51 protein-coding genes and 1 tRNA gene (1 of these 52 running past the window's edge) are annotated in these 57,671 nt (G+C 50.5%); 22 read left to right on the forward strand and 30 right to left on the reverse strand.

The window, feature by feature from the left end; translation table 11 throughout:
• The 8 genes from P1P89_04825 to P1P89_04860 all read left to right on the forward strand — a co-directional run.
• Nucleotides 1–270 (forward strand): hypothetical protein (locus P1P89_04825; GenBank protein ID MDF1590819.1); only part of this gene is annotated, 270 nt, incomplete at its 5' end.
• Nucleotides 271–572: 302 nt separating this feature from the next.
• On the forward strand, nt 573–2,585 hold the full coding sequence (locus P1P89_04830; protein ID MDF1590820.1) for a hypothetical protein: 2,013 nt from the start codon (nt 573–575) through the stop codon (nt 2,583–2,585).
• Nucleotides 2,586–2,600: 15 nt separating this feature from the next.
• A complete protein-coding gene (locus tag P1P89_04835; protein MDF1590821.1) occupies nt 2,601–3,914 on the forward strand; it encodes an MFS transporter in 1,314 nt (437 codons plus the stop codon).
• Nucleotides 3,915–4,099: 185 nt separating this feature from the next.
• Nucleotides 4,100–5,641, forward strand: a complete 1,542-nt coding sequence (locus tag P1P89_04840) for a response regulator (GenBank protein MDF1590822.1) — start codon at nt 4,100–4,102, stop codon at nt 5,639–5,641.
• A 169-nt stretch (nt 5,642–5,810) separates the two neighbouring features.
• Nucleotides 5,811–6,032, forward strand: a complete 222-nt coding sequence (locus tag P1P89_04845) for an AtpZ/AtpI family protein (GenBank protein ID MDF1590823.1) — start codon at nt 5,811–5,813, stop codon at nt 6,030–6,032.
• Between the two features lie 58 nt (nt 6,033–6,090).
• Entirely contained in the window at nt 6,091–6,477 is a 387-nt protein-coding gene (locus tag P1P89_04850; GenBank protein ID MDF1590824.1) for an ATP synthase subunit I, read from the forward strand.
• Between the two features lies 1 nt (nt 6,478).
• Complete coding sequence (atpB, locus tag P1P89_04855) at nt 6,479–7,177, forward strand: F0F1 ATP synthase subunit A (GenBank protein ID MDF1590825.1); 699 nt, start codon at nt 6,479–6,481, stop codon at nt 7,175–7,177.
• Between the two features lie 74 nt (nt 7,178–7,251).
• Nucleotides 7,252–7,533: an ATP synthase F0 subunit C gene (locus tag P1P89_04860; GenBank protein MDF1590826.1), complete on the forward strand. Its 282-nt coding sequence runs from the start codon at nt 7,252–7,254 to the stop codon at nt 7,531–7,533.
• A 59-nt stretch (nt 7,534–7,592) separates the two neighbouring features.
• On the opposite strand, the gene uvrA is transcribed toward P1P89_04860, so the two are convergent.
• Entirely contained in the window at nt 7,593–10,406 is a 2,814-nt protein-coding gene (uvrA, locus tag P1P89_04865; protein MDF1590827.1) for an excinuclease ABC subunit UvrA, read from the reverse strand.
• Nucleotides 10,407–11,137: 731 nt separating this feature from the next.
• Here uvrA and dnaA point away from each other — a divergent pair.
• From dnaA to P1P89_04880, 3 genes are all read left to right on the forward strand, one after another.
• Entirely contained in the window at nt 11,138–12,478 is a 1,341-nt protein-coding gene (gene dnaA, locus P1P89_04870; GenBank protein MDF1590828.1) for a chromosomal replication initiator protein DnaA, read from the forward strand.
• A gap of 281 nt (nt 12,479–12,759) precedes the next feature.
• Nucleotides 12,760–13,560 carry an inositol monophosphatase family protein gene (locus tag P1P89_04875; GenBank protein MDF1590829.1) on the forward strand — a complete coding sequence of 267 codons (801 nt, stop codon included), beginning with the start codon at nt 12,760–12,762 and terminating at the stop codon, nt 13,558–13,560.
• Nucleotides 13,545–13,742 (forward strand): hypothetical protein, encoded by a 198-nt coding sequence (locus P1P89_04880; GenBank protein ID MDF1590830.1) that lies wholly within the window; start codon nt 13,545–13,547, stop codon nt 13,740–13,742. The genes P1P89_04875 and P1P89_04880 overlap by 16 nt, the downstream gene beginning before the upstream one ends.
• A gap of 176 nt (nt 13,743–13,918) precedes the next feature.
• Here P1P89_04880 and hflX read toward each other — a convergent pair whose 3' ends face one another.
• The 8 genes from hflX to P1P89_04920 form a co-directional block, all read right to left on the reverse strand.
• Complete coding sequence (gene hflX, locus P1P89_04885; GenBank protein MDF1590831.1) at nt 13,919–15,550, reverse strand: GTPase HflX; 1,632 nt, start codon at nt 15,548–15,550, stop codon at nt 13,919–13,921.
• A 78-nt stretch (nt 15,551–15,628) separates the two neighbouring features.
• Nucleotides 15,629–16,993, reverse strand: coding sequence for a replicative DNA helicase (dnaB, locus tag P1P89_04890; protein ID MDF1590832.1), 1,365 nt, complete (start codon nt 16,991–16,993; stop codon nt 15,629–15,631).
• A gap of 77 nt (nt 16,994–17,070) precedes the next feature.
• On the reverse strand, nt 17,071–17,514 hold the full coding sequence (gene rplI, locus P1P89_04895; GenBank protein ID MDF1590833.1) for a 50S ribosomal protein L9: 444 nt from the start codon (nt 17,512–17,514) through the stop codon (nt 17,071–17,073).
• A 37-nt stretch (nt 17,515–17,551) separates the two neighbouring features.
• Nucleotides 17,552–18,517, reverse strand: a complete 966-nt coding sequence (locus P1P89_04900; GenBank protein ID MDF1590834.1) for a DUF2232 domain-containing protein — start codon at nt 18,515–18,517, stop codon at nt 17,552–17,554.
• 40 nt (nt 18,518–18,557) lie between these two features.
• The gene (rpsR, locus tag P1P89_04905; protein MDF1590835.1) at nt 18,558–18,836 is read right to left on the reverse strand and encodes a 30S ribosomal protein S18; all 279 of its coding nucleotides are present in this window, start codon (nt 18,834–18,836) and stop codon (nt 18,558–18,560) included.
• Nucleotide 18,837: 1 nt separating this feature from the next.
• A complete protein-coding gene (rpsF, locus tag P1P89_04910) occupies nt 18,838–19,344 on the reverse strand; it encodes a 30S ribosomal protein S6 (protein ID MDF1590836.1) in 507 nt (168 codons plus the stop codon).
• Between the two features lie 171 nt (nt 19,345–19,515).
• Nucleotides 19,516–19,592, reverse strand: a tRNA-Lys gene (locus P1P89_04915).
• Between the two features lie 63 nt (nt 19,593–19,655).
• On the reverse strand, nt 19,656–20,411 hold the full coding sequence (locus P1P89_04920) for an RNA 2'-phosphotransferase (protein ID MDF1590837.1): 756 nt from the start codon (nt 20,409–20,411) through the stop codon (nt 19,656–19,658).
• A 104-nt stretch (nt 20,412–20,515) separates the two neighbouring features.
• Here P1P89_04920 and hemL point away from each other — a divergent pair, with 104 nt between their 5' ends.
• Nucleotides 20,516–21,808, forward strand: coding sequence for a glutamate-1-semialdehyde 2,1-aminomutase (hemL, locus tag P1P89_04925; protein MDF1590838.1), 1,293 nt, complete (start codon nt 20,516–20,518; stop codon nt 21,806–21,808).
• A gap of 269 nt (nt 21,809–22,077) precedes the next feature.
• Here the strand turns inward: hemL and P1P89_04930 are convergent, their stop codons facing one another.
• The 3 genes from P1P89_04930 to P1P89_04940 all read right to left on the reverse strand — a co-directional run bounded on the left by P1P89_04930 (nt 22,078) and on the right by P1P89_04940 (nt 25,502).
• Nucleotides 22,078–23,004, reverse strand: a complete 927-nt coding sequence (locus P1P89_04930; protein ID MDF1590839.1) for a M23 family metallopeptidase — start codon at nt 23,002–23,004, stop codon at nt 22,078–22,080.
• An 87-nt stretch (nt 23,005–23,091) separates the two neighbouring features.
• Nucleotides 23,092–23,457, reverse strand: coding sequence for a hypothetical protein (locus P1P89_04935; protein ID MDF1590840.1), 366 nt, complete (start codon nt 23,455–23,457; stop codon nt 23,092–23,094).
• Between the two features lie 548 nt (nt 23,458–24,005).
• The gene (locus P1P89_04940) at nt 24,006–25,502 is read right to left on the reverse strand and encodes a sigma-54-dependent Fis family transcriptional regulator (GenBank protein ID MDF1590841.1); all 1,497 of its coding nucleotides are present in this window, start codon (nt 25,500–25,502) and stop codon (nt 24,006–24,008) included.
• Between the two features lie 473 nt (nt 25,503–25,975).
• Here P1P89_04940 and P1P89_04945 point away from each other — a divergent pair, with 473 nt between their 5' ends.
• The 5 genes from P1P89_04945 (at nt 25,976) to P1P89_04965 (ending at nt 32,489) form a co-directional block, all read left to right on the forward strand.
• Nucleotides 25,976–27,049: an ornithine cyclodeaminase family protein gene (locus tag P1P89_04945; GenBank protein ID MDF1590842.1), complete on the forward strand. Its 1,074-nt coding sequence runs from the start codon at nt 25,976–25,978 to the stop codon at nt 27,047–27,049.
• A gap of 41 nt (nt 27,050–27,090) precedes the next feature.
• On the forward strand, nt 27,091–28,563 hold the full coding sequence (locus P1P89_04950; GenBank protein ID MDF1590843.1) for a UbiD family decarboxylase: 1,473 nt from the start codon (nt 27,091–27,093) through the stop codon (nt 28,561–28,563).
• A gap of 81 nt (nt 28,564–28,644) precedes the next feature.
• On the forward strand, nt 28,645–29,640 hold the full coding sequence (locus tag P1P89_04955) for an FAD binding domain-containing protein (GenBank protein ID MDF1590844.1): 996 nt from the start codon (nt 28,645–28,647) through the stop codon (nt 29,638–29,640).
• A gap of 14 nt (nt 29,641–29,654) precedes the next feature.
• Nucleotides 29,655–30,149: a (2Fe-2S)-binding protein gene (locus tag P1P89_04960; protein MDF1590845.1), complete on the forward strand. Its 495-nt coding sequence runs from the start codon at nt 29,655–29,657 to the stop codon at nt 30,147–30,149.
• 9 nt (nt 30,150–30,158) lie between these two features.
• Complete coding sequence (locus tag P1P89_04965; GenBank protein ID MDF1590846.1) at nt 30,159–32,489, forward strand: xanthine dehydrogenase family protein molybdopterin-binding subunit; 2,331 nt, start codon at nt 30,159–30,161, stop codon at nt 32,487–32,489.
• 75 nt (nt 32,490–32,564) lie between these two features.
• Here the strand turns inward: P1P89_04965 and P1P89_04970 are convergent, their stop codons facing one another.
• From P1P89_04970 to P1P89_04985, 4 genes are all read right to left on the reverse strand, one after another.
• Nucleotides 32,565–33,095, reverse strand: coding sequence for a class II aldolase/adducin family protein (locus P1P89_04970; GenBank protein MDF1590847.1), 531 nt, complete (start codon nt 33,093–33,095; stop codon nt 32,565–32,567).
• Nucleotides 33,092–33,877: a VWA domain-containing protein gene (locus P1P89_04975; GenBank protein ID MDF1590848.1), complete on the reverse strand. Its 786-nt coding sequence runs from the start codon at nt 33,875–33,877 to the stop codon at nt 33,092–33,094. Before P1P89_04975 ends, P1P89_04970 begins: the two co-directional genes overlap by 4 nt.
• A gap of 19 nt (nt 33,878–33,896) precedes the next feature.
• The gene (locus P1P89_04980; protein ID MDF1590849.1) at nt 33,897–34,880 is read right to left on the reverse strand and encodes a hypothetical protein; all 984 of its coding nucleotides are present in this window, start codon (nt 34,878–34,880) and stop codon (nt 33,897–33,899) included.
• 456 nt (nt 34,881–35,336) lie between these two features.
• Nucleotides 35,337–36,422, reverse strand: a complete 1,086-nt coding sequence (locus P1P89_04985; GenBank protein MDF1590850.1) for a DUF4405 domain-containing protein — start codon at nt 36,420–36,422, stop codon at nt 35,337–35,339.
• A 348-nt stretch (nt 36,423–36,770) separates the two neighbouring features.
• Between P1P89_04985 and P1P89_04990 the strand changes: the two genes are divergently transcribed.
• The 5 genes from P1P89_04990 to P1P89_05010 all read left to right on the forward strand — a co-directional run bounded on the left by P1P89_04990 (nt 36,771) and on the right by P1P89_05010 (nt 42,489).
• A complete protein-coding gene (locus P1P89_04990; protein ID MDF1590851.1) occupies nt 36,771–37,103 on the forward strand; it encodes a hypothetical protein in 333 nt (110 codons plus the stop codon).
• Nucleotides 37,104–37,196: 93 nt separating this feature from the next.
• Nucleotides 37,197–37,916: a lysophospholipid acyltransferase family protein gene (locus P1P89_04995; GenBank protein ID MDF1590852.1), complete on the forward strand. Its 720-nt coding sequence runs from the start codon at nt 37,197–37,199 to the stop codon at nt 37,914–37,916.
• Nucleotides 37,909–39,564 carry a ribonuclease J gene (locus P1P89_05000; GenBank protein ID MDF1590853.1) on the forward strand — a complete coding sequence of 552 codons (1,656 nt, stop codon included), beginning with the start codon at nt 37,909–37,911 and terminating at the stop codon, nt 39,562–39,564. Before P1P89_04995 ends, P1P89_05000 begins: the two co-directional genes overlap by 8 nt.
• Before the next feature lie 4 nt (nt 39,565–39,568).
• Complete coding sequence (locus P1P89_05005) at nt 39,569–41,716, forward strand: DNA translocase FtsK 4TM domain-containing protein (GenBank protein ID MDF1590854.1); 2,148 nt, start codon at nt 39,569–39,571, stop codon at nt 41,714–41,716.
• 146 nt (nt 41,717–41,862) lie between these two features.
• Nucleotides 41,863–42,489 carry a class I SAM-dependent methyltransferase gene (locus tag P1P89_05010; GenBank protein MDF1590855.1) on the forward strand — a complete coding sequence of 209 codons (627 nt, stop codon included), beginning with the start codon at nt 41,863–41,865 and terminating at the stop codon, nt 42,487–42,489.
• A gap of 215 nt (nt 42,490–42,704) precedes the next feature.
• Here P1P89_05010 and P1P89_05015 read toward each other — a convergent pair whose 3' ends face one another.
• The 14 genes from P1P89_05015 to P1P89_05080 all read right to left on the reverse strand — a co-directional run.
• The gene (locus tag P1P89_05015; GenBank protein ID MDF1590856.1) at nt 42,705–43,418 is read right to left on the reverse strand and encodes a class I SAM-dependent methyltransferase; all 714 of its coding nucleotides are present in this window, start codon (nt 43,416–43,418) and stop codon (nt 42,705–42,707) included.
• On the reverse strand, nt 43,399–44,652 hold the full coding sequence (locus P1P89_05020; protein ID MDF1590857.1) for a glycosyltransferase family 4 protein: 1,254 nt from the start codon (nt 44,650–44,652) through the stop codon (nt 43,399–43,401). Before P1P89_05020 ends, P1P89_05015 begins: the two co-directional genes overlap by 20 nt.
• Nucleotides 44,653–44,881: 229 nt before the next feature.
• Nucleotides 44,882–46,651: a type II secretion system ATPase GspE gene (gene gspE / locus P1P89_05025; protein MDF1590858.1), complete on the reverse strand. Its 1,770-nt coding sequence runs from the start codon at nt 46,649–46,651 to the stop codon at nt 44,882–44,884.
• A gap of 192 nt (nt 46,652–46,843) precedes the next feature.
• The gene (gene gspD, locus P1P89_05030; protein ID MDF1590859.1) at nt 46,844–48,889 is read right to left on the reverse strand and encodes a type II secretion system secretin GspD; all 2,046 of its coding nucleotides are present in this window, start codon (nt 48,887–48,889) and stop codon (nt 46,844–46,846) included.
• 58 nt (nt 48,890–48,947) lie between these two features.
• On the reverse strand, nt 48,948–49,787 hold the full coding sequence (locus tag P1P89_05035) for a type II secretion system protein N (GenBank protein MDF1590860.1): 840 nt from the start codon (nt 49,785–49,787) through the stop codon (nt 48,948–48,950).
• Between the two features lie 34 nt (nt 49,788–49,821).
• Complete coding sequence (gene gspN / locus P1P89_05040) at nt 49,822–50,691, reverse strand: type II secretion system protein GspN (protein MDF1590861.1); 870 nt, start codon at nt 50,689–50,691, stop codon at nt 49,822–49,824.
• 47 nt (nt 50,692–50,738) lie between these two features.
• On the reverse strand, nt 50,739–51,266 hold the full coding sequence (locus P1P89_05045) for a hypothetical protein (GenBank protein MDF1590862.1): 528 nt from the start codon (nt 51,264–51,266) through the stop codon (nt 50,739–50,741).
• Nucleotides 51,267–51,485: 219 nt separating this feature from the next.
• On the reverse strand, nt 51,486–52,937 hold the full coding sequence (locus P1P89_05050; protein MDF1590863.1) for a PilN domain-containing protein: 1,452 nt from the start codon (nt 52,935–52,937) through the stop codon (nt 51,486–51,488).
• Nucleotides 52,938–53,001: 64 nt separating this feature from the next.
• A complete protein-coding gene (locus P1P89_05055; protein MDF1590864.1) occupies nt 53,002–54,075 on the reverse strand; it encodes a general secretion pathway protein GspK in 1,074 nt (357 codons plus the stop codon).
• A gap of 9 nt (nt 54,076–54,084) precedes the next feature.
• A complete protein-coding gene (locus P1P89_05060; protein ID MDF1590865.1) occupies nt 54,085–54,627 on the reverse strand; it encodes a type II secretion system protein GspJ in 543 nt (180 codons plus the stop codon).
• A gap of 491 nt (nt 54,628–55,118) precedes the next feature.
• Complete coding sequence (locus tag P1P89_05065) at nt 55,119–55,559, reverse strand: prepilin-type N-terminal cleavage/methylation domain-containing protein (protein MDF1590866.1); 441 nt, start codon at nt 55,557–55,559, stop codon at nt 55,119–55,121.
• Nucleotides 55,531–56,040: a type II secretion system protein gene (locus P1P89_05070; protein ID MDF1590867.1), complete on the reverse strand. Its 510-nt coding sequence runs from the start codon at nt 56,038–56,040 to the stop codon at nt 55,531–55,533. The genes P1P89_05065 and P1P89_05070 overlap by 29 nt, the downstream gene beginning before the upstream one ends.
• A 109-nt stretch (nt 56,041–56,149) precedes the next feature.
• Nucleotides 56,150–56,605, reverse strand: a complete 456-nt coding sequence (gene gspG / locus P1P89_05075; GenBank protein ID MDF1590868.1) for a type II secretion system major pseudopilin GspG — start codon at nt 56,603–56,605, stop codon at nt 56,150–56,152.
• 173 nt (nt 56,606–56,778) lie between these two features.
• A protein-coding gene (locus tag P1P89_05080; GenBank protein ID MDF1590869.1) for a transposase crosses the window boundary here: on the reverse strand, nt 56,779–57,671 show its 3' portion. The gene runs 115 nt beyond the window's last position; the window shows 893 of its 1,008 coding nt (coding positions 116–1,008); its start codon lies beyond the right edge, outside the window; the stop codon is at nt 56,779–56,781.

The following is a 57,671-nucleotide window of genomic DNA, read 5'->3' on the forward strand; positions in this document are numbered from 1 at the left end:
TCTGTTTTTGCCCTGCCGTTTCTGTATTTTTACCTGCACTGGCAAAGCGGCAAAAAGGGAATTGAAATCGAGAACCGTCCGGTTCTGGCCATTTTGAAGCAGGTGGCTGAAATCAAGTTTGAACTTTCCCTGGCACAGCAGGAGATCGAGCGGCGCAAAACAGCGGAAAAGGAACGGGACAAGGTCATACAAGAGCTTCAGAAAGCCCTTTCAGAGGTCAAGACACTGCGGTTTTTTACCCATATGCAGCAGCTGCAAGAGCATACGTGACGATAAAGGGTACTGGAACCGAATAGAGAAATATATCCAGGACCATTCCGATGCTGAATTCAGCCACGGTATTTGTCCGGACTGCGTTAAAAAATTATATCCGGATATAAAAATTTAAGACGGATCGCAGGTGTATCTATTTGGTTTCTTTCTTTTTTTATCCTTTATATATGTCTTGATTTACCAGCAGTTATTGCCTATATTTCTAAAATGTACGACTGCATAGAAACCCCTGCAGTTGCATATAGAACATGAAACAAAAAGCAACTGCGTCAAATGGTTCTTTAACCGGAGCATTGGAAGTGGAACCGAACAGCCAGAACCCAGCAGATGAAAGCAAAATTAGCGAGGGATTTGTCCGCTGTGACGCCTTGACCCGAACGGGTTCACCCTGCAAGAATCTTGCAATCGCAGATGGGCGCTGCTGGATTCATGGGGGCCGCAAAAAGAAATCCCCGCCTGAAAATGAAAATATTTCAGGTGCAGGACCGGTTTTAGCAGAAGCTGCGGCAATGTCCGTTCAGGAAAAGATCGACGCTGAAAACACGGACAGTGGTGCAGAAACGGGGTCGATCAGCGATCCACCGGCCATCGAGTTCCCCGGGACTGTTGAAATCAGTGCAGCAGATATCGAGCTGATCAGCGAGGGGGAGGCGCCGGGGGGCCTGCCGGAGGCCGCTGCATCGTCGCCGGCTGAAGCCGGCCCACCGGAAATTGTGTGGGAGGATGAACGGCCGGACAAGGCGGAGCCGGTAAGCGGAGCCGCTGAACTGGACATTTTGTGGGAAGATGGACTGCCGGATGAGGAACCGTCGGAAGACGGGATGGAACTGGGCATCGAAATCGATGCCGGGGAAACTGATGCAGATGAATCGGAAGATCAGCCCCTTTTGTTACCGGACGGTGAACTGCCCGGGGAAGAAACCGAAGGGGACATCGACTTCGATGCCGATAGTCTGGGATTGGAAATGGAGGAGGAGCCCGGCATTGAAACGCCGGAATCGGCGTTGCAGCAAAGACCGGGGTTTGAGGATTGGGCTGATAAGCCCGATAAGGGGCCGTCAGATGAAGCAGTGACGGATGCATCGGTCGGGAGTCCGGACGTCAGCCTGGAGATGCAGGCTGAATCCGAGGAAGCAGCTCCTGACAGAACACCTCTAGCGGCGGCGGGTGCGGCTGAATTTGAAGACCTGGAGCTGGAGATTTTGCCGGATGACGAACTGCCGGCCGAGGAGATTGCGCCGGGAGTCGATTACGCCGCCGACAATGAAAGCACGAATGCGGATTTTTCAGAAGGGGCGCCCTTTAAAGCCCCCGGGGCTGAAGATGAGGATGTCATTCTTGAAGTCTTGCCCGATGCAGGCGCGGACCAGGCGGCTGACGAGGCTGATATCGAAATAGATCTTGATGACGATACGGTTTTCGATTCCGGAGAGTCAGTGGCCATATCCGGCCATGAAAGGGAGTCCGAATCCGAAGACGACTGGCTGGGGGTGAACGATATTAACCGGTTCGGGGCTGCAGCCGGACACCCGAAAGTGAATGACGTGCCTGAATTCGCGGCCCCTGATGGCGAACAACCAAACCGTCCGATTCCCCAAGCGTTCTACCCGCGCCAAACGGGTCCGGGTTCAGGTGATGTTGCACCGGAGTATAAAACCCGGACGACTATCGGCAAGTTTCAAGAGATCCATGTGGATCCTTCCCGCAAGAGTGAGCCAAAGAAAACAAAGGCGCTGAAACCACCGGGTCAAAAAGGGGCATCTTTCTGGCGAAGACGTGTCGGCATCCCCGCACCGTTATTCTGGGGGATGACATGTCTGCTGCTCTTCCTGGGGGGGATATCCGTTCTGCATTACGGTCTCGGCATACGCATCCCTTATATCAGTGGCATGTTGCGCCCTAAAGTTAAGGACTTAGGCAATCTTAAGATAGCAGTATATGGAACTGAAAGCCGGTTTGTACAAAATTCTCATAGCGGCCCGCTGCTGGTTATTTCCGGCTGGGTTCGGAATGACTACAATGCGCCCCGCGGGCAAATCCGCGTTACCGGAAGACTCTTTACCCATAATAATTTCGTAAAATCGCAGACTGTTTATTGCGGCGATCTGATTTCGGATGAAGCGCTTGGCGGCCTTTCTGCGGAAACCATTCAAAAACGCCTTTCAGAACGGCTTGACGTTATAGGGCCGAAAGAAACGGTGGCGCCCCGGCAAACCCTTCCCTTCATGATCGTTTTTTCCCAACTGCCGGAGGACTTGGCGTCACTGGAAAAATATACGGTTGAGGTAACCGGTTCATCTCAGACCAGATAAAACAGGAGATCGGGTTTGGCCTACCTGCCGCCCAAGTCATATAACTATCGCTATGTAATCTGCGCGCTGATATTCAGCGGCTATGTGCTTGTTTTTTTTCAGCGCCTATGCCCGGCCGTACTGGCGCTTGATATCCAGGCGTCCTTTGGTGTGGGGGGGACGCTGCTGGGTGTCCTGGCGTCCGCGTATTTTTATCCCTATGCCCTGATGCAACTCCCCACCGGGCTGCTGGTCGATCGCTGGGGGCCGCGCTATACGGTTTCCTTTTTTTTTGTCATCGCCGCGCTGGGCGCCCTTTTGATGTCGCACACCAACAGTCTGGCCACCGCCGTTTTCGGACGCGTGCTGGTGGGGCTGGGGGTATCGACCCTGTTTGTGTCTAATTTTAAACTGATCGCTGAATGGTTTGACCCCCGGCAGTTTGTGATTATGGGCGGTCTTTTTATGGCAATGGGCGGTGTGGGCGCCCTGCTGGCCAGTGCGCCGCTGGCCTGGGCCAGCAGCCTGATGGGCTGGCGCATGACCCTGGCTGCTGTCGGAGCGTTGACATTCGTGATGGCCGTCCTGATCTTTGTCTTTGTACGCAATCGTCCGTCGGATATGGGGTTGGCGCCGATCCGAACGGTTCCGGCTGCGGGATCGGTTCCTGACATCCCCCTCTGGCAGGGCCTTAAAACCGTGGTGACGTCCGGACGTTTTTGGCCGATATCGATCTGGGGGTTTTTTGCACCCGGCATCGCCTTTGCCGTCGGCGGGCTCTGGGGCGGTCCTTTTCTGATGCAGGTCTATGGCCTCAGCAAGCCTGCGGCCGGCGGGATCCTGTCGATGTTTGCGCTGTCTTTGATTTTAGGCAGCCCCTTGCTGGGCTGGACCGCCAATCGGCTGGGCCGAAAAATTGTTCTGATCGGCTGCAGTACGCTGATGCTGCTCGCTTCTCTGACACTGTATCTTTTCATGACGCGGTTGAATCCGGCCGGGTTGTACGTTCTGTTCTTCTGTATTTTTTTGGCAGGCGGCGCTGCCGGTCCGATTCAGGCCGCTGTTTCCAAAGAGCTTTTTCCCATGGCGATCGCCGGAACGGCCATGGGTTGTGTCAATATATTTCCCTTTTTTGGGGGCGCCTTTTTCCAGATTCTGGTGGGAATGATCATTGCTGGGGATGAGACTGGCGTGCGTTCCGCCGTCCTAAGCGCTTACCAGAAGATGTTTCTGATCTACTGCGTGGGCGCACTGGTATCGCTGGCGGCGTCCTGCCTGATGCCGGAAACCCTTGACAAAGGGGGCGAGGTTGTGGATTTCGGGCTAAAAGACAGGCCTTCCATGCCGTAAAACACGCTGAGGAATTTACCTTGTGGTATAGATAATCCTGCCCTTTTATGATACGATACAACCTGCTGATATGGCCGGGCTAAAAATGAATTGCAGCACCCCGGGAGAGCAGGCGGGGGGGCAAGCGGTGTTCTGCCTGAAATAGTTTTTGGAGTCCGTTCGGCCTAATTTGTGTGAAGAGACCAATGGAAAACAAGAGAACCGAAACGATCCTTTTCGTAGACGATGAAGTGGATATTCTGGAATTGGCCGACGAGTATTTCCGGCACAAGGGGTATCAGGTTATAACCGCATCAAACGGCCATCACGCTGTGGAAGTCCTGAAGAACGAGAAAATAGATTGCTGCTTTACCGATATCAACATGCCCGGAATGGACGGGCTGGCGCTTGCCGAATATATCCGTGAAGCGGACAATACCATACCGGTTATCGTGATGACGGGCTATCCCTCTCTGGACAATACCCTCCACACCTTAAAAAATGGGGTGGTTGATTTTTTGATAAAACCGATCAGCTTGAATCAGATGGAGTTGTGCCTGCGGCGGGTGCTGCGGGAACGCGAGCTTTTCGTGGAAAATATTATTTTAAAGAAGGAGGTCGAAAGCAAAGCCCGGCTTGAGGTTTTAAACAAGGAACTCCTTTTTAAGGTCGAAGAGTTAAATATTTTAAATAAAATAATGAGTCATTTTACCTCGATTGACTCAAGCTTCGATATCTTTAAACGGGTTGTCGAATTGTCACTGGAGCTGAGCGGTGCGCAGGAGACGAAATTTTATGTCATCAATGACGCCGTCCAGCGACCTTTTGCAATCGCGGCGTCCGGCAGGGATTGCCCGGACGGCGGCAATGACGGGATGCAGGCCGTGGAATCCTTGATTATGGAGGTCGTTGCGGATGAATTGCCGCTGCTGATCGCTGAAAATAAAGGGGTACGCGGGTTGCCCCGGGATATATCGTCTCTGTTGCTGACACCTTTAAAAATAAAAGACAAGGTTTTCGGGGTATTAATGGCCACCATATGTACGGGATCGGCCCGGTTCACCGATAAAGACCTGTTTTATATGTCTTTTATGACGAAAAACGCTGCCTATGCCATTGAAAACCTGGCGCTGTATGAAAATATCTATCAGAATCTTTTTGCAACCCTGTACGGGTTTGTAAGGGCCCTTGAATTTCGCGATCTCTACACCCAGCAGCATTCAATCCGTGTGACCGATTTATCGATATTAATCGGTCGGGAACTGGGGTGCGCCGCCGAAGAGATTGATATTCTCAATGTGGCCGGTCGCCTCCATGATATCGGCAAGATCGGCATCCGGGATGACATTCTGCTGAAACCCGGACAGTTGACCGATGTGGAATTCCAGAAAGTCCAGGAGCATCCCAACATCGGCGCAGACATTGTCGGAAAGCTGGGGATGTGGGGCCGGGAACAGCAAATTATCCGATGCCACCATGAGCGTTTCGATGGGTCGGGATATCCGCGCGGCTTGCAACATGACAACATTCCGCTGTTGGCCCGCATTCTGTTTGTGGCGGATGCCTTTGATGCCATGACGTCGGATCGGGCCTATCGGAAAAAGCTGGACATCAACAGCGCCATGCAAATGCTGCTGGCCGGGGCCGGCACCCAGTTTGATCCCGAAATAGTGAAGGTTTTTAACGACCTCCATCGAAAAGGGGTTATTTCAAAATGGGAAAATACCGGAGACTCTCCACAGCCGTAAATTCCCATACAGCTTACAAAAAGGGAAACTTGCGGGGATAGAGCGGCGGGGCGTCTCTATACGCCGGGGAGTGCCGGCAGCAGCCAAAATACCATTGACTTGCCGGATTTCATATGTTAATTAAATCACCTTTGGTTGATTTTTTTGATGATGCTGGGCGTTCTTTTCTATGCAAAGAGAAACCAGACGTTATATCAGGGATCTCGCCTATTTCGGCAGTCTGGGTTTCCAGATAGCGCTTCCCATTGTCATCTGTTATTTTATCGGAAACTATCTTGATGAAAAAGTGTTTCACTCGTCACCTTGGGCGGCACTTATTTTTCTTGTTTTGGGAATCGCTGCCGGCTTTAGAAATATCGCGCTGGCGATAAAAAAAATAAGAAAGTTCTAACGTGCCTCTCAAAATGAGGCGTTCGGCAACTGTCCTAAAAAGCTGAAAGACATGTTGTATGGGTATCCAACAGCGCATACTTAGATTTATCAACTATTCCAATTGGGTCGTGCTTTTGATTGCCAGCATCGCCGCCGGCATCATCGCAAAGTTTGATTTTACCATGGGGATTATCGCCGGCGGTCTGATTGTTACCATCAACTTTCACCTCATGTATCGTACCCTTAAAAAGGCTTTTAATCGAACCCGCCTTCCTTCAGTCAAATCCATCGTTGCCAGGCACTATTTTCGGTTTATGCTCAGCGCAAGTCTTATCTTTGTTCTGATTTCAAAACATATGGTCGACCCCGGGGGGCTGTTGATCGGTCTTTCTGTCGTGGTGGTGAGCATTAAGATCGCAGCCCTGTACGAGTTAAAAAATATTATTTTCAAGGAGGCAACTTAAGTTGGAACATCCGTATCTTTTTCTGGTCAAGGCCACTGAATTTACCGGCATTAAAAGTCTTGAGCACTTTGCGCATGCCTATCCACATGTTCTTTATTCCTGGCTGGTAATGATCGTTCTGATCGTGATGGGAAGCATTGCCACCCGGAACTTAGCCAGCATCCCGACGAAGATGCAGAATGTTTTTGAATTTGTTGTCGTGGGTCTTGAAGATTTTATCGTCGATATTACCGGCGAGGAGGGCCGCTGGTTTTTTCCGGTCCTGGGAACGGTATTTCTGTATATCTTCGTCTGCAACCTGATCGGACTGGTTCCCGGATTTTTTCCGCCGACGGCGAGCTATAATACGACCCTGTCATGCGCCATCGTTGTTTTTTGTTTTACGCATTATATCGGTTTCAGGTACCATGGCGCCAAGTATTATAAGCACTTCATCGGACCGGTATGGTGGCTGGTCCCAATTATGCTGCCCATTGAATTGATCAGCCATTTTGCCAGGGTGCTGTCGCTGTCCATGCGTCTTTTCGGCAACATGAGCGGGCATGAATTGGTCTTGGCGATCCTTTTCGGTCTGGCCGGCGCTTTTTTTGTGCCGCTGCCGATCATGGCAATGGGGATCTTTGTTGCCTTTGTTCAGGCGTTTGTGTTTTTTATGCTCTCGATCATGTATTTTGCCGGCGCGATGGAACATGCGCATTAAAAAAAGCCTTAAATAATCAAGATGGGAAAGTTAGAAGAAGCCAATGAATCACACCTAAAAGGAGGAAGCTGAAGATGGAAGAACATGTGTTGAAATTTTTTACGGCCTGCGTTACGGCTGCCGGATTCGGTATCGCTATCGCAGCTGCGATTGGCGGCATCGCACAGAGCTTGGGGTTGAAAGCCGCGGTGGAAGGGATTGCCAGAAACCCCGAATCTTCGGGCAAGGTCACGGTTACCATGATTATCGGTCTGGCCCTGATCGAGTCGCTGGTTATTTATACCCTGGTAATTGCCTTTATGCTTTTGGGGAAAGCCCCCCAACTGGCAGATATGCTGAAGTTGCTGGGTCAATAGAAAGTTTCCATTCCTAATGAAGCAGGGGCCGTGTGGGTTATCCACACGGCCCCGATGTTTTATAAGTATTTTCTTAAATATCGACCGGTATGGGAAGCATCGTTTCCGGCAAGTTCTTCCGGCGTGCCGCACCCCACCACATACCCCCCCGCATCCCCGCCTTCCGGCCCCAGGTCGATGATGTGGTCGGCGGATTTGATGACATCCATGTTATGCTCAATGACAATGACCGTATTGCCGGTGTCCACCAGCGTGTTCAGGACATTCAAAAGTTTCTGAATGTCGTCGGCATGCAGGCCGGTGGTCGGTTCATCCAATATATAGACCGTCCGGCCGGTGCTTCTTTTGCTTAATTCGCGTGACAGCTTGACGCGCTGGGCCTCTCCGCCCGACAATGTGGTGGCCGGCTGTCCCAGCCGGATATATCCGATACCGACATCCGCCAGGGTCGTCAACTTGACGCGGATGGTGGGGATGTTTTTAAAAAACTGGAGGGACTGGTTGACGGTCATATCCAGAATGTCCGCAATGTTTTTACCCTTGTATCTGATCTCGAGGGTTTCACGATTGTACCTTTTCCCCTGGCAGACATCGCAGACAACGTAAACATCCGGCAGAAAATGCATTTCAATTTTTATGATGCCGTCGCCGCTGCAGGCTTCGCAGCGGCCGCCCTTGACATTAAAACTGAAACGACCGGCTTTGTAACCGCGCATGCGGGCTTCGGGTGTCTTCGCAAAAAGTTCCCGGAAGTGGGTAAACACACCGGTATACGTCCCGGGGTTTGATCGCGGTGTCCGGCCGATGGGGGACTGGTCGATGTTGACAATTTTATCGATATGCTCAATTCCGGCAATGGATTGATATTTTCCAACGGGAACGCGGGCGTGGTAGAGGCGCTGGGAAAGGACCCGAAAAAGGGTTTCCAGCAACAGGGTTGATTTTCCCGAACCGGACACGCCGGTGATGCAGACAAAGAGGCCCAGGGGAAACACGACATCGATGTTTTTAAGATTGTTTTCCGCGGCTCCCAGCAGGACGAGCTTTTGCTGCGAGCCGGAACGACGCCTGGCAGGGATTTCAATCCGTTTGCGACCGGAAAGATATTGACCGGTCAATGATTTCTCGCAGCGCATCAACTGGGCCGGTATCCCTGAAAAAACCACTTCGCCGCCCAGCATTCCTGCGCCGGGTCCCATATCCACAACATGGTCGGCTGCACGAACAGTTTCTTCATCGTGTTCGACGACCATGACGGTATTGCCGAGGGCCCGCATCTGCATCAGGGTTTTCAAGAGCCGCTGGTTGTCGCGCTGATGAAGACCGATACTGGGTTCGTCCAGAACATACAACACGCCGGTCAATTTTGATCCGATCTGGGTGGCCAGCCGGATGCGCTGGCTCTCTCCGCCGGAAAGGGTGTAGGCCGAGCGGTCAAGGGTCAAATAGTTGAGCCCCACGTTTTCAAGAAACGTCAGTCGTTCAATAACTTCTTTCAAGATCCGTGAGGCAATAATTTTTTTTTGGCCGCTTAACGTCAGGCTGTTAAAAAAAGTGTGGGCCGACGCTACCGATAGCGCAGTGATTTCAAATATTCGCCGGCCGCCGACCTGGACTGCGCTGCTGATCCGGTTGAGCCGGGAGCTGTTGCATTCCGGACAGATACGAAAGTTCATGAACCGCCGGATTTCATCGCGGGACTGGTGGGAGTCGGTTTCGAGATAGCGTCTTTCAAGTTTCGGCAGGATTCCTTCAAAGGGCTTTCGATAGGTGTAGCGGCGGTTATTGCGCTCAAAATAATAGGTGATTTCTTCTTGACTTGAGCCGTATAAGAGCACCTGTCTGAATCGTTCCGGAAGATCTTTGTAGGGGGTATAAATATCCACGCCGTAGTGGCGTGTGAGGGCTTCTAAAAATTCGACAAAGTGAACGGAATTTCGGTTGGCCCAAAGGGCGATTGCCCCATCCCGCAGGGAAAGTTCGGTATTGGGAACGATCAATCCCGGGTCAAACTCCGTGGTTGAACCCAACCCGTCGCATTTTGGACAGGCGCCCTGGGGAGAGTTGAAAGAAAAGCTGGCCGGCGTCAATTCGGGGAAACTGATGCCGCAATCAATACAGGCCGCTTTTTCGCTGAAAAGATAGGACCCTTTTCCAACGACATCCACCCTAAGGATTCCATCTGACCGGGAAAGAGCCAATTCAAGAGAATCCGCCAGGCGATTCCTGATGGATTCCTTAACGATCAGCCGATCCACAACGACGTCTATGGTATGCTTTTTGTTTTTATCAAGCCGGCCGACGGATTCAAGTTCCAACATCTCACCATCTATCCGGACGCGGGCAAAACCCTCCTTTTTAAGCTGTTTGAAGAGCGCTTCGTGCGACCCCTTTTGGTCGGTTACCAGCGGGGCCAGGATGATGACCTTGTCGCCCGAACCCAGCGCCATAACCTTGTCGACTATCTGGTCTATGCTTTGCGATGTTATCTCCCGGCCGCAACGATAACAATGCGGCGATCCGACCCGGGCAAAGAGCAAACGTAAATAATCGTATATTTCCGTAACGGTTCCCACTGTTGAGCGCGGGTTATGGCTGGCTGTTTTTTGCTCTATCGCGATGGCTGGCGAAAGGCCGTCAATCGAATCGACGTCCGGCTTTTCCATTCTTTCCAAGAACTGGCGCGCGTATGTTGAGAGCGACTCGACATAGCGGCGCTGTCCTTCGGCATAAAGGGTGTCAAAGGCCAGGGTTGACTTGCCGGACCCCGAAAGCCCTGTTACAACAATGAGTTTGTTGCGCGGCAGTTCAATATCAATGTTTTTCAGATTGTGCTGCCTGGCACCCCGAATGATGATGGCTTCAGATTCCATAAAGTGATCATTTCCCGACAACGCCGGTGGATGGGCGCGACTGAATAAAATATTGCCCAGGGACGCCCCATCCGGCATATGTCATTATACCGCTTTCCATAATAAAGTTCCGAAACAATGAATTGCGGTATAAGCGGTTGTAGAAAAAAACGTTGGGATAACGGAACGTTTTTTTGACAACCGCTGTATAAGACGGCAAAATTAAATCGAAAAATTCATCATACTACAGAAACCCGGTTTTTTTTCAAATAAAATCATATTGATTTAGATTTGCAGTAAAGGGCTGCATCGGACCAACTTTAAACAGACGCTCTGAAATTAATTAGAAAATATTAGATAATAAGAGATAATGGTAGAAAATAAGAGATATTTTGATAAGGCATAATTGTCAAGATTCTAAGCAGAAGCGTGGATATGCCTAAAATGTTTAAAGAAATAGGATCTTTCCCGAAAGGGTTCATTCCGTAGCGATTGCAGGCCGGTTTAGTTATATATCAAATAAAAACAAAGAGATAAAAATTGTTCATAACTCGTTTGCAAATAAACTTTAACCCCTATTTTTTCGGTTTGACACCCGCGGGTCAATGCCATAAAAGATAACCAGTTTTTGGGGGGACAGTTTTTTCATAATCCGAGATAACTCTGTCAAACCGTTTGGTCTTGTTGCAATTTTTCCAATTATCTCTTCAATAACAACACCTTATTTTCATTAACGTCGATTTTTTTTATTTATGGAAGCTATCTGGCAAGAAGCCAAAAATGTTTTAAAAGAACAAATTCCACGCCACAGCTTCAGCATGTGGATTGAACCCATGGAGTTTGAAAAAGACAAGCCGGGCGGTCTGGTGTTGACCTGCCCGAATTTGTTTTCTAAAAAACGGGTTCTTGATCAGTACGGGGCCTTGATCGAGCAGGAAATGGCTCGGATTTCCGGCAATCCCTGCCGGCTTTTTATTACTGTGTCCGGCAGAAACGGAGATTCAAAATCAAAACCGGAGGAAGAACGTCAACTGCCGCTTCCCCACCTGAACCTGCAGCCCCACAGCGGGCGCCTGCTGCGGAAAGATTTTACCTTTGACCAGTTTGTTGTCGGGGATAATAATGATTTTGCCTATACAGCGGCACTTTCTCTGGCTTCACACAAAAATTCGCACCAAAACTCCCTGTTTCTCTTATCCAAGACCGGTATGGGGAAGAGTCATCTCTCCCAGGCCGTGGGCCATTCCATTTTATCTGAAACCCCGTCCGAGCGGGTCTATTATATCACCTCGGAAGACTTCACCAATGAAATGATTCATGCCCTGCGGCATGACGTCCTTGACAGGTTCAAAGAAAAATACAGAAAGCGCTGCGACGTGTTGCTGCTGGAGGATATCCATTTCCTGAGCGGAAAGGTGGGCACCCAAACCGAGCTCGCATTAACCCTGGATTGTCTGCTGGATGCCAATAAAAAATTAATTTTCACCAGCTGTTATTTGCCGGCCGACATCCCGAAAATGAATGAGCAGTTGAGTTCACGGCTGTCCTGCAGCCTGATTTCAGCCATTGATCCGCCGGATTTCAGGACACGGGTCCGGATTTTAGAAAAAAAAGCCAAGCTAAATGGATATGAGATGCCGGACGATGTTAAAAGTTACCTGGCAAGCGAGCTTTCAGATAATGTCCGGCAGCTTGAAAGCGGCCTGATCGGCGTGACCGCCAAATCTTCTCTCTTGGGTGCGCCCATTGATTTGGGCCTTGCCAGAAGCGTTGTCAAAAATATTGCCCGGCAGAGCAAAAATATTACCATTGATGTCATCAAAAAATTGGTGTGCAGGGAGTTTAACATTTCCATCGGCGATATCGTTTCACGGTCCCGCAAACAGACCGTTGTCCGGCCGCGGCATATCGCCATGTTTTTGTCCCGTCGATATACGGATTCTCCGCTGCAGGAGATCGGGCGTAGTTTCAACCGCTATCACGCCACAGCTCTTCATGCCATTGGGGTGGTGGAACGTGAATTAAGGCAAAGCGTTGCCATGCGCCGGCAGGTAGAATTTATAAGCAATAAACTTGAAGCCGGAAAGTTTTAACCCCCTTCCGTCCCTCCCGGTATCGGTTTTTTCAATTTTATCCCGGCATTTCCAGTTTGCGCCACCCCCTATATACCGCTTTCCATAATCAAGTTCCGAAACGATGAATTGCGGTATAAGCGGTTGTAGAAAAAAACGTTGGGATAACGGAACGGTTTTGTGACAACCGCTATATCCGCTTTGCAGCCGAAGGAATGGCCCGACCCGGGTCCGCTTAAACGTTCCGTCCCGGCCGAATAAATATTGACAGCACCAACTAAAAAATTATAGAAACACCCCTTATGTTGCTGGAATCTGAAAAAAGGGTGGGGGTTGCTGCAGCCTTTAAAGCTGCCGAAGTACTGCGGATGAAGCTTGGCCGGGTAAAAAGGGTCCGGAAAAAAGGAGCCAACGATCTCGTTACCGAAGCTGACGCCGAATCTGAAAAGGTCATCATCGATACCATTCGGGGCGCTTTCCCTCGCCACGGCATTCTGGCGGAGGAAAGCGGTGATGATATCGGGTCGGCCGACTGCTGCTGGATAATTGACCCCCTTGACGGGACAACGAATTTTGCCCACGGATTGGGGCTTTTTTCAATTTCCATTGCTTTTCGTGTAGATAAAGAGCTTGTTTTGGGCATTATTTTGAGCCCCATGACGGATGAACTCTTTATTGCAGCCAAGGGGCAGGGGGCCTTTTTAAACGGTCGGCCGATACGGGTTTCGGACGTGAAAACCGTTTCGGAAAGCCTGCTGGTCACGGGATTCCCCTACGACCTTGAAAATGTTTTTAGCCCGATGATGAATCGATTTACAAGCTGTTTAAAAGTTGCCCAGGGCGTAAGGCGGCTGGGTTCTGCGGCCCTCGATCTGTGTTATGTGGCCTGCGGACGTTTTGAAGCTTTCTGGGAACAGAATTTAAAACCATGGGATACGGCTGCCGGGGTGGTAATTGCCGGCGAAGCCGGGTCGGTTATTACGGATTTTTCGAACAGCGCATTTACGCTTGATAAAAGGGAAGTTCTGGCAAGCAACGGGAATATCCATCAGGAAATGCTTTCATTATTGGATTTAAAGGATGGGACATGCGAAAAGAGTTAATGCGGTCAGTTGCATTGGACGACTATCTGGGTTGTTTTGGTGGATTCAACATCAACGACAAGGTTTGTAAAAAGTTTTGTGCGCTCAATCTGCGCTGTGCCATTGAGCAGGAACAAAATGCGCGCATTGAAATTCTGGAAGAACTGATTTCAGACAACAGCCTCAATTTAAAAGTTCAATAGCCCAATTCAAATTATCTTATAAAAAATCTCTCTGCAGCAACTCGACTTGTCTTCGACCCTGAGCTCAGGCCGAAGGGGGGTTGTCGACAAGTCTTGCTCCAGGGGGATTCTTTTTTTTGAGAGATGCGTGGTCTGATTTGCTTGGTTTTTGTAAGTACCACTCTTTGCCCTGTTGTTTATACTGCGTTAGGGCTAATGCTGGAAGCCATTGCCTGGATCAAGTCGCCGAGGGTGGCGCTGTTATTGGCTGAAATAGCGATTCCTTTAATCGACCGGACGAAACCGGGGAGTGTTTCAGGCGGCACCCGGTCTTTTTTGTTCAATACCCGGATCGTAGGGATCCGGTGCAGGTTCAGATCGGTTAGGATTTTTTCAACGGATTCAACTTGGTCTTCGAAGCGCGGATTGCTGATATCAATAACATGCAGTAAGAGATCAGCGCTTTCAAGTTCTTCCAGAGTGGCGCGAAAAGCCACCATCAAATCCTTGGGGAGATTCTTGATAAACCCCACCGTATCCGTGATGATGACCTCAATGTCCCGGGGAAATTTCAAACGCCGGCTGGCAGGATCCAAGGTGGCAAACAGGCGGCTTTCGGCCAGCTCGTTGCTTTTGGTGAGCGAATTGAGCAGGGTCGATTTCCCGGCATTGGTGTATCCGATGATGGAAATAACCGGCAGCCCTTTTTTTTGCCGGCGGGCTTTTTGCTGCTTCCTGTGTTTGCGGACCTGGGTCAACGCCTTTTCAAGCCGTCCGATCCGGTCGCGGACCCGACGCCGGTTAATTTCCAGCTTGGTTTCCCCCGGACCGCGGCCGCCGATGCCGCCGGTCAAGCGCGACATGGCCGTGTTTTTCATTACCAGCCTCGGCAGCAGGTACTTGAGCTGGGCCAGTTCGACCTGAAGTTTACCTTCCCGGGTTTGGGCGCGCTGGGCAAATATATCGAAAATCAATTGGGTCCGGTCGATGACCTTAAGTGCGACCTGGTCCGTTATGGAGCGAATTTGCGACGCATTCAATTCCTGGTCAAAAACGATGAGGGTGACGTCCTTCTGCAGCGCCAGAATGGTTAGTTCCTGGAGCTTTCCGATGCCCATCAGGAACCGGGTGTCGGTCTGGTTTCGATGCTGCAGCACGGTTCCGATAACATGAATTCCGCCCGACAGGGCAAGCTCTTTTAGTTCCGCCATGCTGTCAAGGGAAACTTTTTTGGGTGCGGTGGATACGCTTACCAGCAGCGCGCGTTCTTTTTTCAGGTCGGCATTATAAGAAGCCCGGACATGGGCGAGTTCATCCTCAAGGGCCTTTATCATCTGCAGACAGCCGATTTCAAGCTGATGCGGAGATAGCGGCGGCAGTTGTTGATAGGGGGCCTCGGCCGTGTCTCCCGGCAGAATGTGGCCGGCGTGGACCTGACGGGGCAGCCCGTCCGCGTTAATGGTGACGGCGGCCATCATGTCCAGGCGCAGCAGGGCTAAATCGGTCAGATCGTCCCGGGTAAGGGGCTCGTCGCCGAGATGGGTATGCACGCACCGTAATCCTTTAAGTCGGCCGGGCGTAATGCGATAGGCGTCGGTATCGGGGATGACAATTTTTTGATGATCGCCGACAATGACATAGGAAATCTGGCCGTTGCGGTCTATCAACAGGCCGATCTGGCGGCGCAATTCATGCGAGATGAGGCAGATGTCGCGGGTGAGTTCGCTGGTTATTAGAAAATCAGGGGGGATTCGACGTCGGTAAAGATTTTCCAGCCGGCGAAAATGGTTTGCTTTCAGCCCGCCGGTATTTCCATAAATCCGCTTCATTAAGTTTTGATTTTTTTCCCCCTGATTGATCGCAAACAAAAAGAAAAGGCGGGATAACGCTTTAAGATAGTGGTCACTTTATTCCCGTGTGGTAAGATTTTCAAAACGGGTGTAGGCCCCGAAAAATTTAATATTAACATCGCCGATGGGCCCATTGCGCTGTTTTTTCAGCAGGATTTCAGCGGTTCCTTTTTTGGGGTTGTTTTCATCTTTATTGTAAACTTCGTCACGGTAGATAAACGCAACCACATCCGCGTCCTGTTCAAGGGCTCCGGATTCCCTTAGGTCTGAAAGCAGGGGACGTTTGTCCTGCCGTTCCTCCAGCTTCCGGTTGAGCTGGGACAAGGCGATGACCGGCAGGCTGAGTTCCTTGGCCAGTATTTTTAAGGATCGCGAGATCTCCGAAATTTCAAGATCTCTGCGTTCAGCCGAGGCGCGCGTCTTCATCAGCTGCAGGTAATCGATAATAATCAGGCCGATGTCTTTGTCTATTTTGAGCCGGCGGGCCTTTGCCCGAATTTCAACCACCGAGATATCCGGCGAATCATCTATGAAAATGGGGGCATCGGCCAGGATGCCGGCGGCATCGGTTAGTTTGACCCAGTCTTTTTTACCGAAAAAGCCGCTGCGTAAACGGGATGAATCAATTTTTGCCTCGGTGCACAGCATCCGCATGGAGAGTTGTTCCTTGGCCATTTCAAGTGAAAATATCGCCACGGGGATATTGGCTTCCACCGCAACATTTCTGGCGATATTAAGGGCAAATGCGGTTTTCCCCATACTGGGACGACCGGCCAGAATAATCAGGTCCGAATTTTGGAAGCCGGATGTCAGGCCGTCAAGGTCGGTAAATCCGGTGGGAACACCGGTAACCAGACTCTTGTTGCCCTGACGTTCTTCCAGGGTATCGATATTGTCTTCGATTATTTTGCCGAGGGGGAAAAAGGCCGGCCGGATTTTGTTCTGGGATATTTCGAAAATCGCGTTTTCGGCAAAATCGATGACCTCGGAGACGTCGCCCGGGTTTTGGAAACACTGTTTACTGATGGCATTGGCTTTTTCGATCAGGCGGCGCAGGCAGGCCTTATCACGAATGATTTTAGCATAATGCTGGGCATTGACGGCCAGCGGGACGGTGTCTACGATGGAGGCAAGATAAGATGCCCCGCCGGTTGCTTCCAGTTCGCCTTTCTCCCGCAGCAGGTTGCTCAGGGTGACAAGGTCCACCGGTTCGTTTTTGGAAAAAAGTTCGGTGATGGCGGAAAAGATTTTTTGGTGGGCGGATCGATAGAAATCCGCCGGCCCCAGGATGTCCATGATATCCAGCAGCGTTTGGTTATCAATTAAAATGGCGCTCAGGATCGATTCTTCCGCCTCAAGACTTTGAGGAGGAAGGTGCTGGAGTAAAGGATCTTTTTGGGTTTGTAATCGGCTGCCGGCCATCAGTTCAACTGTTCTAAAAGTTGTTTAAAAAAATGGGCGTTTTGCCGTCACCCATTTTTGTCTGTGAACCCTGCCAATTATTCCGGTGTGATTTCCACGGTGATTTCCGGTTCTACATCCGTATAGATACGGATCGGTACTTTGAATGAGCCGAGGGTTTTGATGGGTTCACCCAGAAGGATCATTCTTTTTTCAATTTGAATATCCTGGGCAGACAGAGCCGCGGCGATGTCCCGGGTCGTTATCGAACCGTACAGGCGGTCCTCTTCGCTGACCTTTGCCTGCAGTTTACACACAACGCCATCCAGCCGCTTGGCCATTTCTTCGGCAATCTTTCTTTCCTTGGCGATTTGAATGTTAAGCTTGGCTTTTTCCTGCTGCAGCATTCGGTGATTTTCCGGTGTGGCAAGAACCGCTTTTTTCTGTGGCAAAAGATAGTTTCGGGCGTATCCGGCTGCAACGACGACTTCGCTGCCGATGATTCCCAGGGAATCAATGGTTTCTTTTAAAATTACTTTCATTTAAGGGCCTCCACTATGAATTGAAAAATCCTGTTTTTCAGGAGTCTTCTGATATTGACCGGCCGGTTTCAATTTTTCTGAAATTTAGCCAGGTATCGAACAAACCCAACCCGATCACAAACAGCAGGAACAGTTGTTGCAAGGCAATCAGGCTGTATAAAAAAAATCTCAGCATGGGCGGAAGCCGCTTTTTATCAAAAAAAAATGACACAACGGCAATCCCTGCAAAAAAATATATCGTCAGCAGAATTATCAGCCCATTCAGGCCAAGCATTTTAAACGATTTAGCCCCGGTCAGCAACAATCCACCGGACCCGATGACGCCCCACACGAGAAAATCGGGCGACCGCCACCGGTTAAGGGCGCCATACCCGGGAAAAAACAGGCTTTTGCGGATCAGGATCAGCCTGGCCATCAGCAGGTTCATCCATGAAACAAACAGAATCGAAGCAACAGCCAACCCGGGTATAATTCTTACAATAGCGTATTGAATATCTTTTAAAGAACCGGCTATCAGACGGACATTTTCATCCGACATGCCCATGCGCTCATACATTGCCAGAGAAAATTCCAGATTCATAAGGACATAATCTGAAACCAGCTTATAGATCCCCGTTTGGGATCCGATACTGTAAAAGAACAAAGCCAGCATGCCGATCAGCAGAACCGAGCCGGCTGCGAATCCGATGGTTATTTCCACCGTCAGATTCATTTCGATCAGCTCGGCCAGAACAAACCCGAGGATGATCAGTCCGGCAAAGAACACGGCTTCGAAGGACAGGCTGCCGGTAACCACGACCACGGCGGTAATGGTCACTGCCGGAACAATGCCACCATTTTTACGGCCGAGCTTGGACCTGTAAAAAAGGACCGGCAGCGGGAGAAATAGTGCACAAAACAACCCCAGGAGCGGCATATAAATTGAAACGGCGAAAATTGAGATGGTAATTGTTATACCGCTCAGAATGTCCCTTGACACTTTGCCCTGGTTGGGTTGAGGCACTATCCGCTTCTCCTTTGAGGCAGCCCGGAATAAGGATCAATTAAAATTCCGATGTGCCTACATAAGGCAGGAGCGCAATGGTCCGGGCGCGTTTAATCGCCACTGTCAGAGAACGTTGATGTTTCGCACAAGTTCCCGATATTCGCCGGGGGATAATTTTACCACGCTCTGTAATAAAATATTTTAATGCCCTTGCATCCTTGTAGTCAATTTCCAGCTTGCTGTCTGCACAAAAGCGGCAAACTTTTCGTCGATGATATACTTTTCGTTTACGGCCGCTATCATTATTGGCGCGTTTACGGATGGGTGGGGGTGCCATTTTAGGATTCCTCCTTGTTGTTTTCAGCCGGGGCTGGCGCCGGATCGGTCGGTTTCGCTTCGACTTCGGCAGTTTCGACAGGGGATGACGCAGGCTTGGCTTCGGCCGCCTGAGACGCCGATTCTTCAAGGGCGGCAGCCTTGGCCTCGGCCGTCCGTGACGCCGATTCTTCCAGAGCGGCAGCCTTGGCTATTTCTTCCTGGATGTGCTCGGGGTCAACCTTTTCTGCCTGCATGATCGTCATAAATTTTAAAACCCTGTCATCGATTCTAAAAAACCGCTCGATTTCATCAACAAGGGGGCCGGAACCGCAGTAGTCAATACGGGAGTAGAATCCACGCACCTTTTTCTTGATTTCGTAAGCGAGCTTTTTGGTTCCCCAGTTGTCAATCTTGACCAGGATTCCGTTTTGTTGCGGGATCAGTTCCCTGACCCTGTCAAAGACAGGCTCTCGCTGTTCATCCCCAACATCGGGATTCACAATCACAATCGTCTCATATCTACGCATAAAACCTCCTTTTGGCTATTCAAGCCCCGGCAAAAAGCCGGAGCAAGGACGGATATGAATTTAAAAACGTAAAAAAATATCATTATAAAATATTATATGTCAAGTTGAATTTATTTTAAATATAAAGGGGCCGGCTTTTTTAAATGATAAGCCAACCCCGCTTTCAGCTTTTGGTGGGCCGTGTTGGAATCGAACCAACAACCTACTGATTAAGAGTCAGGTGCTCTGCCTAGTTGAGCTAACGGCCCTCTGGTCAATTCAATCATGAACGGTTAGGCTCATATCAACTTTGCCGGGGCGTGTCAAATTTTTTATAGGTCCGGCCACATTTTATCCTTTCTTTTTTTCTGGTTTTTGCGGTCTTTTTTCCAGGCGATGTCCTTTTTTCTTTGTTTGTCGCGAAAATGCGGCCCAGGAGGCTTTGGGCCGGGCAAATCCAGCAGGAAAGTGCCGGCAGATTTGTGCGGATATATTTCCGCTACAATCGCCTCTTTTAGCGGTTTCGGCCTTTGTTTGGCCACGGGGGGGCTGGTGAAGCAATCGAACGGGACGGTTTCCGTCAGAAAGAGTGTCTGGCCAAGTTGATGAAAAACAGACCCCCTGTCCAACATTTTCGGGACGATTACCGTCAGCAGGACCGGCATGGGGTCTTTACGCTTTCCCATTCGCACAGCCATATCGCTGCTGGAAGACAGTACGACCCGGGAGTGTCCCATTGGAAAAACGCCTTTTTCCAGGACAACCGCATGCGCTTTTCGACGGACACAGGTAAAGAGAAGTTTCGGAAGGTTTTGAGCAGGCGTTGGCCGGGGAAGTTGCGTGCGGTTTTTGGCACGGATGGTATCTGTCTTTATTTCGATGGCCGGGTCCGGGACTGTTAAAAGAATTTCAGCAAGATGCTGACGGCGGACATATCGCCAGCCGTCTTCTTCGCTGATTACCTGAAGCAGTTCCTTGACCTTAATGAAGCCGTCTCCATCCGGCACCAGACCGAATTCATCCGGCTGGCGTCCCAGCATGTACGCCAAGAGCTTAGAGAGATGTTTTGGGTCCCTGCGCAGCGTCACGATTAAAACCTTCCTTGACCCGGGTATTCGGGTTTGTTATCTGTACCAAATAAAACAAAAGAAGCCAACTCTAACCGTCCAGAGAACGAAAGGATATAAAACACATGCTGAAGACTGAAACTTCCAACAAACTTTTTAAAAAGGCAACGGAAATCATTCCCGGTGGTGTTAACAGTCCGGTGCGGGCCTGTCGGTCGGTGGGAACCGAGCCTATTTTTATTGATCGTGCCCAGGGCAGTTGGCTGTATGATGTGGACGGGAACCGTTATATCGATTACATCGGCTCATGGGGGCCCATGATTCTCGGCCACCGCCATCCGCAAGTCCTGGAGGCCATCGCCTCGGTTCTTAAACGCGGGACCAGCTTTGGGGCGCCGACCGACCTTGAAATCCAATTGGCGCAACTGGTCATTGAGGCCGTTCCCTCTATTGAAATGGTCCGGATGGTGAATTCCGGTACAGAAGCAACCATGAGCGCCATTCGGCTGGCACGGGGCGTTACCGGTCGGGAACAGATTGTGAAGTTTGACGGCTGCTATCATGGACATGCCGATTCGCTCATGGTTGAGGCGGGGTCCGGCGTCGCCACACTGGGAATTCCCGGGAGTCCCGGTGTGCCGGCGGCCTTTGTTGCAAGCACGCTGTCATTGCCGTATAACGACATTGATTGTGTAAAGTCCGTCTTTGCGGCTCAGGGTGAAAAGATTGCCTGCGTCATTGTGGAGCCGGTGGCGGGAAACATGGGACTGGTTTCCCCCGCCCCCGGTTTTCTGGAAACCTTGAGGGATCTGACCGTCCGCGCCAACAGCATTTTGATATTCGACGAGGTCATGACCGGGTTTCGGGTGGCGTACGGGGGCGCCCAGTCTTTGTATGGAATCAGCCCTGACATTACCTGCCTGGGAAAAATTATCGGCGGCGGGATGCCGGTGGGCGCTTACGGCGGAAAACGCGAGGTCATGGAACATGTGGCTCCCCAGGGGCCGGTATATCAGGCCGGGACGCTCTCCGGCAACCCGGTTGCCATGGCAGCGGGTATAGCCACCCTGAAGGAGTTGCAAAAGTCCGATTTCTACAAGGCGCTGGAAAAAAAATCCGTGCGCCTGTCCGACGGCCTGGCCGGGGCAGCCCAAAAGGCAGGGATTCCGGTGGCCATCGACAGGGTCGGCTCCATGCTGGGCCTTTTTTTTACAAAGCCGCCGGTGCGAAGTTTTAAAGATGCCAAAACCAGCAATTTAGATCAATTCAAGGCGTATTATAAGGGGATGCTGCAGGAGGGGATTTACCTGGCGCCTTCTCAATTTGAAGCGCTGTTTGTTTCGGCCGCACATACGGCTGAAGATATTGATGCGACTGTGGCGGCTGCCGCGAAGGTGCTGGCCGGGATCGACCGATAGGTTTATATTGACGGATCCTTTGGGAGTTTTTTGCACTTTTTCATACAGGTCCGTGTAGAAAAGGATACGGACAGGGCGTGTCGGTCCTATATAAAACAGCCCCTATAAAACCAAACTGCTCAGTTGGGATGACCATTTTATGTATGGAAAGCTGTTTTAATAATTGGCTTGACCTAACCTTTGCACAGTTTTGTGTGCAGGGATGCACACAAAACTGTGCACCTGACGCTGGGGCTTAAATCCCTCAACGCACCTATATTTAGATTCTTTTAATCCAGAATGTATGCCCTTGGTTTAACCGGGATGCCGTTTACAAGGACCTCGTAATGCAGATGCGGTCCCGTTGTTCTTCCGGAAGTACCAATAAAACCGATACCTTCTCCTCTTTTTAAGTTGTTCCCCTGTTTTTTTGACAACGTCTTCAGGTGGCCATAACGGGTGGTCATTCCATGACCGTGGTCAATAACGATCATTTTACCCATGCTCCCCTTGGGGCCGGCAAAGGTTATGAGGCCGTCACCCGTTGCAAAGATTGCCTGGCCGTTTACAGCGGCAATATCGATTCCTTTGTGAAATTCACGCAAGCCGGTAAAGGGCGAGTTGCGGTATCCGAATCCGGAAGATATCCACCCATCGGTGGGCCATATGGAAGGGGTCGAGGACAGCAGACTGCGTTGGTCTTCCAGATAGTCCAGCAATGCCATAAACCCCTTGCGTTGGGCCATGGTGGCTTCATCCACCTGTTTGAGTTGCGTGTGCATTTCACGCAGTAAATCATCATGGCTTTCATCAACGGGAACATTTATCTCCATATCGGCCGGGATCGGGCCGCCAATGCCGAACAGGCTGCCTGATCCGGGCGTTGCTTCTATGTTGGAAATGATTCTTATTTTTTTTTCAAACTGATCAAACGCCAAGACGGCAGATTTTAACCTGTTTATTTCACTTGCAAAAAATTGAATCTGGCGTCGCTGGCGGGATATTTCATCCGATTGAAGCGTTAGTTTGTGCCGCATATTAAAAGCGGTGCCGTGAGCCTCTTTGAGATTTCCATAATCAATGGCATAAGCGGTCATAACCGCCAACCCGGCTGCCAGGAGGCACAGCAGAGACACGATCCGGTTTGTGGAAACCGAAAGCGACTGGAGGCGTGCGCTGTGTTCGCGGAATACAAATACGGTAATTTTTTTGGACATATCTATTTATCAACAGCCGGCATCTGAATCGTTTAAGCAGGTCGATCTGTGCAACGACCAGTTATTTAAACATAACTAATTGACATATTAATGAATTGTCTGTAAAGCCGCATCCTTAATAATTGCCAGTTCGATCAAATAATGTCCTTTGAAGCGACCCTGTTCATCCCTGGCGATCTGTTTGATCTGGGTTTCCAGATCCACAGTGGGACACAACGAATCGGTGCTGTAGTATCTGCTTTTAAAAACAGTACCCACCTTGAGCTGGTTCAGAAGGGCTGAATCTTCTTTAACCATGATAAACATGGGCTCTGATGAAAAATTCCAGATTTTAAACTGATAGAGCATCTTCAGTTCCTGGATTAAGAGTTCGACACTGTAAAAATTGGCCGCTTGCCGCTGTGATAGATGGTCCTGCTGCGATGGGCCTGACTCGGTCTCCCAAAAATTCATAATTTCCCCCTCTCGCCGGGATCATTGAAGCATTTCTGACGGATGGGCTCACACGTCAGTTCACAATATTCAATGCAAAATGAATGCCAGCATGGAAAATAATCCCCTGCAAAAAAACGTGAAGCTTTTTTAGGGATAAATGCAGCGGTATGTTGAACCGCCGTCATCACTGTGAAATTTGTTTTATAGCAATTGTCAAAATTCCGTTCCGATTAAGCCGCTGGACAATTCCGTTTCAATCGGCAAAAACTCGCAAATAAGCGTGCGTAGCAATTGAACTCGGCCTGGATATTTAGAGCATTTCAAGAAGATCAACTGATGAACAAATCAAGTCCATCAGATGAGGTTCAATTGAACGCACTCTAATTTGCTCAAACAGTTTGCCGACCGAAACAGAACAATCCGGCGGCTGGTGTTCAAGCTATAAACCTCATTCAATGGGAACATATTTTTGACAACCACTCTAGACCGGAGCAGAGAGGGGCTGCCGACCATTGGGGTTTTAGAACGACTTATCGGCATGTGGGGGAAAACGGAGAGGACCTGAATCAGGAAAGGCTATATTTTGATATCAGGCGCGAAAGGTATGTCCGCTGGATATTCATTATTTGAGCGGCCCGGCTGCGGTTGCCTTCGGTGTGCTTGAGGTTCAGGGCAATGAATTCCTTTTTGAAATTATTGACGGCCTCCTCCAGTGTCAATCCGACCTGTAGGCAGGTGCCCGCCGGTTCTGATACGGAAAAAGGCAGATCCTGTGGTAAAATCTTCTTGCCGTCTCCCATGACAACCGCCCGTTCCAGAACATTGCGCAGCTCCCTGATATTGCCGGGCCAGTGATAGAGAAACAGTTTTTCCATGGCCTCTTTTGATATGGTCAGATACGTGCTGCCGGATTCCTGCTTGAAGATGTCCAGAAAATATTCGGACAACAGCGGGATGTCTTCCATGCGATCTCTTAAGGACGGCATGTTGATCTGGACCACGTGCAGACGATAGTATAAATCATCTCTGAAGCGGCCGGCGGCAACCTCCTCGTCCAGTATTTTATTGGTTGCGGAGATGACCCTGACATCCACGGCAATGGGCGTATTTCCACCCAGGCGGTAGAAGCGGCCCTCCTGCAGAACCCGCAGCAGTTTCGCCTGCATTCCCGGGCTCATTTCAGCGATTTCATCCAGAAAAATGGTGCCCTTGTCGGCCAGTTCAAATTTGCCGATTTTGCGGCTGGTAGCCCCGGTAAAAGCGCCTTTTTCATGACCGAAAAGTTCATCTTCCAGCAGGGTTTCCGGCAGAGCGGCACAATTTATAATAATCAACGGCTTATCTTTGCGCGGTCCGGCGCCGTGAATCAAGCGCGCCAACAGCTCCTTGCCGGTTCCGCTTTCTCCCAGAATCAGGGCGCTGGATTTTGAGTTGGCGACTTTAAAGGCATCGGAAATAACATTTCTAAAGGCCGAGCTTGTGCCGACAAGCTGGAATTTAAAGCCGAGTTCTTCTTTCAGATCGACGTTTTCATTTTTAACCTGTTCGATTTTCTTGGCATTGCCGATGGCCAGGGCAGCCAGATCGGCAAATTCTTTCAGTATTTTCATGTCGGTTTTTTGAATGGCACTGCCGTCTGTCTTATCGATAATCTGGACCACACCGATGGTGTCGCCATCCATCTTCATGGGTACACAGGCAATGGAGCGGGTTTCAACCCCAAGGGACTCGCTTATTTGCTTATACCAGCGCGGATCCTTGCGGACGTCCGATATCAGAAGCGGTTTTCCCTTGGCGGCAACATAACCGGCAATTCCCTGCCCGATGTTCAGCTTAAAGGCCTTGACCTCATCCTTTTTTTCACCGGTGGCAGCCTTAAAATAAAGTTTGCGGGTCTGTTGATCCAGCAGCAGCAGGGAACTCGCCTTGGCGTGCATCATCCGGCTGGCTGACTGCAGGATCAGCTCCAGCAGACGGTCCAGGTCCTGTATCGAAGATACCCACGATGAGATTTCTTTCAGCTGTGTGATGGGCCCCTTAGCTTTCAGCGTTGATGATGCCATGAGTTTATCCGTTTGCCTTTCGGAACATAATGGTTGAAGCGCGCACACCTGTATACTTTTTTAAACGGTGTTATTATAATATAAAGAACAAGTTTGTGTCAATTCAGACCTTAAAAGGCCGGTTTTGGGGATGCCGTTACATGCCAGTGGGGTGGGAAGATATAGATGAAAATACGCTGCAATCCTCTCTGTGCCTTGTTCCTGATGGATGGACTGAAAGATCCTGCGGTACTGCTGTTTATCAGATTCGAAAAACGATTGCTCAAAATATTCGCACGGATGATATCCAGGGGGTTTTTGCTTGACTTGGGCCCTGTTTTTTTATTAGTTAAAATGTAGTCATAATGTAATTACACCCGGAAAAAACCATTGGGTCAGAGGCGCGTCTAAGATAGTTGTGTGTGCTGAGAGAGACTTTAAGGATAACGCGTTTTGTCTGAGATCAGAGTCTCATTCCTGAAAGGAGGACGGCAATGCCCATCGTTTTAACCCATGAAGAGGTTGAAGGCATTCTGACGATGGCCGATACCATCGAAGCCCTGGAAAAAGCCTATGAACAGCTGGGGCAGGGAAAAGCAATCACCCGGCCGCGCTCCGATATCATTATACCGGGTTATTCCGAGTGGGCCGGAGCGATTTACGCCCTTAAAACCATGGACGGGGCGGTGCCGGAAATGGGGTATGCTTCCATCCGACTGAATTCCGACACGGTTCACTGGCCTGTAAAAAACGGCAAACAGTATCGTGAAAAAATACCCACCATGCCGGGAAATCGCTGGATGGCGCTGGTGCTGCTGTTCAGCGTCCGGAACGGAGAATTGCTGGCGATCATGCCGGACGGGGTGGTGCAGCGAAACCGGGTGGGGGGCACCAACGGTCTGGGCGCCAAATATATGGCGCGCGGCGATGCAAAGGTATATGGACTTTTCGGCACCGGCTGGCAGGCCGGGGGGCAGTTGATGGCGGTTGCGGCCGTGCGGGACTTGGAACGGGTAAAGGTATACAGCCGCAACTCCGACAGTCGCAAAGCTTTTGCTGAGCATTGGCGCAAACGGCTGTCGCTTGATATTCAGGCGGTGGATAGTCCCGAGGATGTGGTCAAGGAGAGCGACATTGTCGGGCTTGCCACCAGTACGATTGAACCGATTTTTAAAACAGCCTGGCTGACGCAAGGGCTGCATCTCACCTGTATCAAACCGCCGGAATGCGAGGCCACTGTTTACCAAAAAGTGGATCGGCTGGCCATCAATTTCAAACATGGCTATCCCAACCACTATTACCTGGGCCAAAAACCGGTGGATGCGCTGGAAAAGGCCTGGACGACCGGGAAGGAAATGAATTTAGACGGGGTACCGGAACTGTGTGATCTTATTACAGGCAAAGCCGTATCCCGGCAGGATGACAGCGAGACCAATTGTTTTTTAAACAATATCGGCCTGGGTTTTCAGTTTTCCGCTGTGGCCGGCCGGGTGTATGAGCTTGCCAGAGAGAAAGGGATCGGAAAAGAATTGCCTCTGGACTGGTTTACCCAACCGGTCCATCCATAAAAACGAGCGTCCATTATTTACATAAGGAGGAATAAAACGACATGACAGATACGCTAAAGAGCAGCATGAATCATCACGTTCCATTTGACGACCTGCGGCAGTGGATGGCAGAGGCCGATAAGCTGGGCGAACTGCGCAAGGTCGACGGCGCCACCTGGCAGGAAGAGATCGGGATGGCCACCGAGCTGCTGCAGCACGACGAAAAAGCGCCCACGGTCTTGTTTGACAACATCCCCGGCGCACCGGCGGGCTACCGGGTACTGGTTAACTTTTTCGCCGGCAAACGCATGAACATGACACTGGGCTTTCCCACCGATTTAAGCAAGTTTGAGCTGAGCCGGGCGTTTATGGATGTCTACCGGCGTGGTCTGGAAAACTTGATCCCCCATGAAATCGTAACGGACGGCCCGGTCCTGGAAAATGTCATCACCGGGGATGACGTCGATGTCACCAAGTTTCCGACGCCGATCTGGCATGAGGCCGATACCGGCCGGTATATCGGCACCGGCAGCTTCGACGTGACCCGCGATCCGGATGAGGGCTGGATTAATACCGGCACCTACCGGGTCATGATTCATGACGCCAAACGGGTCGGGTTCTACATTTCCCCCGGCAAGCACGGCCGTGTTCACAGAGACACATACATGGCCCGGGGAGAAGCCATGCCGGCCTGTATCGTCATCGGCAGCGACCCCCTGATGTTTTTGATGTCAAGCACCGAAGTGCCCCACGGCGTGTGCGAATATGATGTGGCCGGCGCGATCCGCAACCGGCCGATGCCGATTGTCAAGGGACAGATCACAGGGCTTCCCTTTCCAGCCAACGCCGAAATCGTGCTGGAAGGGTTTGTGGAGCCGGGCAACCTGCTGCCGGAAGGGCCCTTCGGCGAGTGGACCGGTTATTACGGCAGCGATGTCCGGGAAGAACCGGTTCTGGATATCAAGGCCATTTATCATCGCAACGATCCCATCATCCTGGGATGCCCGCCCCAGCGGCCGCCGGAAGAACAGTCGCGCTACCGCGCGGTGATCCGCTCGGCCCTGATTTGGGACCAGGTTTTAAAGGCGGGCGTGCCCGATGTTAAAGCGGTTTGGACGCATGAATGCGGCGGTTCCCGCCTCTTGACGGCGATATCCATCAAACAGCGCTACCCCGGCCATGCCAAACAGGCCGGTGTTATTGCTTCGCAATGCCGGGCCGGCGCCTATGCCGGGCGGTTTGTGATCGTCGTCGACGACGATGTCGATGTGACCGACCTGGACTTCGTCATGTGGGCGGTGTGCACGCGCTGTGATCCGGCTACGTCCATTAATGTTCTGACCAATACCTGGAGCACGCCGCTGGATCCCCGCATCGATCCAAAGGACAAGGCCATGGGCAACAACACCAACTCCCGGGCAATTATCGACGCCTGTCGTCCGTATCACTGGCGCCACCAGTTTCCCAAAGTAAACATGCCGAGTCCGGAAACAACCAAAAGAGCCTGGGAAAAGTTTTCGTACCTGTTTAAATAGTCCCGGCGTTTTAGCTTAAGGATCGATCCAGCTATCGAACGGCGTAGGGGTGCGACCGCGGGTCGATTTAAGGAATTGAACATGCGGCTGCCGAAATTCTCATGTGTGAAAGTTGCGTCTGTGGAAGAGGCCTCCCGCCTGCTGGCGCAGCCGGACGTTGAAACCTGTCTGTCGGCAGGCGGTACGGAGCTTTTACCTCGCATGAAATACGGGCTCTCTCGCCCCCAAAAGCTCATCAGCCTTAAGGGGGTGGCAGCGGAAGCGCCGGTATTGGGGGAAGACGGCAGCATCCAACTGCACGCCCTGATGACGCTGTCGGCGGTGGCGGCGTCTCACCTTGTTCAGGAAAACGCGCCGGTTCTTGCGGCCGCTGCGGCCGCGGTCGGTTCCAACGAAATCCGCAACATGGCCACTCTGGGAGGCAATTTATGCCAGGACAGTCGCTGTCTTTACTACAATCAACCGCACGATTTCCAGTTTACGGCACCCTGTTTTAAGCGGGGCGGCGATCAGTGCTATTTTATCCCCGCAGGGAAAAAGTGCCGGGCGGTTTTCATGGCAGACACCGCGCCGGCATTAATCAGCCTGGGGGCAAACGTCTATGTCGTGGGACCGGTAGGCTCTGGCAGCATACCACTGGAAAAGCTTTACAGCAACGATCCCCTGCGGCCGGTAACACTGGCTTCCGGGGAGATTCTCTCCCGGATAATAATCCCGGCCCGGCCGATGCAACGGGTAGAGGCCTTTGCTAAATTCAGCTGGCGGCCCGGTTTTGAATTCAGTGCCGTCAGCGTGGCTGTTGTTCTGGATCTGGATGAGGATCGGCAGACCTGCCGCAGTGCCCGGCTTTCGGTGGGATCCATAGCGGCAGGGCCCCTGCGGCCCCTCAAGGCCGAGGCGGTCCTTGCGGGCGGGCGCCTGAGCGACAAAGTGATTACAGCGGCTGCCGATCAGGCCGCAGCGGAAATCCATCCGGTTCCGCATCATGGTTATTCCCGGGTCTATCTGACAGAATGTTTGAGGGCTCAGGTCCGGCGGGTTTTACATTCAGCCATCGGGCCGCTTGCTAAAACATAAGGGGAGGGACCAGCATGGTTGAGTATACCGGGAAAAGGCTGATCCAATTGAACATCAATGGCGAGCAGTTTTCACTGGCTGTCGAGCCCCAGGAGACATTGCTTGAGGTGTTGCGAAACCAGTTGGGACTGACCGGAACCAAGGATGGCTGCGGCACGGGAGAATGCGGCGCCTGTACGGTCCTGATGGATGGAAAACCGCAACTGGCCTGTCTGCTGCTGGCAATTGATTGCCAGCAGGTGAAGATCACCACCATAGAAGGGCTGAGCACAGGGAGGCAGCTGACCTCCGTCCAGGAAGCCTTTCTGGAAGAGGGCGCTGTTCAATGCGGATTCTGTACGCCCGGCATGGTGTTGGCGACATCCGCCTTGTTAACGGAAAACAGCCGGCCATCCGAAAAAGAAATTAAAAAAGCGCTTGAGGGCCATCTGTGCCGCTGCACCGGATATAACAAGATTATCTCAGCGGTTCAACAGGCTTCGGCAAAGATGACCCGGAATGTAACCTAAGGAGTCGACATGGGCGGCCTGGATTATGTAGGTAAACGGATATTGCGAAAAGACGGCCCCCTCAAGGTGACCGGTCAGGCAACGTATACGGTGGATATCCGGCCAAGCGGGCTGCTGACGGGACGGATTCTGCGAAGCCCGCATCCCCATGCCCGCATTCTGAACATTGACATCTCCCGGGCGCTCCAGCTGGCGGGTGTCAGGGCGGTGATCACCGCCAAAGATGCCCCCGGAATCAAACACGGTTTTGTCGAGACGCCCCGCTATCCGGCGGATCAGTGGCCCCTGGCAGCCAATCGGGTCCGGTATGTCGGCGAGGAGATCGCTGCGGTGGCGGCCGTTGATTCCCATGTTGCCGCAGAAGCCCTGTCGCTGATCCGGGTGGACTATGAACCGCTTCCGGCGGTATTCGAACCGGAAGAGGCCATGGGGACGGATGCGCCCGAGATTCATCCGCGGCATCCCAAAATCACGGACCCTTTCAGCAATATCGCCGGCAAAACCGATTCCGGCTGGGGGGACGTTGCGGAAGGTTTTGCCCGATCCCACTACGTTCGGGAAGACCGCTTCCAAAGCCATCTGCGAACCCACGGGTATCTGGAACCGCAGGTGACCGTGGCTGATTTTGAATCGAGCGGCAAACTGAATGTGTGGACCTCTTCACAGGGTCCGTTTATCAAACGCGCCAAGCTGGCCCGGACCCTTGGTCTTGCGCAGTCGGCGGTCCGAATTCATCAGGCTTATGTGGGGGGCGCTTTCGGCGGCAAGATCGACCTCTTTTCCCATGAATTTTGCGCGGCCCTGCTGTCGCTCAAATCCGGGCGGCCGGTGAAAATTGAAGCCTCGCGCGATGAGATTTTTTCAGCCTATCGTCACGGGCAGCCGCTGATTGTGGAGTTGAAAACCGGCGTCAAAAAGAATGGGGCCCTGCTGGCTCAGCAGATTCGGGTCATTAACAACTGCGGCGCGTATCGCGGCAGCGGCGCCGTAATTATTTTTCTTTCCTGGGGCTTTGTGATGCTGCCCTATCGCCTGCCCAATCTGAAATATGAAGGATTTGCGGTCTACACCAACAATTCGGTCCGGGCCCCCCAGCGCGGTCACGGCGCTCCCCAGATCCGTTTCGCCGTGGATTCCCAGTTGGACATGATTGCCGCAGAATTGGGAATGGACCCCATCGCTATCCGTCTTAAAAACGCGCGGCAGTCCGGCGAATCCCTTCCCAACGGCGACAACGTGCACAACTGCGGCCTCAGCCAATGCATTCAAAAAGCGGCCGACCATACCGGCTTTCAACAAAAATACGGCCGCAAGCGGTCCACGGCCGGGCCAACAGATCCGGTCCGTCGCGGCATCGGCATCGGGGTGAGTTCCTATTTCAGCGGGTCGCTGATTTACCCCAACAGTTCTTCGGTAGTGGTGAAAATGAATGACGACGGTTCAGCCACGCTGCTTACCGGTGCGCTGGATATCGGCCAGGGGGCCGAAACCATCCTTTGCCAGATTGTGGCCGAAGAGTTAAAAATACCAATGGATGAGATCGAGGTCATTGCGGCGGATACCGAAACAACGCCGGTGGACATCGGTTCGTGGATCAGCGGCAATGCCTATGTGACCGGCAATGCCGCGCGGGTTGCCGCAACCGAGGTCCGCAAAAAACTGCTGGAACTGGCGGCGGAAGAACTGGAGGCCAATCCGGATGATCTGGTGGTCGCAAACAAAAGTGTTTATGTGGCCGGTTCGCCGGACCGGCGGCTGTCTTATGGGCAGTTGATTGCCGCCGGCATTCGCAAGCGGCGCGGTGATCCCCTGATCGGCGAGGGCCACTGGCGCACCATGAAGGACGTACCTTTTCACCCAAGCCTGGCAACCACGAAAGGCCGCTGGAGTGAAAATTACGCCTTTGACGCCCAGGTCGCTGAGGTCGAGGTGGATACCGAAACCGGAGTCGTCCGCCTGCTGCGGGCGGTTACGGCGCACGACTGCGGCTTTCCCATCAATCCGCTCCTGGTGGAAGGACAGATCGACGGTCAGGTGTCCATGGCGCTCGGACACGCCTTCATGGAGGAAGTCCGTATGGAGGCCGGCCGTACCTTAAACCCCAGTTTTTTAGAGTACCGCATGCCCACCATACATCAGGTGGCCGTCTCCGAACATATCGACGTCATCACCGAAAGTTATCAAAAAGATCGACCCTACCGCACCAAGGAAGTGGGCGAGGGGTATGTGTCGGCCATCCTGGCGGCGATTGCCAATGCCATTTACGATGCGGTGGGTGTCCGTCTTTTCGAAACGCCCTTTACCCCGGAAAAGATTTTAAAAGGACTGGGTAAAATATAGGGCGCCTCCCACGGTCTCTTTTATAGCGGCTGTCAGATAAATTCCCATGGATAAGCTTCAGTTGAGAATAGATTGTCAACGGAGCATACTGGCCGGGGCAACTCTTATTCCGGCTTCGGCTAGCTTCAGCCAGTTGTCCCAGGCCCTTTGAATCCGGTCCGACCGGGACAGGGCAACCCCGTGGGCCCCTATTTCCTTTTCATTGAAATAGCGTACAGCCTTTTTTCCCAGGCATTGGGCCTGATACTGGAGCCGGGCGGATTCGTTCAGAAAGACCGCCCGGACCACCGCTTCTTCCACGCTGCCGCCGGTGACGACATTGCCGTTGCCCCTGAGCAGAATGGCGTTGCCGTTACCCAGCTTATCGATCATCTGATCACCGATGTGGGCCACATCAGCGAGCTGCGGTTCATCCAGCAAGGCTGTTTCTCCCATCAGGATGGCGCCGAAGTCATGGACCGGCCTGACCGGCTCCATGCGTATACCGAACACTTCGCACCAGGGACTCTGGGTTCGGGCGACCGCCATCACTTCCGGTCGGGCCTTATAGATGTTGACGTGCAGAAAAACCTCATTGGGGGCGCCGCCGGGAGAATTTTTGGTCAGCTTGTTTCCCTGAAAGTCAACCGCTTCTCGAAATCGATTAGGGAATGTCCATAGCGATGTGGTGAGAAATCCGCCCCGCTTTCACTGAAATAGCGCGCCCAAAATGTTTGTATGGATCGAAATTTGTTGGGATCGGCCGCACTGGCACCCGCTACGTAGACCTTAACGCCGTTTAACTTGGGGATGAGGTTGTTTTCTTGCCGAAACTTGATGGCTGTGCTGATATACTGGCTGGTCATCTCGTCCCGATCAAATTTGTATTCCTTTGAATCCTGGATCATGTCGGACAGGATCACCAGAATTTTCCGTCGATTCTTTTCGTCGTGAAAAATGGTATCTGCAATATTCAGAGAATTTAGAATTTCGGTCTGCAGCGTCCCCTGCTTGCGAGATAAAAGCCGATTGACCTCCCTTCTGATTTTCTGTTTGGTCTTCGTCAGGTTATTTTCAAACTGCAGACGATTCACCCAGATTGATTTTGTTGGAATTTCCTCATTCACTGCCGCCTTGAAATCGATGTAGGAACGGCCGGTGATGGTCCCCACCACCACACGATCCCCCTGCCCCAGGTGCTGATAGATCATCTCAAAGGCCTCTTTATAGACCGTTCGTCGGGCATTATTGGTGCTGCCCGACATATCAACAAAGATGACAATCGCCCGGGAACCTTTTTCGGGCGTTACGGGTTTTTCAGAGGCGTCGACCCGCCCCTCCATTTGGCTGCATAGCAAAAGCGCGCCAAGAAGGATAACATCGAATAGTTTGAATTTAAGCTGCTTCATTTGGATAACCTCCTTAACTTCACAAAAGGGCCTGACCGGCCACTAATCTCAGCTGGCTGGTCACGGTTTCCAATTTTCTGTTGTCGTCCTCTTTGTCGAAATCAACACCCAGTTCATGATCAAGTTCAAAGGATTTGGGTTTTTCATGGTCGGGCCGCACACGCTGGTTGATTTTGCGGTAGTAATATATTATTTCTTGGGTTCGCTGCTGGATTCGATGTAGTTTTTGCTGCTGCTTTGTAAGAATCTTTCGATACCTTGCCTCGATGGTTCGCATGGCCTTATTGAGCTGGTTGGTCCTGCGATGTAAATGTTCGAGGTTGGGGTCCCTGTCATGCGCAAAATAGGAACAGAGGGTGGCGGCAGCCAGGATAACCAGATTCAGTCCCACAAAGGCGGCGCCTATCACCGTACTGTTGCCGAAGCTGCCGACAGCGCCCGTTTTGCTAAGATCGCCCAAGTACTGGACACGCACATAGCCGATGGAAACCAAGCCCCCGATGGTTAGGATGAGAAGTGTTCCGATCCCGATGGCATTCTTCCACCAGGGAACAGACCAGCGTTTGAAAAGGATCCCCATGGCGTGGGCAATCCAAGGTATTGCGACAGCCACCCCTACCGCCATGATCCAGGTGAAAATCTGGCTTTCCCCGAATACTGAAAATGCTAAAGAATTCATGGGAATTTCACTCAGGACGAATAAAAGCATCAACGCATAGTATTTCATCCGGCTCAGCTCCACGCTCGGTTCGCTGCGACCGATCTTGGCAGAATGGGTATCATAGTCTTTGGAAATGCGCTGATAATCCTTAAACAGGGGTTTGTGTCTTCCGTTCAGGGTTTCTAATTTAGGACCGTATGAAGAGATTATCTGGCGGGCGCCATTCCGGGCCATTGCCATCAACTCTTGCTCGAACTGAGAAAATTGCGGATCATTCTTGCCGGGAAGATTGTTTTTGGCATCATTTACGGCATTTTGCCGCGCCTTTAATTTGCTATACATATTTCCCCCTTATCTGTTTAAGTGTCATTAAACGAAGAAGGCTCCGAAATGTTACCTGTGTTGGTTCCGGATAATTGAAGAACCTTGCAGCCCCGCCTTGCGGGACGGGGTTAGCGCTCGCTGTTGCGGTTCAATATGAGCAAAGAATATGCCAGATGACGGCCGGCAATTATTATGATTATAAATTCTGTAGGTTAATGTCTGAAACCCCTTATAAGCATAACGGCCGTCTTTATTTTTATTACAAAAAAAGATACACATCGTATGAAAAATGTCATTTATATCCCGTCGCTGGGGAAAAGGGGCGCGTTGCGTGAAAATGGGGACGTTCCCACTCTTTAATTTTGCCGTGTGAATTTCATTTTAAAGCGAGAGGGGCAAGCGGAATAAATAGTCGGTTTCCGTTTGCCCCTGTTTCGTGATGGGTGTGCGTTGTTTCTTTGAAGTGTCGGAAGATTATTTCATGATCTCATAGATATCGCTCGGGTTTAGTTTAAACGCTTCGGCCAGCTCTTTCAGTTTATCATCCGGTTTTGCCGGGATGCCTTTGGCGGTTAGTTTCAGAAGTGCACCGGTCTGGTCGAGGTTGTATTTCTGGCAGACTTCCGCAATCGTCATCCGGCCTAAGCCGGTGGGGATATCCTGCTGAAGGGCGGCGACACTTTCTGTTTTGGCTTCACTTGAGGGCTGCGGCGTTTGGGCCGGCTGGGATTCGGCGATTTTTCTGATCAGGTCGTATATATCCGACGGCCCCATGTTATGTTTTTCGGCGATGGTTTTCATGTTCATGTCCGCGGTTGCCTTGATATTGTTTGCCCCTAAGCCGCGTATGATGGTTTCCATATCCAGGCCGTATTCTTGAACAAAACTCGCTACCGTGCGTTTGCCGGTACCGGCCATGGGGTTTTCCGGCATTTTGGGTTTGCCGGTGGCGCTGTCTATTATCTCCGCCGGTTTCATGGCCAGATAAACCTGCTGCGGCGCTATCTTGTTTAATTTGGCAATCGCCAGCAGGGTCTGATTTTCATCTTCGAACTTGATGCCGGCTTTTGTAAGACCTTCCGTGCTTTGGTTGAGATCATACCCGCTGCGGCGGGCAAGGGTTTTTAAGGTCGACAGTTCGGCATGACCGTAAGGGGGTTCGCCGTACTTGACGCCGGCGGCATCCTTGATGGATTCACTCAGGTCCAGCACCCAGCTGAAGGGCGGCACTGTGAAATAGGAACCCACCACGCACACGATGGTGACAATCAGGGCGATGTTGAATTCTTTGTTAAAAAACTTCAGCGCCTTGGCTTTGTTTTTCAGGTATGACACGATGGGTTTCCAATTATAGTAGATGTGCAGCAAGATCGCGATCAGGAATAATACGCCGATGATGATATGCTGGTTTCCCCAATCGGGCTTGTCCAGGCCCCACAGGTGCCAATCGGCCCAGTAGGCAACCCTGCCCTGGGGCATGATATAGAGGATCACACTGTTTAAAATGAGTACCACAAATGACAGCAGCGCGGTCAAGGATGTAATTTTTCGCATGTTCATGACGGCTTAAACCTCCCAAGCGTGTATAAATTAAATTTCTGTTAATTGTAGAGAAGATTATCTTAGTTCAGCTTAATAAAAATGTAATAAAAATGCTTCGAGCAAATGCTTCGGGGAATCTGTTACTTTTAATTGTCAGCAATTTATATGCCAGTTTTTAGGTGGTACCTGATCGATATATAACATTATAAAATTATAGTAAATATTAAAATTAACGTGTTTTAGTGGTGATAAAAAACAAACCACACGGGAACTTATGGATAAAATGTATCCAGCCGTATGGGTATAAATTATCCATCGAATATACAGCTTGCCTGCTGTAATGGACTGTGATAATTAGAACCATTTATGAAACAGTATGTTATTGACGAACTCAGACCTGCAGATTTTAATAAAATCAAGAAGTTTCTGGATGAGACCCATGAATCTTCCAAATTGGGTCACCTTTACTGGATCCGGCTGGATGACGAAATCCTGACGCCGGTCCAGACCGAACACAAAGACTGTTATCCATTTTATTTTGCGGTTGAATTAGAACCGGATCGAATCAGTTTTGAATTGCTGATCCGAACCCAAAATCGGGTTAAATGCGACTGCATGGGCTATGCCACCGAAGACCAGAGAAACTGGCTGATACAAATGGTGGACGCCGTTTTTACCCGGTTAAACATCAAAATCTGAAATGGGAATTCCGGGGCCTCTAAGGGGTTTTGAGCGTTCATGATAAATCAGCAGTTGTCATGGGGATCGCGTGCTGAATTTTAGGGAAGGGATATGATCCGGTCGGTATTTATCTTAATTTGGATTGTGATGGCTACGGGTTTTTTCAGCGTGATGGCGATTATCGCCTCATTGCTGGACAAAAAAGGAGAGTGGCCCCATTTGGTCGCCAGGGTGTGGGGGCGCTCCATCCTGTTTGGCGCCCGGGTGAGAGTTACGGTGAAAAATCCAGGCAATATCGATCCCAGCCGGTCTTACATATACATGTCCAACCATCAGAGCAATTTTGATATTCCGGTGCTCCTGGCCTACCTGCCGGTGCAGTTCAGGTGGCTGGCCAAAGTGGAGCTTTTTAGCATCCCGATTTTCGGTTTTGCCATGCAGCGGGCCGGATATATCAGCATTGACCGCTCGGACCGCAAGGCCGCTATTTTAAGCCTCAGGCGCGCCGCCGAAATCATCCGGGGCGGGGTATCCGTGATGATTTTTCCGGAAGGAACCCGCAGCCGCGACGGCAACATTCGCCCTTTTAAGAGCGGCGGATTCATTCTGGCCATTGATTCCGGTGTGCCGATTGTTCCGGTCATCATCCACGGCACCTTTCCGATCATGCCCAAAGACCGGCTCCGGATCCGGCCTGGAAACGTTGTGTTGGAGATCCAAAAGCCCCTTGAAACATCTTCATACTCCAGAAGCGGCAAGGCCGAGCTTTTGGAGAAAGTTCGGCAGATCATAACCGAGTCTCACGAAAAGGGAAAACAGCGCGTTGAGTAAATTGAAAATCATACCCCTGGGCGGCCTGGGCGAGATCGGTCTGAATATGATGGTTTTTGAATACGGCGACACCATCTTTATCGTTGACGCCGGACTGATGTTTCCGGAAGATTACATGCTTGGGGTGGACTATGTCGTTCCGGACATGGATTACATTAAACAGAACAAAGCGAAGGTTGCCGGCGTCATTTTAACCCACGCCCACGAAGATCATATCGGCGCATTGCCTCATCTGGTAAAGATGATCAATGCACCCTTATTCGGCACCGCATTTACTTTGGGGATGATCCGATATAAACTTGAAGAACATGACCTCCTTTCCGAGGTTGAGCTGCACGAAATCTTCCCCGGCGAGAAGCTTAAAATCGGAGAATTTGAACTCGAATTCATCCGGGTCAGTCACAGCGTTGTGGATGGGGTCGGCCTGGCGATAAAAACACCGCTGGGTCTGATTGTCCACACCGGCGATTTTAAGATCAGCCTCACGTCCATCGACGGCATGATGACCGATATCAACCGGTTTGCCCAATGCGGCCGGGAGGGCGTCCTGGCGCTGCTGTCGGACTCGACCAATGTCGAGCGAGAAGGCTTTACAAAATCCGCCCAGGAAATCGGGGAGACCCTGGCAAACATTACCCGCGGCAGCAAGGGCCGGATTATCATTGCGCTGTTTGCTTCCAACATTGCCAGAATTCAGCAGATAACCAAGATCGCCCAGGAACGCGGCCGCAAAGTGGTATTCAACGGGCGCAGCCTGGTGGTCAGCGTTGATATTGCCAAAAAACTGAGATATATCGAAATCCCCCCCAAAATGGAAATCGATATCGACCAGATCGACAACTTTGCCGATGACGAGATCATCATGATCATGACGGGCAGCCAGGGAGAACCGATGTCCGCCCTTGCCAGGATCGCGGCCGGAACCCACAAGCAGTTGAAGACAAAAAAGGATGATACGGTTATTCTCTCGTCGAAATTTATTCCCGGAAACGAAAAAGCCATCACCAATATCATCAACAGGCTCTACCAGCAGGGGGCCGACGTGATTTATGAGAAAATTTCGTCGATCCATGTTTCCGGTCATGCCCTGCAGGAAGAGCTGAAATTGATGATCAATCTGACGAAACCCGAATATTTTATCCCCATTCACGGGGAATACCGCCATTTAATCCTGCATACCCGGCTGGCCGAGAAAGTCGGTATTGCCAGGGAAAATATTCTGCTTGCCCAAAACGGTCAGGTCATTGAATTTGATAAAAGCGGCGGAAGCATAACCGGCAAGGTGACAACGGGCCGGGTGCTGGTGGACGGCAAGGGAATCGGGGATGTCGGCCGGAGTGTTTTAAAGGAGCGCCGGACCCTTTCGGAAGAAGGCCTGGTCGTCGTCAATATCGCCTTTGATGAAGAGACCGGAATCGTGATATATGGGCCTGAAATCGTTTCGCGCGGTTTTGTTTTTGAAACCCAGACAGGGCATCTTCTGGAAGAGGCAAAATGCGTGATTTTAGAGATCGTTGAGGAAGTAACCCCTGAAGAGCCCAATCGCATGGCGATCATACAATCCAAAATCAAATCGGCACTCAGGCAATATTTTTATTTTGCCATTAAACGTCGTCCGGTGATACTTCCATTTGTGATGGAAATATAGGCTTATGCGTAAAGAAATCATCGGCATTTTTCTTTTTTTTCTGGTGGTATTTTCTTTAATCAGCCTGCTGTCATTCAGTCCGATGGACCCCTCTGTAAATCACGCCCGGGCAACCGGCCCGATTCATAATCTTTTCGGTCTGGTGGGCGCCCATCTGGCGGGACTTCTTATCTTTCTGTTCGGACTGGGGGCTTTCTGGATTCCGGTTTTGCTCCTGTTTCTAAGCATCCATTTTTTTGGCGACCAGCCGGGCAGGGCCGCCCTTTTGATTATCAGCGGCGGAGTCCTTTTGGTGGTTGCCACCGGCAGCCTATTTACGTTTCGCCAGGATCATTATCTGATCTTTGGAAGTAAATTTTCATCCGGCGGTATTATCGGAATACTCATCAAAGCTTTCCTGGTCAAATATGTTAATCTCACCGGCAGTATTTTTATTCTGACACTTGTCTGGGTTGTGGGCTTTATCCTGACAACCGGGTTTTCGCTGGTCCGTTTTGCCGGGCGTACCTGGCAGCTGATCATTGTCATTGCCGATCGTGTCCGGACACTTCTTGTCAAGTGGAATGAGCGACGCAAAAAGGCCCAGAAACGGGCGAAAGTAAAAAAAGAACAAACTGTCCAGGCCGAACGGGAAATCAAGATTACAGCCCCGGCGACCAAGCCGATTAAAGAAGCTCCCGCGCCCAAACAGGAAGTATTCGAGTTTATGCGGGTTTCTTCCGGATTTCAGGTGCCGTCCTCTAATTTGCTGGATAATCCGGATAACAGAAAAGACGCGACCGATACCGAAAACCTGCGGATGCAGTCGAAGCTTCTTGAAAAAAAACTGGATGACTTCGGGGTTAATGGAAAGGTCGTTACGGTCACTCCCGGACCTGTTATTACCACATTCGAGTATGAACCGGCGCCGGGTGTAAAGATCAATAAGATTGTGAACCTGTCCGATGACCTGTCCCTGGCGCTGCGCGCGGCCAGCATCCGGATCGTCGCACCGATACCGGGAAAAGCGGTCATCGGCATCGAAATTCCCAATTCCGTCAGGGAAACCGTCCGTTTCAAAGAGGTCATTGTTTCCAATGTGTTTGAAAAGTCAAAATCAAAACTGCCGCTATGTCTGGGCAAAGATATAGTCGGTAATCCGGTTGTGGCTGAACTCGATAAGATGCCGCATCTTCTCATTGCCGGGGCGACCGGGTCCGGGAAAAGCGTGGCGCTCAATGCGATGATCTGCAGTTTCCTGTATCGCTCGACGCCGGATCAGGTCCGCCTGATCATGATCGATCCCAAACGGATAGAACTTTCCAGCTATGACGGCATACCCCATCTGATCACGCCGGTGGTAACGGACGTTAAAAAAGCAACCAACGCGTTGTTCTGGGCCGTAAAGGAAATGGAGAAAAGATACGAGCTGCTCTCCCTGAAAAATACCCGGCACATCAATCAATACAACCAGAAGATCGAAAAGGAGCTTCAGGGCGCCCAGGACGATGAGCTGCAGAAACTGCCCTTTATCGTTATTGTAATCGACGAGCTTGCCGATCTGATGATGGTGGCCTCACGGGACGTGGAGGTGGCCTTGACCCGGCTGGCCCAGATGGCGCGGGCCGCCGGCATCCACCTGATCCTTGCCACCCAGCGGCCGTCGGTGGATGTTTTGACCGGGATTATCAAAGCCAATTTTCCGACGCGCCTGACTTTTCAGGTTTCCTCCAAGACCGATTCCCGCACCATCATCGATGCCAACGGCGCCGAGAGCCTGCTGGGAAACGGCGATATGTTGTTTATGCCGCCCGGCACCGCCAAGCTCCAGCGCATCCACGGCGCTTTTATTTCGGAAGCGGAGATTGCCCGGATAACGGAATTCCTGAAAAAGCAGCAACGCCCTGAATACGATACGAGCATTACCCAGGCGCGCATTGAAGAACAGGCGCTCTCGGAAACTGCAGATTACGACGAAAAGTATGATGAGGCGGTTGCACTGGTGACGAAAACCCGACAGGCCTCCATATCCATGGTTCAGCGCCATCTCCGCATCGGGTACAACCGGGCGGCACGTATTATCGAGATGATGGAAAAGGAAGGGATTGTCGGTCCTTCCGACGGCGCCAAACCCCGGGAGGTCCTTGCCAGGGGGTATGAGGATGTGCCCTAACTTGAAATCCGGCTCTGAATCACTCCGGAGAAATCGTTACCTTTTGGGAAATTCGGCAGAGTAAAATCCGAAGCACGAAGCACGAAATTCGAAACAAACAACAATGACAGACTTTACCGTTTTGAGAAACAAAAAAAACGGAGCTCATGAAATCCGAACTGAACATTGATCTGATCGATAAAATCAAGGGTTTTCTCGACCCGGAAGAAGGACAGTGCCTGTATGACATGGCACGCAAGGCCAGCAAACGGGGGCCGTGTCTTGAAATCGGAAGTTATTGCGGCAAATCAACTGTCTATATCGGCACGGCCTGCCGCGAAAACAGCGCTATTCTGTTTTCCATTGACCATCACCGCGGTTCGGAGGAGCAGCAACCCGGCGAGGCGTACTTTGATCCGGAGTTGTTCGACCACAACACCGACCGGGTGAACACCTTTGAATTTTTTAGAAAGACCATTGAAATGGCGGGACTCGATGAAACCGTCGTTGCGATGGTATGTCAATCAGCTGTGGCCGCCCGCATGTGGAATACCCCATTAAGCCTTGTCTTCATTGACGGCGGCCACAGCTATGATGCTGCGTTGGGAGATTATCAGGCTTGGATGCCCCATCTGAAGCCGGGCGGCTATCTGCTGATTCATGATATTTTTGAAGATCCGGCCGAAGGCGGGCTGGCCCCCTATAAGGTTTATTCTCTGGCGCTGGCCTCCGGCCGCTTCAGGGAGATTGCGCGGATGAAAACGCTGGGGGTGTTAAAAAAGGCTGAAGGCTGAAGGTGGATAGGCTGAAGGGGGCAAGTAATTGCCGATTGATGATTTCCGATTGACGATTGGAAAAACACTTAAATCGAAAAATATCAATTATAGATCAACAATCGAAAATAAAGGGTGAGGAGTTGGGGTAAATAAAGACTGAATGCGAAAATAGATAGACTGAAGGGAGAAACGTGTTCCTCATTTCAATCAACAATCAACACAACCTTCAGTCTTCAGTCTTCAGCCTTTTTCAGATACAGCACCAGGCTTTTGCCTAAAATGGGGTTCAGCAGATGGTCCAGAAAGCGGGTAATCCACGGTCGTTTCATGATGTCCCACGTCAGCAGATCGTGATATAAATTTACAGCCACGGCATCCTTGCGGGTCGACCCCAGCAGACATTTCAGCCACCAGTAAGGTACATGCAGACTGTGGGCATAATGAGACGACCATTTTTTTAAGCCGCTGTTTTCCAGCAATTTGATCAGCTCTTTTTTTTTGTAAATACGAATGTGCCCATTGTTGGCGTTATGATACTCCCGGGAAAGAGCCCAACAGATCCGCTCCGGCCAAAAACGGGGTACGCTGACAACCAGATCTCTGCCCGGCTTGAGAACCCTGACGACTTCAGCCACAGCCATGCGGTGATCCGGGATATGTTCCAGGATTTCCGAACAGACGATCAGATCGAAAAAATTGTCTTTAAACGGAAGCCGGTTGATGCTGGCGGCAAGGAGGTCCCAGCGGCCGCGTTTTCCCTCCAGACGTTCCTGGAATATCAGCCTCTTTTTCGTTTCAATGACGTCAGCGGGGTTGATATCGGCGCCGAGAACCTGAATCCCTTTGGACCGGGCGATGGCGGCGGTGTGGCGGCCCGAGCCGCAACCGATATCGAGTACCCGCAAGCCGGGCGCTAATCGCAGCCTGTTAACGTCGATTGAAATCACGAATGGTTTCCCTGTATGCCGCTGCCGTCTTTTCAGCCGCTTTTCCCCAGGTGAAATGTTCCTGGACCCTTTGATAACCGGCTCGGCCAAGCTGACCTGCCCGCTCGGGATTGTCGAGTATCGCGGCAATGGCGCCGACAAGGGCCTGTTCATTTTTAGGCGGGATGAGGACACCGGCATTACCCACCACTTCCGGCAGTGCGCCGCCGGTGGTGCTGACCAGCGGAACCGCACATGCCATCGCTTCTATTGCCGGGAGACCGAATCCTTCATAAACAGACGGAATAACGGCAACTGCCGCCCGGGCATATTGTGTTACGAATTCTTTATGATCGATCCGGCCGGTAAATGTAATCATGCCGCCGATACCCAGGTCCCGAATGAACGTTTCGATATCGCCGTTTTTCTTGGGGGATCCGATGACCACCATGTTCACTTTGCGGGTTTTGGAAATGACCGAGAGGGCCTTTAAAAGATAATTCAGTCCCTTTAAAGGCGTATCGGCGCTGTTGGTTACGATGATGCGATTCTTCTCGCGTTCGACTTCGGGCATCGGGTAAAAAATGTTCGTATCAACGCCGTTGGGGACAATTCTGAAACGATTCAGCGGGATCTTGAATTCACTGCTGATGTCTTTGCGGGAATGTTTTGAAACAGTGATAATATGAGAAAAGGCTTTGGCAACCCTTTTTTGCATGCGGATAAAAGAGTACCAGCGCATTTCTTTTAATTTTTTCCAGAAAGTTGCGGCGTTTCGAACCGCTATGTCCCGGTCCACGGTAATGGGATGATGGATGGTGGCAATGGTGGGGGCCAGCCGGCTGATGTTTCGGACTCCGTATGACAGGCTCTGGTTGTCGTGGATGATATCGTAGTGGTGAGCGGTCTTTCTTAACAATTTAAACGCTCTTTGCCCGAATGTGTAGGGTTCGGGAAAACTCATGGTGGAAACTCCCAGCCACTCGATCAGGTTGATGGGATCCATGAGTTCCCTTAAGGAAGGAACACGAAAGAGGTTGTCGGGATTGTACAGATCAAGACCGGGGAGGTTATGAATCTTAATGCCGTTGTCGCTTGTGAGCACGGGCGGACCGGAAACGATATCCACCTGATGTCCGAGACCCTTAAGGGACCGGCTCAGGTTATTGATATAAACACCCTGACCGCCGCAGTGGGGATTGCTGCGGTAGCTCAATAAGCATATTTTTAAGGGATCATCATCGACCCATGACATTTGAGATAATTTTCCGTCGGCGCAGTATTAATGTCGTGTCCTATAAATAAGTTGCAAAAACAATGTCACTCCCGCGCAGGCGGGAGCCAGAAAAATGATCTCTGGATTCCCGCTTTCGCGGGAATGACGGACAGACTGATTTCAAGAATAGTCAGAAATGATTTGCAATAAATGGAAATAAAATTTGCCGGATATTTAATTGTAACGTCAGTAAAAAGCAAGGCTATTTTTAAACCACCCGCAATACTTCTTCAATCGTCGTGATGCCATTGAGCACTTTTTGAATACCGTCCTGGCGCAAGGTTACCAGATTATGTTTTAACCCTTCGGTTTTGATTAAGTTTGAATCAAAGGTTTTTAGCACCAGGCTTCTGAGCGCTTCATTTAAAACCAGAATTTCAAAAATCGCGATCCGCCCGCGGTAACCGGTATGGAGGCAGTGCGGGCATCCCTTGGCCCTGTATATCGGTTTATTTTTAATCTGGCCGGGATCAATATCCATGCCTTTCATAGCGATTTCGTCCGGCAGATACGCTTCTTTGCATTCTTTGCAGAGGACACGAATCAGCCGCTGGGCGATCACTGCAATCACGGATGATGATATTAAAAAAGGCTCTACGCCGATATCCACCAGGCGGGTGATGGCACTGGCGGAGTCATTGGTATGAAGGGTGGAAAAGACGAGATGCCCGGTCAGGGCGGACTGAACGGCGATCTCGGCGGTTTCATGATCCCTTATTTCGCCTATTAGAACAACGTCCGGGTCCTGCCGGACAATGGACCGGAGGCCTCTGGCAAACGTCAGGCTGATCTTGGGGTTGACCTGTATCTGACTGATGCCTTTGATTTTATATTCAATGGGATCTTCAATGGTTATGATGTTGATTTCCGGTGTGTTGATGGAAGTTAAAATGGCATACAGGGTGGTTGTTTTGCCGCTTCCGGTGGGCCCGGTGACCAGTATGATGCCGTTGGGGGAATGCACCAGATCCTGAAGCAGCGATAGCCTTTCAGGTGAAAGGCCTATTTCCGTCAGTTTTAAGAGTGAACCGGATTTGTTGAGAAGTCTCAGCACCAGGCGTTCGCCGAAAGATGTCGGAATGGTGGAAACGCGAACGTCAATATCCTGATCGCCGATTTTGACTTCCAGGCGGCCGTCCTGGGGCAGCCGTTTTTCAGCGATATTCATTTTGGCCATGACCTTGATCCGCGAAATCAAGGCGGGCTGTATCCATTTCGGTGGCGTCAGCAGGTCGTAGAGAATACCGTCCACGCGATAGCGGACCATGAACTGGTCCTGGTAGGGCTCAAAATGGATGTCGCTGGCGCGTGCTTTTACCGATTGTGAAATAATATGATTCACCAGTTTGATGATGGGGGCATCGCTGGTATCATCCAGCAGGTCGGTCGTATCATCCATTACATTGATGATGGTTTGGCCGTTTTCTTCCATGTCCTGGACCAGCTGTTCAGCTGAATCGCCGCTCTGATCATAGGACAAATTGATGACGGACAAAATAGCGTCTTTTGCCGAGAGGACGACCTGATAATCGTCTATTTTCAAAATTCTGGCCAGGTCATCCAGGGGCTGCAGGTGCATCGGGTCGTTTATGGCGATGATATAGGCGGCATTGCCCGGCGGCCTGATATCGCCGTAGGCGTCCGTGGGCCGGGGACGGGTGTCTGTTTCAGGTAGCCCGACAGTGTTGCCGAGGGGGACCATCATGTATTTTTTCAAGAACTGTATCGGCACCTGCTGGGTAAAATCGTTTCTGATGTTGTTCAAGGGAAGGACCGGCATAAACGGCATGTTATACTGAATGCTCAACGCTTCAAGGAGCTGCTTTTCAGTGATCATTTTTCTTTTGATCAGCAGATCGCTGATTCTGCCGCCTTTATCATCGCTCAGCTTTTGAACCTCGGCTAAATTTTCCTGCGTAACGCCGGCGGTATTATTCAGTATTTCCAAAAGTTGTTTGCCCATAATTAAACTTTGCATCTTTTTAGCCTTGAGCAAAAAGGGATTTCCCCCCCTTTATGCCGGCCCCTGAAAGGAAGATTTCAGGCTGTTATAAAATTCCCTTGCCGCCACATTCGGCGGGCCTATCGACCATGAGGATCAGGGCCGAAGGGCTTAGGTCGAAACACTTAATCAAAGGGTAAACAGATATAGAAAATATGCGTTTCGGCCCTATTTGGCAGAACCGGTGCCGACTTCTTTTTTATTTTTTTCGTATAATTTGATGTTGCCTTCTTCGATTTTATCAAGCTGCTCTTTTTTGATTTGGTATATGGCTTCCGCTTCAGCCGGACTTTTGATCACTCTGGGTGTTAAAAATACATAAAGGTTGGTTTTCTCGTTGGCGTTGGATGCGGATTTAAACAGCCACCCCATTAAGGGGACATCACCCAGACAAGGAACTTTGGTTTCTGTATTGGTAGTTGTGTCGTCAATCAGGCCGCCGATAACAACGGTGTTGTTGTCTTTGACAATGACCGTGGTGTCAATCGTTCGCTTTAATGTGGTGGGGCGAAAATCAGTCGTTGACTCCAGACTGGTGACCTCTAAAGAAATGTTCAGACGAACCTGTCGGTCTTTGCTGATTTGCGGTGTTATCTTTAATATCTTGGCAACATCCCGATACTCAAAGGAACTATAGGTCTCAGCAGCGTTTTCAGCGGCTGATCGGGTTTGAAAAGGGATATTCTTGCCGACGCTGATTTTGGCTTCCTGGTTGTCCGTGGTGAGAATCTGGGGAGTGGAAATGATGTGAACATCCTTGTCCGTTTTGTATGCCTGGATCACGGCTGCAATGCTGGGGAAAGATATGGTTCCTATCCCGGTGCCGATACTGATCGTTTCCCCCAGGACGCCTAAAGAAAACCCGGGCGGCAGGGGCGTGCTGACGATAGTGCTGGGATCTCCTCCCAATGGCCCCCCTGTGAATCCTCCGCCATAAGCTGCGCTTCGGCCGCTATATTTGGTGTCTCCCCCAACAGTCCACTCGGTTCCCAGGCGGAAATCCTTAGAAGTATTGACTTCCATAATGAGCGATTCAATATAAACCATTGCACGGGGGATATCTAGTTTTTTGATGACCTCTTCGATGATTGCAAAATCATCTTTTTCCGCCATGATGATCAGGCTGTTGGTGGCCTTATCGGCCGTCATCTTGACTTTTTCGGAAATCACCGGGGATTTCGGTTTCCCTTGGGCAGGCGCATCCTTTTTTTTGGGAATTTCCTGGAGGACTTTGACCAGTTCTTCAGCCGTGGCATTTTCCAGATAGACGACGCGGATATTTTCTTTTCCCCTCGGGATTTCCTTGTCAAGCAGCTTTATGAGCTGTTTAATCCGGAGGGTGTCATCTTCGCTGGCAAGCAGCACCAGGGTGTTGGTGCGCTCATCGGCCACCAGTTGGAGGGTCGTTTCCGGTGCGCCTTTCTGTTGGGGTCTCCGGGGGGTTTTAAAAATGGTTGCGAGGGTTTTTTCTATCTTTGCAGCGTCGGCATATTCCAGGGGAATGACGGAAATTTCCCGGCCGATGCCGGTAATGTCGATGGCTTTCAAGATATGAATCAGTCGCTGGATGTTGGAATATACATCCGTAACGATGAGCATGTTGGTGGGGGGATAGGCCAGGATGACGCTGTTTTTGGATATTAAAGGGGCAAATAATCGCTTGATATCCTCGGGGTCGGCATATTTTAGCAGGATCAGCTGGGTCACAACTTTATCATCCGGAGAAGCGGCTTCTTCGCGCAACTTGGTCTCAATGTTTTTGGTGCGCGCATCCGGGGCCGGTATGATTTTAGTCACTTCGCCGGCCGGTACGGCGGCAAAGCCGTGAACTTCCAAAACCGATTCAAAGACTTTGTAGGCTTCCTGGAGAGATATTTTAGCAGGGGAGATAATGGTAACATTCCCCTTTACCCGATTGTCCACGACAAAATTTTTCCCGGTCAGTTCGCTGATGAATTTAATAAAGACCGTGATATCGACATTGTTGAAATCAATGGTGACGAATCGATCCGCGCTGTTTTTATCGGGTACAACCGGCTGTTGCGGAGACGGCGGCGTTGGTGGAACAGCAGACTGAGCCCCTGTCGGTAAGGGTGGTGTCGAAGGAACAGTTGCCTGGGCCCCTGTGGGTGACGGCAATGCGAGTGTCAGCAGCATTGCGCATAAGGCCAACAGGCAACATGCTGTTTTTAGGCGGCGGCAGTATGGGTTCATTTTTCAATCCTGTGTTTAAAAAGTTTTCTGAAACTTTTTATATTGAATTCAATCATTATTACGGCTCAATATTGTAGTTTATGGTTTGCATCTGGCCTCTGCGCTTGATATCCAGTTTTACGGCCGAGGCGGATTTGATGGTTTCGTAAAATTTGAGGGCATCGTTCATCGATTCTATTTTTTCGCCATCGACACTGGTGAGAATATCGCCGCTGACCAGCCCCATTTTCCTGAAGATGGAATCGGGTTTGATCGCGGTAATGGTTAAACCGTCCAGTTTTCCTTTTTCAAAATGGGGGCGTATTCTAATCTCCTGTAACAGTTGATTCGGGTTTTGAACTGCACCTTCGAGCTGGGAACGATTAATTGAGATGTTCTGGGGCACTGAAACCGCTGTTTGGATTGGGGACGGTCTGGCGCCGGTGGCAGCCAGCAGCTTTTCCATTTCCAGAATTTCGTCTTGACCGTTTATATTTAAAACAACCTTTTCTCTTAAAATCATTTTTATGGTGGCATTTTGAATCGCATCGCCCGCACGGTAAAGATTCTGACCCGCCCGGTCGGATTCAATTACCGCATACGTCTGGTTATTGCCGCCGATGACGGTTCCCCAGAGTTTAAGCTTAAGCTCCGTTTGTTTCAGCGCGTCGATTTGAATCTGTTCCGGCTTGAGGTTTGTTTCAGGCTCTTTGCCGAAAAGATGACGTTCAAAAATGGGTTGATAGTAGGCCATGGGTTGGAAGGCCTCACTTTCAACCGGAGATGTCTTTTTGCGGGCTGCTGCGGCAACGTCGGAGACATCCAATTTTAGGATTGCGATCTTATAGAAGCTGTTTACGCCATAATGGATCACAATTGCAATTAAGATAAGATTTATTAAAGTGATATATCGCTTCATCTGGTTTCGTCAAGACAGCCGAAAGAATGTTGCTCTAATTCAGGGAAAACACAGGGCTGTCGATAGTTCCGGCAAACTGAACCGGGAATTCGTTGTTATCGGTTCTTTTTTTAGACAAAAAATTCACCGGGAGCCTTTTCCTTAGATCCGCCAGAAATTGGTGATGCGGTCTGAAGGATCCGGACAGGTCTAAAATACTTTTGCTGATTGGCTCCGTTAATTCAACCGTTCCGTTAAATTTCCCGTCAATTTGGTCCCCTCGGATGATGCCCGTTTTAATCCGGACATTTTTCCCCGCGGCCGTGATATCGGCGGAAATATTCTTAAATGACAGGTGCTCCATGCCAAAAACAGACGCCAGGATTTCAACTTTAGCATCTGAAAGGTTCAACCCGGCCGATACAACTCCGGCGCCTCCTTCGCGGCTTTCAAATTGAACGGTTCCCCCGAGCGTGCCGGATATTTTTCGCTTGAGCAGACGCTCTAAACCGGCACTGCTGCCGATCTGAATGCCGGTTATGGCAGAATTCAATACAACCGCATGATTCGGCGCTTTCGGGTTCAGATCGAGTCGGCCTTTGATCGTTCCGCCGTAAAGGTCAGCTTTGAAAAGGAACGTATTCCCTGGACTGAATAAGGATCTTAAGTCGGGCCCGATTTTGAGTTCGGCAATATCGAGAACCGGCATGTTTTTGTGGGAAATATTCATCTTTTCCAACTTCAGGCCCGGCGGAAAGGTCGGTTTTGCCTGAACAAGGGTCAAATTAAAATCCGGATTGGCGCTTTTTAATCTGAAACTCAAATAGCTCCGGACGGCGCTATCGGGAAACAGCCAGTAAAGAAAGAAAGCCGTGACTGCCACAATATAAAGGATATAAAAAAAACGAATTTTGTTCGGTGTCATGGTCTCTATCCTTGATGCCGGAAAAGACGGCACAACGGTCTCAAATTTTAAATCTCGTAGGTTTCCACCTGCAAGACGGCATCGATCGTTCCCGGCGGTTTGTCTGCTTTTGATATGCTGATTCTCTTGACAAACACGGTGTTTTCCGAAGTTTCAACGCGATGCAGATAGGCGGTCAGCTGTTTTAAAGTGACCGCTTCGAGCTTCATTTCCACCAGTGACAGTTTAAGGGGACCGTCCTTCTGGGAGGTGCTGGACGGCTTCATGTATTTTATTTTATTTTTGATATTGGTTTCACCGGCGAGTTCATCCAAAAAAGAAAAAAGGGTAAATCCTTTTTGTCTTTTCGACAGCCGACTTTTTGAAAAATCGATGTGGGCAACGACGGTATCGTATTCGGATTTGAGTGCCAGCATTTCTTCTATTGTCTTTGTTTTTACATTAATCAGCCTGTTGAGGCGGTCCCGTTTGTCGATCATGGGGAAAAGAACAAACTGTACGATGATAAACAGACATAAAAAAGCAGCGGCGGCGCCGATTGCATATTTTTCGCGTTTATTGAGTGTTGCCTTCATATCGTGTTGCCGTTACTTTATCAGGTGTTCCAACATGCTGCGCTGCATCATCCCGGGAGGCCTTTGCATAACGCTCCCGCCTAAAGCTGACACATTCGTAAAAAGTCCTAAATTGCGTCATGCCTGCGAAGACAGGCATCCAGAACCATCTGAAATTACTGGATTCCCGCTTTCGCGGGAATGACGATAAAAGCTCGTTTTCGACTTTTTACGAGACCATCAAAGCTGGAGGTTCAATTTAAAATTTACCCGGTTTTCTGTTTTTTCAATATTGGCCGAATTGATCGTGACCGTTTTAAAAAGTTTGCCGCCCTGCAGCTTTCGCTGAAAATTGTTTACCGAATTAAACGTGTCCGTATAACCAGAGATTTGGACACTGCCCGGTCCAATCACAATCCGATTCAATTCAACATCCACATCATCGGGAATCAACGTGCTGATGTCATAGAGGATGTCAATATTGCGGACGTTTTTTTGCGGAGATTCAGTGGAAATGGTTTGTTTTTTCGTGTTTTGAATTTCCACCCGCATTTGCTGCACCGGGTCCACAATCTTCTGGATATCCGGGAAGGTCGATCTAAAAATTTGGGTTGTCTGGGCATTCAGCCGGTCTACCTTTTTACCCATGAAATAGTTGTCAATAACGATATCCATAAAGGCAAAGGATGCAATTACACCAGCCAGTATCCCGGTCTGAATGAAATATTTTTTGTGCTCAACCCAGAGTTTCCTGGGAGCAAAGGGGCCTTTGCGAAAATTTAAAACCGGAAGACTTTCGAGGTCATTGAGGGCCAGCGCCAAGGCATTGTCCATCCGAAGCGGCTTCCATTCATTCACAGCAATATTTTTTACGGTCACGTCCGACAGCCTTGCCAGGTCCATAGCGGTAACGGGAATTTCCAGGTTTTGGGCAATATTGCCTAAAATGGATTTATCTTCCACTCCGCAACCCGTTATCAAAACACCGCCGGCAATAATCTCCATTTGTAGAATTTCTTTTACAGCGGCAAGGGTCTGCTTGGCGTGATTGCAAATAAGGGTGGCCCTATCTGAACTCCCGGTGCGCAATGAAAAAGAGCGGGCGTAGCAGACCCAGCCTGAAATGATCACAAAAAGTCCGCAATTTTTGAGCCCCATATCTATAAACAAACAGACATCCGGAATCTTTTTTGTTCTGGCAACGTGAAACGCCGTGCTATAGCCGCCCGCAGCCAGCACCGTCGGAACCAGTTTAGACTCGGCGAGTGTTTGCATGAATGATTTCAGTTCGGATGTTTCTGCTGCCGCAGCCAGGAGGCCCGAATGACTGTTTTGATTGCTCAAACCGGGTATGTGAAAGTCGATAATCAGGTCCTCCACAGGGAGCGGTAAGGTGGGCTCAAGCTCATAAGGAAGGATCTGCTTTATTTTTTTGGGCGCCTTAAAAGGGACGCGAATGTTCCGGTAAAATATGTTTTCGGAAGGATAGGCGGCGATACAGCTGGCGCCGGAAATGTCCGCCTGTTTCATCAGGCTGCTGATGCAATCGGAAACACCCTGTTTTATTCCATTCGGTTCCGATATGGGGCTGTACGCGTGTGCTTCGATGGACATCCCCTTTATTTTGCTTTGCAGCAAAACAGCGGTTACGGCCTCTTTACGGATATCGAGCCCCAGAATTTTTCTGCTCATTTCCAAACCTTGTCACATGGTTTATAGAACTGCAGGGTTTAAATTTCATGTAATTCCATATATATTATTTTGTTTGCCAATTCAAGACGCTACATACCCAGCGCCCGGTTTTTTTATCTTTTTCCCTCTCTACGACGGCGGTCACCCTGATTTTCATGTCCTGCAGGCTGGCGTCGGCATCAATTCTGAAGATGTCGCTTTGGGTGGTTATCAGGTCGGGGTCGATTTGAATACCACCGGCGCCGGGAACATTCTGATACCAGTCGGGTCTTGAAAGATCGTGAATATATGCCTGATCATTGGTTTCCAGACGATAGTCATAAATAGCCTGGGCAATTTCCCCGCTGTCGGCCGGCAGCAGGGCCGTCAAGACCGGAAGCTCTGCGGTATTGATATTTATTTTACCCTCAAAGGTGATTTTTTTTTCTTCCGTGCTGGTGATGCCATGAACCGTTACATACTGGGAAATTCCGGGTATCCCCCCGGCACCATTTAAAAGGTCCGTTGTCACCCCCTTGACGAGCGCAAGCTCGCCCAGATGATAAAAGGGTCCGTTTCGACAAGGATAGGGCGGCTGTAGTCCCTGATAATATCCGGATTCGGCGCCGCTCAGGCCGGTGATGGCCTCATCATCGCCCGAGTCGAGCCAGTCCTTGATGGAATTGATAATCGCGTTGGGATCCGTATCTTCCTGGTAACTATCCGGAGCGGGGAGAAGCCTTAAAAACCGGTCCCACAGCTCCCGTTGGGCTTCGTTGAACTGCTGCCCTTCGGGAAATTGAACCAGGGCGTTGATCTGGATTTTAGAGCGTTCATCGGTTATTTTAAACGTAACGGCGCCATTTTCAAATGGGATTTGACGGATTGCTTCATCTATTTTTTCAGGATTGGCCCAGTCTTCCTGCAGGGAGTCCGGGTCCGAATCTGTTCTATCTTTAATCAACATGGCCATGGCGGCATGGACCCCCGAAGCTGCCATGTATGACAGGGTCACCCGGTCGCGGGCGGTGGCCGACACCACCACGGATGTGCGCACCTTGCGGTTCCACTCCAGCACCCCGGCAATAAGCACCGTAATGATGCTGATGGTAATCAAAAGGGCGATGCCGCGGTTATTCGACCATACGGTTTTCTTCATTTTCAAATCTTATTCCGATTTTAGCCGGTATGCCGGCAGGGTCACCAGAGTTGCAAACTGCTGTGAAGATGATCCGTTGCCGAGTTCAAGCTGAATGCCGACCGCCCGGGGAGTGGCGTATTTATACTCGTCGGAATCGGAATCCCAATGATCAGTGTCGGCTCCTTCAGCGTCGTAATAGGTGAATTTCAAAGATTTGAGATTTTCACATAAAACCGGATCGCTGTGTTTTTCCCGGAAGGGTTCATACGGATAGAGGGTGTCGGAGCGGCGCAGGATAAACGTCCCGTTATCGCCGGGCTGAACGTAATAAACGATTTCAGCAATGCCTTCCTGCCGGTTTTTCTCAAAAGCGACATGCGCCAGCGAAGTAAATCGAAGCCTGGAAAAGGATGTACCGCCAATAGTATCCATTTCAGCAAAAAAGCGATAGATATCGGAGGATGCGTCCGGCCCCGGCGGGGTGTATGCCGGTGGGAATGTGACATAGACAGCCTGCAGATCAAAAGTCATCCGGTTGAGACAATTGCGGGCCGGTTCGTATACTGCCATGCCGCTGTCCAAAGCGTCGGTCGAAGAAAATATAAAATTATAGGAACCGAAAATCGTCGTTACGAGCACGCTGAAGATGAAGATCGATATTAAGATTTCGACAAGCGTGAACCCTCTTGAGCAACTCTTTTTTCTTTTGAGAAAATTCGGATTAAAACGTCCGGGTGTCGGCATAGTTGCCAAGTACACGCTTTCGTAAATTCGCTTATGTATTCTACAACCCATATTTTATGACACCTTCCTGAAAAATCCCCCTTGCCCCCTTTGACAAAGGGAGGACGGGAGGGATTTTAGAACGTTAACGTATTTATGAAAATATGTATTAGAAGCCATCTCAAAAATAGAATTTTGGTTCAAGATTAAGGCGGGGCCGAGTTTCAACCCGCCCCGCCTGTTGTCGGGATCTTCGACACGCATACTCAAGTATGTCGAGGACTTGAAACGAGAACCCAACGCAGATATTGGGCCAAAAGGCATTTTTGAGATAGCTTCTATGGTTCCTGCAATATTGAATAAGTTCTTAATGTATAAACGAATTCGTTACGGTTAAACGATATTGTCACCTCTATTTTCTTTAAATCCTTGGCGGCGCTGCCGAATATCTCAGTGCTGACGTCGTCGATAGAGACCTGCCGGCTGTACCCGGGAAATTCATCCCCGAAATCACCGGCTACAGATACCCGCCGACTGTCGGGAAACGCTCCAATTTCTGCCACCGTGCGTTGCGCCAGGAGCGGCGCTGTCGTGTAAAAACGGGCGCTGCCGTTCATGGAAATGGTCTGGGCATGCAGTTTATAAACGCTGATCAGCACGATCGCCATGATGGCCACCGCCACCATGATTTCAAGGAGGGTAAATCCCCGGCAGGATCGAAAGTAAACGGGTCCCCCCGGGAATACGCGCTCAGATTTCAAATCCGACGTATTTTTCATAGAGTTTGACTCCGGAGAGGAACGGTTCGATTAAAAATGACATTTGCTTGCGGCTGCTGTTTTCAATATGGATCATGACCTTGTCGGAATAATCGGCCTTGTAAAAGCTGATTTCAACCTGCCCGCCGGTGATTTTTCCCTTAAACGGAAATTCCATGTCGATAATACGGACATCCTCCGGAAGACTGTAACCGGCATTCTCGGCCGTTTGGCGTTCTTCTTCAGACATGCCGTCGCTGGTTACCCATAATTTGCCGGCATCAAGATCGACATTTAAATTGTAACGTTTCTGATCGCGGACTGCCGCTGCTTTTAAACTTCGGACTGTGGTAATGAGCCAGCGGGAAAATTTTTTGGTATTGTCGGTTAAGACCGTGTCGTGAAACCGGGGAATGGCAAAAAACAACATGATGCTGATGAGCGAGATGACCACCACCAGTTCAATCAGCGTATAACCGCTGTTTTTTTTCGTTAGAGGCATTCGGGTATGGATGATAAAACCGTATTGAGGAAAGGCTACCCTGTTGTTGCAAAAGTCGAGGATGCCCCAGGTCCCCCCGCGTACGGGATTTTCGAAAGGCGTCCAAGGGCTATTCAATTTCCCAACTATTGATGTCCATATTTTTCCCGTCACCGCCGGGGACGCCGTCGGCGCCGTATGAAACAATATCAAACTCGCCGTGAACGCCGGGGGACAGATACACAAAATCGTTTCCCCAGGGGTCTTTGGGCAGCTTGCCTTTTTCCAGATATCCGCCTTCCCGCCATTTGGCGGGGATGTTGCCGGTGGCGGGCTGCTCCACCAGTGCCTGCAGCCCCTGTTCCGTTCCGGGATAGGATCCGTTGTCGAGCTTATAGAGTTTCAGGGCGGTTTCGATGCTTTCAATCTGGATTTTGGCCTTCATCTGCCGGGCTTCATCCGGGCGGCCCATGATCCGGGGAACGATGAGTCCGGCCAGGATGCCCAATATAACGATCACGACCATTATTTCAATCAGCGTAAACCCCCGATTGTTAAATCTGTCAGGTGGATGCTGCGGGTCCATTTCCCCTCCGTAATGGTTCAATTCAAGCATGGGAGCGAGCTAACTTATTTATAGTATTATTAATAGATAATAACCAAAAAAGCAAATAAAACTAATTCGGGAAAAGTCCTGTTTGCCAAGATGGTCTCATTGCTTTTAGGAAAAAGAGGGGACGGTCATGAAATTGTGCGTTTCTAGTCATTTTCTAAAGGAAAATTATTTGCAGTCGCCAACTGCGCTCCCCGTTGCACCGCCCGGCTGACGGCCGACTGGCTGATCCCCAGCTTTGCGGCCACCATAAGGCTGCTGATGCCGAGTTCTTTTACTGCCCAGAAACACAGCAGGCTACGGGCTTTGACGCGATTTGGCTGTTTGCCCGGCAGCAGGATCTCTCCGGCACTCATTTCAAACAACTCGGCAGTGCGATGAACCGCTGTATCAAAGTCATAACCGCGATCAGCAAGCCGGTACTTTCGCACCATCTTTTCTTCCGCCTTGTCCAACACCGATTCGACAAAATCACTGTCGCCCAATATCCGTTCATCGCCTTTCAAGTGCACCCGTCTTCTTCGAGATGATTTGAGACGCTCCCAGCCGCCGGAACTTCTCACCAGCCCGCCGCCGGTTAAGTTCGCATTCCGTCCAAGGCCGACAGCCTTTGAAGCGAAGTTCCGATACTGTCTGCGTGATGCAGTCACGCGTTTGCCGAAAAAAGATAAAATATAGCCCGCATCCTGCCACCGGTTCTTTTCGTAGCCCATCAGGCTGCTATGACCGCAGTAGGGGAATCGATCCAACTCCTCAAGAGTCGTTACGACTTTTGCCCGCAGCGGGTTGAGGTGGATGTATCGCACGAGTTCCAAAAGATAGGAATCTTCCTGGCATAGTATCGACTTGAATCGATTCTGAAACAGATGGCCATGCCGCTGGTGCCGCCGATTGAAGCTGACTGCATAACCGGTTAAAAGGCGTCTCATAATTATAGAGGTCGGGGTTTCGCCGGTTCTGAGCAGCAGGTGAAAGTGGTTCGGCAGCAGCGCCCAGGCAAAACAGGGGGTGTTGGTTTCAGATAGGATTTGGCCGAGGC

The sequence above is a fragment of the Desulfobacterales bacterium genome, from assembly GCA_029211065.1.
In the GTDB taxonomy this organism is placed as follows: domain Bacteria; phylum Desulfobacterota; class Desulfobacteria; order Desulfobacterales; family JARGFK01; genus JARGFK01.

Coding starts and splice junctions, on each gene's coding strand:
- P1P89_04840 (MDF1590822.1), top strand. CDS start 4,100: ATGGAAAACAAGAGAACCGAAACGATCCTTTTCGTAGACGATGAAGTG.
- P1P89_04845 (MDF1590823.1), top strand. CDS start 5,811: ATGCAAAGAGAAACCAGACGTTATATCAGGGATCTCGCCTATTTCGGC.
- P1P89_04850 (MDF1590824.1), top strand. CDS start 6,091: ATGGGTATCCAACAGCGCATACTTAGATTTATCAACTATTCCAATTGG.
- P1P89_04860 (MDF1590826.1), top strand. CDS start 7,252: ATGGAAGAACATGTGTTGAAATTTTTTACGGCCTGCGTTACGGCTGCC.
- uvrA (MDF1590827.1), bottom strand. CDS start 10,406: ATGGAATCTGAAGCCATCATCATTCGGGGTGCCAGGCAGCACAATCTG.
- dnaA (MDF1590828.1), top strand. CDS start 11,138: ATGGAAGCTATCTGGCAAGAAGCCAAAAATGTTTTAAAAGAACAAATT.
- P1P89_04875 (MDF1590829.1), top strand. CDS start 12,760: ATGTTGCTGGAATCTGAAAAAAGGGTGGGGGTTGCTGCAGCCTTTAAA.
- P1P89_04880 (MDF1590830.1), top strand. CDS start 13,545: ATGCGAAAAGAGTTAATGCGGTCAGTTGCATTGGACGACTATCTGGGT.
- hflX (MDF1590831.1), bottom strand. CDS start 15,550: ATGAAGCGGATTTATGGAAATACCGGCGGGCTGAAAGCAAACCATTTT.
- dnaB (MDF1590832.1), bottom strand. CDS start 16,993: ATGGCCGGCAGCCGATTACAAACCCAAAAAGATCCTTTACTCCAGCAC.
- rplI (MDF1590833.1), bottom strand. CDS start 17,514: ATGAAAGTAATTTTAAAAGAAACCATTGATTCCCTGGGAATCATCGGC.
- rpsR (MDF1590835.1), bottom strand. CDS start 18,836: ATGGCACCCCCACCCATCCGTAAACGCGCCAATAATGATAGCGGCCGT.
- rpsF (MDF1590836.1), bottom strand. CDS start 19,344: ATGCGTAGATATGAGACGATTGTGATTGTGAATCCCGATGTTGGGGAT.
- hemL (MDF1590838.1), top strand. CDS start 20,516: ATGCTGAAGACTGAAACTTCCAACAAACTTTTTAAAAAGGCAACGGAA.
- P1P89_04930 (MDF1590839.1), bottom strand. CDS start 23,004: ATGTCCAAAAAAATTACCGTATTTGTATTCCGCGAACACAGCGCACGC.
- P1P89_04935 (MDF1590840.1), bottom strand. CDS start 23,457: ATGAATTTTTGGGAGACCGAGTCAGGCCCATCGCAGCAGGACCATCTA.
- P1P89_04940 (MDF1590841.1), bottom strand. CDS start 25,502: ATGGCATCATCAACGCTGAAAGCTAAGGGGCCCATCACACAGCTGAAA.
- P1P89_04945 (MDF1590842.1), top strand. CDS start 25,976: ATGCCCATCGTTTTAACCCATGAAGAGGTTGAAGGCATTCTGACGATG.
- P1P89_04950 (MDF1590843.1), top strand. CDS start 27,091: ATGACAGATACGCTAAAGAGCAGCATGAATCATCACGTTCCATTTGAC.
- P1P89_04955 (MDF1590844.1), top strand. CDS start 28,645: ATGCGGCTGCCGAAATTCTCATGTGTGAAAGTTGCGTCTGTGGAAGAG.
- P1P89_04960 (MDF1590845.1), top strand. CDS start 29,655: ATGGTTGAGTATACCGGGAAAAGGCTGATCCAATTGAACATCAATGGC.
- P1P89_04965 (MDF1590846.1), top strand. CDS start 30,159: ATGGGCGGCCTGGATTATGTAGGTAAACGGATATTGCGAAAAGACGGC.
- P1P89_04975 (MDF1590848.1), bottom strand. CDS start 33,877: ATGAAGCAGCTTAAATTCAAACTATTCGATGTTATCCTTCTTGGCGCG.
- P1P89_04980 (MDF1590849.1), bottom strand. CDS start 34,880: ATGTATAGCAAATTAAAGGCGCGGCAAAATGCCGTAAATGATGCCAAA.
- P1P89_04985 (MDF1590850.1), bottom strand. CDS start 36,422: ATGAACATGCGAAAAATTACATCCTTGACCGCGCTGCTGTCATTTGTG.
- P1P89_04990 (MDF1590851.1), top strand. CDS start 36,771: ATGAAACAGTATGTTATTGACGAACTCAGACCTGCAGATTTTAATAAA.
- P1P89_04995 (MDF1590852.1), top strand. CDS start 37,197: ATGATCCGGTCGGTATTTATCTTAATTTGGATTGTGATGGCTACGGGT.
- P1P89_05005 (MDF1590854.1), top strand. CDS start 39,569: ATGCGTAAAGAAATCATCGGCATTTTTCTTTTTTTTCTGGTGGTATTT.
- P1P89_05010 (MDF1590855.1), top strand. CDS start 41,863: ATGAAATCCGAACTGAACATTGATCTGATCGATAAAATCAAGGGTTTT.
- P1P89_05020 (MDF1590857.1), bottom strand. CDS start 44,652: ATGTCATGGGTCGATGATGATCCCTTAAAAATATGCTTATTGAGCTAC.
- gspE (MDF1590858.1), bottom strand. CDS start 46,651: ATGCAAAGTTTAATTATGGGCAAACAACTTTTGGAAATACTGAATAAT.
- gspD (MDF1590859.1), bottom strand. CDS start 48,889: ATGAACCCATACTGCCGCCGCCTAAAAACAGCATGTTGCCTGTTGGCC.
- P1P89_05035 (MDF1590860.1), bottom strand. CDS start 49,787: ATGAAGCGATATATCACTTTAATAAATCTTATCTTAATTGCAATTGTG.
- gspN (MDF1590861.1), bottom strand. CDS start 50,691: ATGACACCGAACAAAATTCGTTTTTTTTATATCCTTTATATTGTGGCA.
- P1P89_05045 (MDF1590862.1), bottom strand. CDS start 51,266: ATGAAGGCAACACTCAATAAACGCGAAAAATATGCAATCGGCGCCGCC.
- P1P89_05050 (MDF1590863.1), bottom strand. CDS start 52,937: ATGAGCAGAAAAATTCTGGGGCTCGATATCCGTAAAGAGGCCGTAACC.
- P1P89_05055 (MDF1590864.1), bottom strand. CDS start 54,075: ATGAAGAAAACCGTATGGTCGAATAACCGCGGCATCGCCCTTTTGATT.
- P1P89_05060 (MDF1590865.1), bottom strand. CDS start 54,627: ATGGCAGTATACGAACCGGCCCGCAATTGTCTCAACCGGATGACTTTT.
- P1P89_05065 (MDF1590866.1), bottom strand. CDS start 55,559: ATGAAAAATACGTCGGATTTGAAATCTGAGCGCGTATTCCCGGGGGGA.
- P1P89_05070 (MDF1590867.1), bottom strand. CDS start 56,040: ATGCCTCTAACGAAAAAAAACAGCGGTTATACGCTGATTGAACTGGTG.
- gspG (MDF1590868.1), bottom strand. CDS start 56,605: ATGGACCCGCAGCATCCACCTGACAGATTTAACAATCGGGGGTTTACG.